The organism is Methylobacter arcticus (assembly GCF_050917435.1).
Taxonomy (GTDB): domain Bacteria; phylum Pseudomonadota; class Gammaproteobacteria; order Methylococcales; family Methylomonadaceae; genus Methylobacter_A; species Methylobacter_A titanis.
Window position 1 is genome coordinate 3,391,809 of the sequence record NZ_CP159583.1, and the last position, 57,671, is coordinate 3,449,479.

At 46.8% G+C, this 57,671-nt stretch carries 59 protein-coding genes (2 of these 59 cut by a window edge); 22 read left to right on the forward strand and 37 right to left on the reverse strand.

Annotated features, from left to right (window positions below; translation table 11 throughout):
* From ABXJ76_RS16125 to ABXJ76_RS16150, 6 genes are all read right to left on the reverse strand, one after another.
* Nucleotides 1–435 carry the start of a carbon-nitrogen hydrolase gene (locus ABXJ76_RS16125; protein WP_432741952.1) on the reverse strand. 450 nt of this gene lie to the left of the window's left edge, so the window shows 435 of its 885 coding nt (coding positions 1–435); the start codon lies at nt 433–435; its stop codon lies off the left edge, out of view.
* Nucleotides 436–529: 94 nt separating this feature from the next.
* On the reverse strand, nt 530–1,144 hold the full coding sequence (locus tag ABXJ76_RS16130) for a DUF2238 domain-containing protein (protein WP_432741954.1): 615 nt from the start codon (nt 1,142–1,144) through the stop codon (nt 530–532).
* A gap of 8 nt (nt 1,145–1,152) precedes the next feature.
* The gene (locus tag ABXJ76_RS16135; protein WP_432741956.1) at nt 1,153–1,599 is read right to left on the reverse strand and encodes a glutaredoxin family protein; all 447 of its coding nucleotides are present in this window, start codon (nt 1,597–1,599) and stop codon (nt 1,153–1,155) included.
* A 95-nt stretch (nt 1,600–1,694) separates the two neighbouring features.
* Entirely contained in the window at nt 1,695–2,720 is a 1,026-nt protein-coding gene (locus tag ABXJ76_RS16140) for an agmatine deiminase family protein (RefSeq protein WP_432741958.1), read from the reverse strand.
* Nucleotides 2,721–2,725: 5 nt separating this feature from the next.
* Nucleotides 2,726–4,432, reverse strand: coding sequence for a DNA repair protein RecN (gene recN, locus ABXJ76_RS16145; protein ID WP_432741960.1), 1,707 nt, complete (start codon nt 4,430–4,432; stop codon nt 2,726–2,728).
* On the reverse strand, nt 4,416–5,321 hold the full coding sequence (locus ABXJ76_RS16150; protein ID WP_432741962.1) for an NAD(+) kinase: 906 nt from the start codon (nt 5,319–5,321) through the stop codon (nt 4,416–4,418). The genes recN and ABXJ76_RS16150 overlap by 17 nt, the downstream gene beginning before the upstream one ends.
* A 227-nt stretch (nt 5,322–5,548) precedes the next feature.
* Here ABXJ76_RS16150 and ABXJ76_RS16155 point away from each other — a divergent pair, with 227 nt between their 5' ends.
* The 5 genes from ABXJ76_RS16155 to ABXJ76_RS16175 all read left to right on the forward strand — a co-directional run bounded on the left by ABXJ76_RS16155 (nt 5,549) and on the right by ABXJ76_RS16175 (nt 9,454).
* Nucleotides 5,549–6,154 (forward strand): MBL fold metallo-hydrolase, encoded by a 606-nt coding sequence (locus ABXJ76_RS16155; RefSeq protein ID WP_432741964.1) that lies wholly within the window; start codon nt 5,549–5,551, stop codon nt 6,152–6,154.
* 75 nt (nt 6,155–6,229) lie between these two features.
* Nucleotides 6,230–6,658 carry a secondary thiamine-phosphate synthase enzyme YjbQ gene (locus ABXJ76_RS16160; protein ID WP_432741966.1) on the forward strand — a complete coding sequence of 143 codons (429 nt, stop codon included), beginning with the start codon at nt 6,230–6,232 and terminating at the stop codon, nt 6,656–6,658.
* 267 nt (nt 6,659–6,925) lie between these two features.
* Nucleotides 6,926–7,936: a GGDEF domain-containing protein gene (locus ABXJ76_RS16165; protein WP_432741968.1), complete on the forward strand. Its 1,011-nt coding sequence runs from the start codon at nt 6,926–6,928 to the stop codon at nt 7,934–7,936.
* 76 nt (nt 7,937–8,012) lie between these two features.
* Nucleotides 8,013–8,702, forward strand: a complete 690-nt coding sequence (locus ABXJ76_RS16170) for an O-methyltransferase (RefSeq protein WP_432741970.1) — start codon at nt 8,013–8,015, stop codon at nt 8,700–8,702.
* A gap of 515 nt (nt 8,703–9,217) precedes the next feature.
* Nucleotides 9,218–9,454: a TIGR02647 family protein gene (locus ABXJ76_RS16175; RefSeq protein ID WP_432741972.1), complete on the forward strand. Its 237-nt coding sequence runs from the start codon at nt 9,218–9,220 to the stop codon at nt 9,452–9,454.
* A gap of 181 nt (nt 9,455–9,635) precedes the next feature.
* Here ABXJ76_RS16175 and rpoH read toward each other — a convergent pair whose 3' ends face one another.
* From rpoH to ABXJ76_RS16205, 6 genes are all read right to left on the reverse strand, one after another.
* Complete coding sequence (gene rpoH, locus ABXJ76_RS16180; protein ID WP_432741974.1) at nt 9,636–10,493, reverse strand: RNA polymerase sigma factor RpoH; 858 nt, start codon at nt 10,491–10,493, stop codon at nt 9,636–9,638.
* Between the two features lie 66 nt (nt 10,494–10,559).
* Complete coding sequence (gene ftsX, locus ABXJ76_RS16185; protein WP_432741976.1) at nt 10,560–11,552, reverse strand: permease-like cell division protein FtsX; 993 nt, start codon at nt 11,550–11,552, stop codon at nt 10,560–10,562.
* A 3-nt stretch (nt 11,553–11,555) separates the two neighbouring features.
* A complete protein-coding gene (gene ftsE, locus ABXJ76_RS16190) occupies nt 11,556–12,212 on the reverse strand; it encodes a cell division ATP-binding protein FtsE (protein ID WP_432741978.1) in 657 nt (218 codons plus the stop codon).
* 6 nt (nt 12,213–12,218) lie between these two features.
* Nucleotides 12,219–14,192, reverse strand: coding sequence for a signal recognition particle-docking protein FtsY (gene ftsY, locus ABXJ76_RS16195; protein WP_432741980.1), 1,974 nt, complete (start codon nt 14,190–14,192; stop codon nt 12,219–12,221).
* Between the two features lie 11 nt (nt 14,193–14,203).
* The gene (locus ABXJ76_RS16200; protein ID WP_432741982.1) at nt 14,204–14,800 is read right to left on the reverse strand and encodes a hypothetical protein; all 597 of its coding nucleotides are present in this window, start codon (nt 14,798–14,800) and stop codon (nt 14,204–14,206) included.
* The gene (locus ABXJ76_RS16205) at nt 14,781–15,503 is read right to left on the reverse strand and encodes an SURF1 family protein (RefSeq protein ID WP_432741984.1); all 723 of its coding nucleotides are present in this window, start codon (nt 15,501–15,503) and stop codon (nt 14,781–14,783) included. Before ABXJ76_RS16205 ends, ABXJ76_RS16200 begins: the two co-directional genes overlap by 20 nt.
* A gap of 100 nt (nt 15,504–15,603) precedes the next feature.
* On the opposite strand from ABXJ76_RS16205, the gene ABXJ76_RS16210 reads away from it, so the two are divergent.
* A complete protein-coding gene (locus tag ABXJ76_RS16210) occupies nt 15,604–15,852 on the forward strand; it encodes a twin transmembrane helix small protein (RefSeq protein WP_432741986.1) in 249 nt (82 codons plus the stop codon).
* 73 nt (nt 15,853–15,925) lie between these two features.
* Here ABXJ76_RS16210 and ABXJ76_RS16215 read toward each other — a convergent pair whose 3' ends face one another.
* The 11 genes from ABXJ76_RS16215 to bioB form a co-directional block, all read right to left on the reverse strand.
* Nucleotides 15,926–16,789, reverse strand: a complete 864-nt coding sequence (locus ABXJ76_RS16215) for a cytochrome c oxidase subunit 3 (RefSeq protein ID WP_432741988.1) — start codon at nt 16,787–16,789, stop codon at nt 15,926–15,928.
* Between the two features lie 12 nt (nt 16,790–16,801).
* A complete protein-coding gene (locus tag ABXJ76_RS16220; RefSeq protein WP_432741990.1) occupies nt 16,802–17,353 on the reverse strand; it encodes a cytochrome c oxidase assembly protein in 552 nt (183 codons plus the stop codon).
* Nucleotides 17,354–17,509: 156 nt separating this feature from the next.
* Nucleotides 17,510–19,114, reverse strand: coding sequence for a cytochrome c oxidase subunit I (gene ctaD, locus ABXJ76_RS16225; RefSeq protein WP_432741992.1), 1,605 nt, complete (start codon nt 19,112–19,114; stop codon nt 17,510–17,512).
* A 54-nt stretch (nt 19,115–19,168) separates the two neighbouring features.
* The gene (gene coxB / locus ABXJ76_RS16230; RefSeq protein ID WP_432741994.1) at nt 19,169–20,290 is read right to left on the reverse strand and encodes a cytochrome c oxidase subunit II; all 1,122 of its coding nucleotides are present in this window, start codon (nt 20,288–20,290) and stop codon (nt 19,169–19,171) included.
* Between the two features lie 242 nt (nt 20,291–20,532).
* Nucleotides 20,533–20,931 (reverse strand): bacteriohemerythrin, encoded by a 399-nt coding sequence (locus ABXJ76_RS16235; RefSeq protein ID WP_432741996.1) that lies wholly within the window; start codon nt 20,929–20,931, stop codon nt 20,533–20,535.
* Between the two features lie 180 nt (nt 20,932–21,111).
* Nucleotides 21,112–22,971: a hypothetical protein gene (locus ABXJ76_RS16240; RefSeq protein WP_432741998.1), complete on the reverse strand. Its 1,860-nt coding sequence runs from the start codon at nt 22,969–22,971 to the stop codon at nt 21,112–21,114.
* A gap of 132 nt (nt 22,972–23,103) precedes the next feature.
* Complete coding sequence (bioD, locus tag ABXJ76_RS16245) at nt 23,104–23,763, reverse strand: dethiobiotin synthase (protein WP_432742000.1); 660 nt, start codon at nt 23,761–23,763, stop codon at nt 23,104–23,106.
* Nucleotides 23,763–24,536: a malonyl-ACP O-methyltransferase BioC gene (gene bioC / locus ABXJ76_RS16250; protein ID WP_432742002.1), complete on the reverse strand. Its 774-nt coding sequence runs from the start codon at nt 24,534–24,536 to the stop codon at nt 23,763–23,765. Before bioC ends, bioD begins: the two co-directional genes overlap by 1 nt.
* Complete coding sequence (gene bioH, locus ABXJ76_RS16255; protein WP_432742004.1) at nt 24,527–25,312, reverse strand: pimeloyl-ACP methyl ester esterase BioH; 786 nt, start codon at nt 25,310–25,312, stop codon at nt 24,527–24,529. Before bioH ends, bioC begins: the two co-directional genes overlap by 10 nt.
* Nucleotides 25,309–26,478, reverse strand: coding sequence for an 8-amino-7-oxononanoate synthase (bioF, locus tag ABXJ76_RS16260; protein ID WP_432742006.1), 1,170 nt, complete (start codon nt 26,476–26,478; stop codon nt 25,309–25,311). Before bioF ends, bioH begins: the two co-directional genes overlap by 4 nt.
* Nucleotides 26,479–26,600: 122 nt before the next feature.
* The gene (gene bioB / locus ABXJ76_RS16265; protein ID WP_432742008.1) at nt 26,601–27,569 is read right to left on the reverse strand and encodes a biotin synthase BioB; all 969 of its coding nucleotides are present in this window, start codon (nt 27,567–27,569) and stop codon (nt 26,601–26,603) included.
* A gap of 80 nt (nt 27,570–27,649) precedes the next feature.
* On the opposite strand from bioB, the gene ABXJ76_RS16270 reads away from it, so the two are divergent.
* Complete coding sequence (locus ABXJ76_RS16270) at nt 27,650–28,489, forward strand: ComF family protein (protein ID WP_432746550.1); 840 nt, start codon at nt 27,650–27,652, stop codon at nt 28,487–28,489.
* A 185-nt stretch (nt 28,490–28,674) separates the two neighbouring features.
* Here ABXJ76_RS16270 and rpsI read toward each other — a convergent pair whose 3' ends face one another.
* The 8 genes from rpsI to def all read right to left on the reverse strand — a co-directional run bounded on the left by rpsI (nt 28,675) and on the right by def (nt 36,464).
* A complete protein-coding gene (rpsI, locus tag ABXJ76_RS16275; protein WP_340122581.1) occupies nt 28,675–29,070 on the reverse strand; it encodes a 30S ribosomal protein S9 in 396 nt (131 codons plus the stop codon).
* Between the two features lie 11 nt (nt 29,071–29,081).
* Complete coding sequence (rplM, locus tag ABXJ76_RS16280; RefSeq protein ID WP_340122582.1) at nt 29,082–29,510, reverse strand: 50S ribosomal protein L13; 429 nt, start codon at nt 29,508–29,510, stop codon at nt 29,082–29,084.
* 107 nt (nt 29,511–29,617) lie between these two features.
* Complete coding sequence (locus ABXJ76_RS16285; protein ID WP_432742010.1) at nt 29,618–30,979, reverse strand: sigma-54-dependent transcriptional regulator; 1,362 nt, start codon at nt 30,977–30,979, stop codon at nt 29,618–29,620.
* 15 nt (nt 30,980–30,994) lie between these two features.
* Complete coding sequence (locus ABXJ76_RS16290; protein WP_432742012.1) at nt 30,995–33,193, reverse strand: ATP-binding protein; 2,199 nt, start codon at nt 33,191–33,193, stop codon at nt 30,995–30,997.
* Complete coding sequence (locus ABXJ76_RS16295) at nt 33,175–33,768, reverse strand: DUF4390 domain-containing protein (protein ID WP_432742014.1); 594 nt, start codon at nt 33,766–33,768, stop codon at nt 33,175–33,177. The genes ABXJ76_RS16290 and ABXJ76_RS16295 overlap by 19 nt, the downstream gene beginning before the upstream one ends.
* The gene (gene rsmB / locus ABXJ76_RS16300; protein WP_432742016.1) at nt 33,746–35,032 is read right to left on the reverse strand and encodes a 16S rRNA (cytosine(967)-C(5))-methyltransferase RsmB; all 1,287 of its coding nucleotides are present in this window, start codon (nt 35,030–35,032) and stop codon (nt 33,746–33,748) included. The genes ABXJ76_RS16295 and rsmB overlap by 23 nt, the downstream gene beginning before the upstream one ends.
* On the reverse strand, nt 35,029–35,958 hold the full coding sequence (fmt, locus tag ABXJ76_RS16305) for a methionyl-tRNA formyltransferase (RefSeq protein ID WP_432742018.1): 930 nt from the start codon (nt 35,956–35,958) through the stop codon (nt 35,029–35,031). Before fmt ends, rsmB begins: the two co-directional genes overlap by 4 nt.
* The gene (gene def / locus ABXJ76_RS16310; protein WP_432742020.1) at nt 35,958–36,464 is read right to left on the reverse strand and encodes a peptide deformylase; all 507 of its coding nucleotides are present in this window, start codon (nt 36,462–36,464) and stop codon (nt 35,958–35,960) included. Before def ends, fmt begins: the two co-directional genes overlap by 1 nt.
* Nucleotides 36,465–36,937: 473 nt before the next feature.
* On the opposite strand from def, the gene ABXJ76_RS16315 reads away from it, so the two are divergent.
* From ABXJ76_RS16315 to ABXJ76_RS16345, 7 genes are all read left to right on the forward strand, one after another.
* Nucleotides 36,938–39,208: a fused MFS/spermidine synthase gene (locus tag ABXJ76_RS16315; RefSeq protein ID WP_432742022.1), complete on the forward strand. Its 2,271-nt coding sequence runs from the start codon at nt 36,938–36,940 to the stop codon at nt 39,206–39,208.
* Between the two features lie 218 nt (nt 39,209–39,426).
* Nucleotides 39,427–40,635, forward strand: a complete 1,209-nt coding sequence (locus tag ABXJ76_RS16320) for a trypsin-like serine protease (RefSeq protein WP_432742024.1) — start codon at nt 39,427–39,429, stop codon at nt 40,633–40,635.
* Between the two features lie 221 nt (nt 40,636–40,856).
* Complete coding sequence (locus ABXJ76_RS16325; RefSeq protein WP_432742026.1) at nt 40,857–41,189, forward strand: hypothetical protein; 333 nt, start codon at nt 40,857–40,859, stop codon at nt 41,187–41,189.
* A gap of 64 nt (nt 41,190–41,253) precedes the next feature.
* Nucleotides 41,254–41,526, forward strand: coding sequence for a hypothetical protein (locus tag ABXJ76_RS16330; RefSeq protein ID WP_432742028.1), 273 nt, complete (start codon nt 41,254–41,256; stop codon nt 41,524–41,526).
* Nucleotides 41,527–41,945: 419 nt separating this feature from the next.
* Nucleotides 41,946–42,215, forward strand: coding sequence for an IS607 family transposase (locus tag ABXJ76_RS16335; protein WP_432742030.1), 270 nt, complete (start codon nt 41,946–41,948; stop codon nt 42,213–42,215).
* Nucleotides 42,193–43,233 carry a hypothetical protein gene (locus tag ABXJ76_RS16340; RefSeq protein ID WP_432742032.1) on the forward strand — a complete coding sequence of 347 codons (1,041 nt, stop codon included), beginning with the start codon at nt 42,193–42,195 and terminating at the stop codon, nt 43,231–43,233. The genes ABXJ76_RS16335 and ABXJ76_RS16340 overlap by 23 nt, the downstream gene beginning before the upstream one ends.
* Before the next feature lie 480 nt (nt 43,234–43,713).
* Nucleotides 43,714–43,872 (forward strand): hypothetical protein, encoded by a 159-nt coding sequence (locus ABXJ76_RS16345; RefSeq protein WP_432742034.1) that lies wholly within the window; start codon nt 43,714–43,716, stop codon nt 43,870–43,872.
* A 95-nt stretch (nt 43,873–43,967) separates the two neighbouring features.
* On the opposite strand, the gene ABXJ76_RS16350 is transcribed toward ABXJ76_RS16345, so the two are convergent.
* Nucleotides 43,968–44,198 (reverse strand): sulfurtransferase TusA family protein, encoded by a 231-nt coding sequence (locus tag ABXJ76_RS16350; protein ID WP_432742035.1) that lies wholly within the window; start codon nt 44,196–44,198, stop codon nt 43,968–43,970.
* Between the two features lie 82 nt (nt 44,199–44,280).
* Here ABXJ76_RS16350 and cysG point away from each other — a divergent pair, with 82 nt between their 5' ends.
* Both cysG and ABXJ76_RS16360 read left to right on the forward strand, forming a co-directional pair.
* Nucleotides 44,281–45,678: a siroheme synthase CysG gene (gene cysG / locus ABXJ76_RS16355; RefSeq protein ID WP_432742037.1), complete on the forward strand. Its 1,398-nt coding sequence runs from the start codon at nt 44,281–44,283 to the stop codon at nt 45,676–45,678.
* A gap of 262 nt (nt 45,679–45,940) precedes the next feature.
* Nucleotides 45,941–46,279, forward strand: a complete 339-nt coding sequence (locus ABXJ76_RS16360; protein WP_432742039.1) for a cytochrome c — start codon at nt 45,941–45,943, stop codon at nt 46,277–46,279.
* A gap of 86 nt (nt 46,280–46,365) precedes the next feature.
* Here the strand turns inward: ABXJ76_RS16360 and ABXJ76_RS16365 are convergent, their stop codons facing one another.
* The 3 genes from ABXJ76_RS16365 to mobA all read right to left on the reverse strand — a co-directional run bounded on the left by ABXJ76_RS16365 (nt 46,366) and on the right by mobA (nt 49,292).
* A complete protein-coding gene (locus tag ABXJ76_RS16365) occupies nt 46,366–46,977 on the reverse strand; it encodes a hypothetical protein (RefSeq protein ID WP_432742041.1) in 612 nt (203 codons plus the stop codon).
* A 231-nt stretch (nt 46,978–47,208) separates the two neighbouring features.
* Nucleotides 47,209–48,423: an argininosuccinate synthase gene (locus ABXJ76_RS16370; RefSeq protein WP_432742043.1), complete on the reverse strand. Its 1,215-nt coding sequence runs from the start codon at nt 48,421–48,423 to the stop codon at nt 47,209–47,211.
* 269 nt (nt 48,424–48,692) lie between these two features.
* A complete protein-coding gene (gene mobA, locus ABXJ76_RS16375; RefSeq protein ID WP_432742045.1) occupies nt 48,693–49,292 on the reverse strand; it encodes a molybdenum cofactor guanylyltransferase MobA in 600 nt (199 codons plus the stop codon).
* A 186-nt stretch (nt 49,293–49,478) separates the two neighbouring features.
* On the opposite strand from mobA, the gene ABXJ76_RS16380 reads away from it, so the two are divergent.
* From ABXJ76_RS16380 to ABXJ76_RS16405, 6 genes are all read left to right on the forward strand, one after another.
* On the forward strand, nt 49,479–49,877 hold the full coding sequence (locus tag ABXJ76_RS16380) for a hypothetical protein (protein ID WP_432742047.1): 399 nt from the start codon (nt 49,479–49,481) through the stop codon (nt 49,875–49,877).
* 315 nt (nt 49,878–50,192) lie between these two features.
* A complete protein-coding gene (locus ABXJ76_RS16385; protein ID WP_432742049.1) occupies nt 50,193–50,669 on the forward strand; it encodes a formate dehydrogenase subunit gamma in 477 nt (158 codons plus the stop codon).
* Nucleotides 50,666–52,219 carry a formate dehydrogenase beta subunit gene (locus ABXJ76_RS16390; protein ID WP_432742051.1) on the forward strand — a complete coding sequence of 518 codons (1,554 nt, stop codon included), beginning with the start codon at nt 50,666–50,668 and terminating at the stop codon, nt 52,217–52,219. Before ABXJ76_RS16385 ends, ABXJ76_RS16390 begins: the two co-directional genes overlap by 4 nt.
* A 22-nt stretch (nt 52,220–52,241) precedes the next feature.
* On the forward strand, nt 52,242–55,091 hold the full coding sequence (gene fdhF, locus ABXJ76_RS16395; RefSeq protein WP_432742052.1) for a formate dehydrogenase subunit alpha: 2,850 nt from the start codon (nt 52,242–52,244) through the stop codon (nt 55,089–55,091).
* On the forward strand, nt 55,084–55,932 hold the full coding sequence (gene fdhD / locus ABXJ76_RS16400) for a formate dehydrogenase accessory sulfurtransferase FdhD (RefSeq protein WP_432742054.1): 849 nt from the start codon (nt 55,084–55,086) through the stop codon (nt 55,930–55,932). Before fdhF ends, fdhD begins: the two co-directional genes overlap by 8 nt.
* Before the next feature lie 14 nt (nt 55,933–55,946).
* Nucleotides 55,947–56,159 carry a formate dehydrogenase subunit delta gene (locus ABXJ76_RS16405; protein ID WP_432742056.1) on the forward strand — a complete coding sequence of 71 codons (213 nt, stop codon included), beginning with the start codon at nt 55,947–55,949 and terminating at the stop codon, nt 56,157–56,159.
* A 121-nt stretch (nt 56,160–56,280) separates the two neighbouring features.
* Here the strand turns inward: ABXJ76_RS16405 and ABXJ76_RS16410 are convergent, their stop codons facing one another.
* Together ABXJ76_RS16410 and ltrA are read right to left on the reverse strand one after the other, a co-directional pair.
* Nucleotides 56,281–56,769, reverse strand: a complete 489-nt coding sequence (locus tag ABXJ76_RS16410; protein WP_432742058.1) for a C40 family peptidase — start codon at nt 56,767–56,769, stop codon at nt 56,281–56,283.
* Nucleotides 56,770–57,109: 340 nt separating this feature from the next.
* On the reverse strand, nt 57,110–57,671 hold the 3' end of the coding sequence (gene ltrA / locus ABXJ76_RS16415) for a group II intron reverse transcriptase/maturase (RefSeq protein ID WP_432741898.1). The gene runs 809 nt beyond the window's last position; the window shows 562 of its 1,371 coding nt (coding positions 810–1,371); its start codon lies beyond the right edge, outside the window; it ends in the stop codon at nt 57,110–57,112.

The window sequence follows — 57,671 nt, forward strand, 5'->3', positions numbered from 1 at the left end:
AGACGTTTCGATCGGCTTGAAACCCAAATCGCCGGGCGTGAAATAATATTTCTCATAAAAACCCGGATCGTCGGGGATATGCATTTTCCGATATTTACCGGCAATACTGCCATCCTTGTCGAAAACCACGGCAGTATTGTGATAAAGCCCCGGCGCTCTTTTTTCGAAAATGGTCGAGACAATGACAATGTCGAGTTCTTTAGCCGCATCTGAAAGGATTGCCGTGGTGGGGCCGGGAATCGTCTGGGCAAGATCAAAGTTATTGTAATCCTCGCTCTGGCAAAAATACGGCCCCAGATGCAGCTCGGGCAATACCACCAGATCCGCATTTTTAGCGGCGGCTTCATGAATTTTCTCAATAGAAAAATCAAGATTGGTTTGTCTGTCTTCATCGCAGGGCTGTTGCACAGCACTAACGGTTAATGTTGATTTCATGATGATCGTCTGGGGTGGTTTTTGATGGGCGTTATTTTATAACGATTTAAGCGATGGGAAGAACAAAACTGCGTTGTCGTTGTGAAAACGAGTACTACGATGCTTTAACCGACCCAGCCGCTAACTTGCCAAGTTGCCGATCATGAATACGACTTAACATCGCCAATGCCAACATTGCGCCAAGCAGCGCATAAGCCATATCCGACTGCGTATCCCAAATATAGCCTTGAGTGCCTAAAAATGCCTCAGCGGCTTCCTGGCTTAATAACGCAACCCACCATTCAATCAGTTCATAAAAGGCGCTGATCGCAAGACAGATGCAGACGACGAAAAAATGAAGCCAGCTGCTATTGACCACAACCTGCTTTCTAATGAGGATTTCCCTGGCGATGATGGCGGGGATAAAGCCTTGGGCAAAATGGCCGACTTTATCGTAATTATTGCGCTCGAAATGAAATTCGTCTTTTAACCAGTCGAACAGCGGAACGTCTGCATAAGTGTAATGTCCGCCGACCATTAAAATAAGGCTGTGGACCAGGATCAAGCTATAAGCGATGTCGGTTAATCTGAACGTCTGCCGCGTCGTAATAAGCACAATAAAGGCTATTATTGCCGGCGCTGTTTCAAGTATCCAGATCAGGTAATCTTTAGGATAAGTACCCGACCAAATCAGTGCCGAAAAAAATATCCCCAGCCATGTTTTGTTCATGGATGAGTTTATTTCGCTAACGCTTGTTGATAGGCAGCATCGCTAAAGCCACGGATGGTGGTGCCATTAACGACTGCCAGCGGAATTCCGCTATAACCCGGATCAAGTGTTTTCTTGCGCGTTGCGGCATCAATATCTTGTTCAATATCGTAGACATTAAAAGCAACATCATTCTTGCGCAAAAAAGCCATGGCTTTTTTGCAATAAGGACACCAGCTGGTAACGTAAATATCGACTTGCGGCGCTGCTGCCGGTTGATTGTTTTTATCGATTGGGTCCGATTTTGATACCTTATCCTCAAGATCATTAGGCGTTTCTATCAATGCCAGATGATCGGATTTTGAGCTAGAAAAATGCGCACTTCCATTGGCATCTGTCCATTTGTAGCCTTCGGCCTGAACTGAGAAGGTGAATGTCAGTGCCAGCAACAGAAGAAGCGATTGATTAATAACCATATAACGACCAAATTTTGAAAAAAATTGAGTATTCAACATGATGCAGGACGCGGCTTTAAACCCGCGTCCTGCACAATGCATAATAGTGCCGGCTATTAACCGACAGCCACTAACGCCTTTTCAGGAAACTGCATGGTCATGCAATGCAGACTGCCGTATTGATGTACCAAGGGTTGACAAGGGGTGGCGATAATCTTGCGATCAGGAAAACAACCGGTCAAACGCTCCAGCGCAACCGCATCCATCGGGTCGCCGTAGACCGGCACCATGATGGCGTGATTGATGATTAAAAAGTTGGCATAATTGGCCGGGAGTTGTTGCCCGTCTTCATCATAAATCGGTTGCGGCAATGGCAATGCAACCAGATGATAGACATCGCCATCCTGAGTTCTAAGCGCTTGCAACTGCGTTTCCATGAATTTCAAGCTATTGTAGTGCAGGTCTTCGGGGTCGTCGCAGCTGGTGTAAGCGATGGTGTTGGCGGAGCAAAAGCGGGCCAGAGTATCGATGTGGGCATCGGTATCGTCGCCGGTCAGGTTTTCCTGATCCAGCCAAAATACCCGTTTAGCGCCCAGGTGTTTGATTAATTGCTGCTCTATGTCTTGTTGGCTCAGGCCTTTGTTCCGGTTCGGATTTAACAGGCATTGTTTGGTGGTCAGGATAGTGTCTATGCCGTCGCTTTCAACGCTGCCGCCTTCCAGTATAAAGTCTATATCGGTGTGACTTGCGCCTTTAAAGGGTTTGGCATTTAACAGTTTGTGATTGAGGTCGTTGTCGTTTTGGTGCGAGTATTTTTCGCCCCAGCCATTGAAAAGAAAATTCATATGCATGATTGCGCCGTCTTTTTCGACGCTGAGAAAAACAGTATCCCTGACCCAAATGTCATTCACGGCGGCCTGGATGAAGTCGATGTTGTCGTTCTTGCTTATCAAGCTTTGAATATGCAGCTGATGACTGTCATCCAGACACACGATAAGCAGTTTTTGATATTGACTGATGGTATCGCTAATGACGCTGTAGGATTGTTCGACAGCATCAAGATTGCGAAAATCGCCGGTTTTATGCGGCCAGGCGATTAATACGGCGGATTGTTTTTCCCATTCTGCTGGAAATCTGTTCATAGGTTTTAGTTCCCTTGAGTTGTATATCCCGACTCTAGGCCGGAAGTAGATTGAAACAACATTTCTTTAGCGTGCGCCAGCGTGTTGGCGGTGATATTTACCCCGCCCAACATTCTGGCAATTTCTTCGACACGCTCTTCCGTTTTCAGTAGCCTGACAGTGGAAGAGGTGATGTCGGTTCGGTTGTTTTTTTCAACGTAGAGATGGTGATGCGCTTGTGCAGCGACTTGTGGTAGGTGAGTGACGCACATGACTTGCCGGTTATGGCTTAAGCTGCGCAGTTTTTGTCCGACGATTTCGGCAATGCCTCCGCCTATGCCTGAGTCTACTTCATCAAAAATCATCGTCGGGGTGGTTTTATCACTGGACGTGGTGACTTGAATCGCCAGGCTGATGCGCGATAATTCGCCGCCAGAAGCCACTTTAACCAGTGGTTTTGCTGGCAGGCCGGGATTGGCGCTGACCAGGAATTCGATTTTATCTTTGCCGTTCAATTTTGGGGTCTCGCTATCTTGCGCAGAAATGTCGACCAGAAACTCGCCTTGCGGCATGCCCAGTTCCTTGATCATCGCTGAAATCAGCTGTTGCAGTTTTTTGCCGCTGAGACTGCGTTGTGCTGATAATTGCGCGGCCAGATGATGATATTGAGCGAGCAACTGTGCGGCACTTGCCGTTAAGTTTTCGATGAGCTCGCTGCTGTGCGCCAGGCCGTCGAGTTCGCGCTCAAGTTTACCAACCAGCTCCGGCAGTTCATCCGGGGTAACATGATGCTTGCGGCTGAGGCTTTGGACAATACCGATCCGGTTTTCGACTTCTTCCAGACGTTGCGGATCGGCCTCTTGCGCCTCAAGAAAGCGGCGTAACTGCAGCGCTGCCTCTTCGACTTGAATCTGGGCTTCAGAAAGCATGGTGCAGATTTCGTTTAACTCGGGCGCAAATTGGGCAATATGACTTAATTCGGCTAGGCTGTGATTCAGCATTCGATTGACCGATTGCCGGTCATTCTCATAAAGACTATCAACCTGAGTCTGGCCGACACTTAAAATCTGCTCCAGATTGGCCAGTTTGCCGTGTTCTTCCAAAAGCTCGGCATAGCTAAAGTTTGTCAGATCCAGCTGCTGCAATTCTTCAAGCTGGTAGCGCAGCAATTCTTCGCGTTCAGCTTGATCGACACTGGATTTAATCAGGCTGGCCAGTTCTTTACTGGTTTGCTGCCATTGCCGATAACAAGCGTTAACGCTATCCAACAAGGGCTGATTTTTTGCGTAGGCATCCAGCAGACGGCGTTGCTCATCCGCATTAAGCAGGGTCAAATGCGCATGTTGGCCGTGAATTTCGACCAGTTTTTCGCTGAGTTCCTGCAAGGCCTGCAAGGTAACCGGGCGGTTGTTGATATAGGCTTTGGAGCGGCCATCATGATTAACAATGCGACGGATCAGGCATTGCTGCTCGGTATCCAGTTCATTGTCCTTTAGCCATTGCTGCGCTAAAGGCGCATCGGCCAAATCGAATTCCAGGTTAATCTCGGCGCGTTTGCAATCAGGCCGCACGTAGCCGGAATCAGCCCGGTCGCCCAAGGCCAAGCCCAAGGCCGTTAATAAAATAGACTTACCGGCTCCGGTTTCGCCGGTGAGCACCGACATGCCTTTTCTCAGGTCGAGGTCTAATGATTTAACGACGGCCAGGTCGGTAATATTAAGATTTAATAGCATGATTGTCGGTGTAGTAACCACTGCTCCAGTTTAATTTATTCCTGAGTATGTAGAAAAAATCATGGCCTTCAGGATGCAAAATTCGAATCGGTTTCGGCTCTTTTTTAATCAAAATCTTGTCGCTGATTAACACTTTAGGAATTTCAATATGATCGCAAGTAACCAAGGCGTTGATTTGCGTGGTCTGGCAAAAGCTAATTTCAATTTCTGCCGAATCATCTATCACTATAGGCCTATTTGACAAGGTATGGGGATTAAGCGGCACCAATACCAGGGCGTTTAACGAAGGATGTAAAATCGGCCCGCCCGCAGACAAGGAATAAGCGGTCGATCCGGTAGGCGTGGAAACAATCAGGCCGTCGGAACGTTGCGAATTTAAAAATACATTATCGATTTTGGTGATAATTTCTATCATGCTGGGCGTTACCCAGCGGTGGACGACCACTTCATTGACGGCGGTTTCTTCGTGGATGATCTGTCCGTCGCGGATGATCTTGGTGCGCAATAAATAGCGTTTTTCCTCTGTGTAATGGCCTTGAAGGATGTGGATCAGCTTGTCGGATAGCTCGTTGGGCGATATATCCACCAGAAAACCCAATCGCCCCAGGTTGATGCCGATTAACGGAATATCATCTGCGACGATAGCGCGGGCGGCAGCAAGAAAAGTGCCGTCGCCGCCAACAGCAATAACCAGGTCGCAATGCTGCCCCATCGTGTTTATGGCGCAGGATTTAACCGATGGATTATCAATAAAATGCGCGCTGTCTTTAGCAACAATGACTGTGTAGTGGTGTTGCTTTAAAAAAGCATACAGGGCAGTTAAAGTCTCGGCGATACTTGGATCGCTGGGTTTTCCTATGATGCCTATGGTCTTAAAAGGAGTCTGCATTGCAAGATAACAATCGTAAAAATGAATTTGATTATACAAAAAAACCAAGACTAGCCTACCAGTATTACAGATTCTTAAAATATTTTACGTGATACACCGCTTGTACTTTACCTTTTAGCTTGATATTTTTAAACAATAGACACAATCTATAGCTTGCCGAATTGACTATTAAAGCGGTAATAGAAGGATAAAATCGAGTGTTAAATTATTAATGCAGGGGATTAGCAATGAAACAATTACATAGAAAAGACCTATTTGGCTGGTCTGAGTTTAATCAGGAACGCAACCTTGATTTTCACAGTGTGCTGTGGGTGCGTGACAACGGAAATGTCTTGATCGATCCCTTACCGATGTCCGAACATGATCACAGTCACTTGCAAAGCCTGGGCGGGGTAAGTTTTATTGTCATCACCAATAGCGACCACTGCCGCGATGCCGAACATTTAGCCGAGGTTACCGGCGCGGCAATTTACGGCCCGGCAGCCGAGGAAGAAACCTTTCCGCTGGTTTGCACTCGTTGGCTTCACGATCACGAAGAAATCGTTCCCGGACTGATTGCCTATCAGCTTAACGGTTCTAAAACGCCGGGAGAATTGGCGCTGCTTTTGGAGCACAGTACGCTGATAACCGGCGATTTAATCCGCTGTCATGTCGGTGGTGAATTGTGCTTGTTGCCAGATGCAAAACTGACGAATAAAAACAAGGCAGTGCAATCAGTCAAACAACTCGCTGCTTTACCTGATATTAAAGCCGTTTTGACCGGCGACGGCTGGCCGCTGTTCGATCACGGCAGTGAAGCTTTGCATCGTTTGGTAAAATCATTAAACCATTAGTCAACACCCCGAAGCCCTTTCTTCTCCACTGTGCCGTTTGACGCGGCATTTCAAGTCATACAGCAGGTTTTAGTCATGTGGGTACAAAAAGAATTTTCATTATCCGAAAAAAACCGGGGATTTCACCTGATCACCGGTGAAATCCTGAATCTTGTGCCTGAATTGGCGGCCGTAGAGTGCGGATTACTCCATCTTTTTATCAAACATACCTCGGCATCGTTAACCGTTAATGAAAATGCCGATCCAACGGTGCGTATGGATATGGAAAGCCACTTTAATCGATTTGTGCCGGAAGGCGCGCCTTATTACAAGCATGCCTATGAAGGCGACGACGACATGCCCGCCCACATAAAAAACGCGCTATTGGGTTCCAGTTGCAGCATTCCCATTACCAATGGCAAACTTAATTTAGGCGTCTGGCAAGGCATTTACCTGTGCGAACATCGCAATCGGGGCGGTAGCCGACGTATCGTAGCGACTATTCAAGGTCAATCTCGAACCTAGATCGGTAGCGCTTTGAAAATCGGTAAGTGACTGGATAGTCATTCGACACGAATCGATCAAGCTTTCTTGCAATTTAAGAAATTTTCCTCAAATTATTCGGTGGCTCTGCATTTTGCCTTAGCGTTGATTTGGCGGCGTTAAAATATCAACAGAACCACGGTCTCTTTAACGCATTAACGTTTTTTAATCGGCATAAATTCTCGAAAAAAGTCCCATTTTTCGCATAAACACGGCATAATTAATTTTTCACATTGCAACCAAATGCAGATGAACCTTAATCTTACAGTACAGCAAATTTTTTCTTGGACTATACAGTTATCTGCTCAGCAGGATTACCAGGCATTAACGCATAAGTTTTTAGATATTCTTACTAAGATTCCTTGGATTGATAGCGCGACTGCGTATGAAATTTATAATCACGAAAGAAAAAACCCGGGAGAAACCGGAACTGTTCGCGAGCTATTAATCAGACGATTCCCTTTGGATTTCACCAGAAATGATGAACAAGATCATAATAATCTATTTGATGGACTTGATCATTCAGCTGATTTGAATCTCAGTGTTCCAGATGAATCCGGCCTATATACCTGGGCTATTTTTTCCATAAAAGGAGGCGGCGGCCCTCAGCGTGCAATTCATCTAAAAGGTGCATTTAGACAGGAGATGCTTGAGTTACTAGGCAATCTACGAGAAATCTATCGAAATCTGGTCATATTGCATGATACCAAAGAACGGGACGTGTTAACCAAACTGCCTAATCGACAATCTTTAGATGCCCGCTTATTACAGGTTTGCGGACATTATAGTGACTATCAAACTATTGATAAGCAAGCAGAGAAAAGTTCGTGGATTGCCATATTGGATATTGACCATTTCAAACGGGTTAATGACAATTTCGGTCATTTGTATGGCGACGAAGTGCTGCTGACATTTAGTCAGCTGATGGGGAAATGCTTCCGCTACAATGATTTTCTATTCCGCTTCGGTGGCGAAGAATTTGTTGTTATCCTGAATTTAGCCAGTCAAGCGACTGCTCTAGCTGCCTTTAACCGTTTCAGAGAAGAGATTGCCAATTACCATTTCCCGACTGTCGGCCAAGTCACTGTCAGTATCGGCTTAACGCATGTCAACGGTATATCTATGCCCAGCACACAACTGGATAACGCCGATAAAGCGCTTTATCACGCCAAAGACAGCGGCAGAAACAGGGTGGTTTTGTATGAAGACATGGATGTGCTTGTCGAGGATAACAACTCCGGTGAAATTGAGTTATTTTAAATAACTCGCACCTGCTAAACAACCTGGGTCATACCCACCGAACATACACACCACCATCATCCATGAGAACCTGCTAATGGCCGATATAAAATCCCCTTCCGTTTTAAATCCCGGCGTGTTAATTCCTGTCAATCCGGCCATTGAAAATTACATGAACGGTTTACTGCGACATACTGATCATCCGGTATTAACCGAGATGGAAGCACTGGCGCGAAAAAATAACTTTCCTATCATCGGCCGTTTGGTAGGCGTTTTTATTGAATCACAGGCCAAAATGATCAATGCTGAACGGGTATTCGAATTTGGCAGCGGTTATGGTTATTCAGCTTATTGGTTTGCCAAAGCAGTAGGCTCTAAAGGCCAAGTGATTTGCACCGACGCCGATTTTCTCAATCAGCAGAAAGCCGAGCACTATCTTAGTGCAGCCGGTTTGTGGGATCGAATCGATTTTCAGGCAGGGATGGCGCAAGATATTTTTTGCAAAACCGAAGGGGCATTTGACATCTGCTATAACGATGTCGACAAGGGCGATTATCCGGCGATATGGCGCATAGCTAAAGACAGGATTCGACCCGGCGGGCTATATATTGCCGATAATGTACTGTGGCGCGGCCGAGTCGCGGTTGAAAACCCTAGCGATATTTTCCCCGGCTGGACTGAGGCCATTATTGAACACAATGAATTAATTTTTAATGATCCCGAGTTTGACAGTTTTATCAACCCAACCCGTGATGGCGTTATCGTCGCGAGAAAGAAGACCGCTTGACAAAAAAAGGTACTCCTTCTTTATCACTAAGTAGCGAAAAACCCCGCCGTTTTCGGTAACCGCTCCTGCGTCGCCTAAAGCGCCTACTGTTGGTTCTCTACCTCCTGCATCCATGCAGTCGAGGGCGTGGATGTAAGCGGCTCAGTTTTCGTAGTCTCATAGTATTAAATCTTTCCATAGTGTTAAAATGAACCTCTTGCTACCAGAGGACGCTACCGGCTCGCTCCATGACCGCAACTTAAGTTTTAAAAAGACTTCAAATGCACTTTCAGCGATAACCAAGCAACAAGTGTGAGGTCTTGAATAACCGCTTAAAAAGTACAAAACAACCGTCGGGCTGATGGGGATAGTCTGTGAAGTGAACGGTGCAATAATGCCGTCAGCAGCAGAAACCAGTGAGCAGTAGCAATACCTACTCACTCTTAGGAAACTAGGAATCCCCTGATTTTAGCTGGGGAGGATGTCAAGAATAGCATTATGCTACCGTCTTAATCAATAATTCACGAGGATTTACTATGCCCTATACCCAAGATATTGTAGATGAACTGAACATTCTGGTTCGCTATGACCTGACGACTACTCTGGAAGGCATCAAGGTTCATAAAACGGCTACACCTGAAACAATTGCTGCTACCCATAGACTATTCGAAAAAGGCTTGGTATCGCAGGAAGATGGAGGCTATCTAACGAATCTCGGCCTTGAAACTGCAGTAAAGGCTCAAGCAGTTCTGGATATACTAAGGCCGCTTTAACGTCAGTTGAAACAAAAACAGTGTTACGGTTGCATCACCAACCTGTCTGGAACAGATTTGCATTTACCTGAAGGGCGTCAGGCAGGAAAGCCTGACGTGACACCGTAAGTCAATAAAAAAGGCTTAACGATCAAATCGCTAAGCCTTTTTTAGCTTTCAATAGCACTAAGGTCTCGATGAATCAAGCGGCTAGTTCAACTGCGGCTCTTACTTTTTTCATCGCATTTTGTTCTAACTGCCTGATTCTTTCCGCTGAAACATTGTAACGATCGGCAAGCTCATGCAACGTCGCTTTTTTGTCCGTCAACCAACGGCTCGACAGAATATCCAGACTGCGTTCGTCCAACTGGGACAATGCTCCCGACAATAAATCCTGCTCATGGCCTTCCCAATCTGAATTTTCTAGCAGAACCGCAGGATCAGTGCCATGCTGATGAAGATAGCTGGCTGGGGCCACATAGCTTTCTTCGGCTGATTCATCGACAGGCATGTCAAATGACATATCTCTGCTGCCTAGACGTTTTTCCATTTCGTAAACGATACTGACATCGACATCAAGATCTTTGGCGATCGCCACCGCTTCGTCATTGGATAACCAGCCTATATCCTGCTTGGATTTACGCAAGTTAAAAAACAGTTTACGCTGCGCTTTGGTGGTGGCAACTTTTACAATACCCCAGTTCTTGATCACATATTCATGAATCTCGGCCTTAATCCAGTGTACGGCAAATGAAACCAAACGCACACCAACATCAGGATCAAAGCGTTTAACCGCTTTCATCAAGCCGATATTGCCTTCTTGAATAATATCCGGCATAGACAAGCCATATCCACTGTAGCCTCGGGCAACGTGAATCACAAAGCGCAAATTGGTCATAACCAATTGGCGTGCGGCTTCCAAATCACCGTCATCTCTAAATTTTAAGGCTAATTCGCGTTCTTGTTCTACTGTCAATTTAGGCATTTGCCTGACGACATTTAAGTAGGCATCAAACGTTCCTACCGATAAATTAACAGGTAATGCTAATGCGTTACTCATTGAGATCTCCAGATAAAAAACTTTTTCGAATTCTAGCACTCTTAATCATTGAGTGCTAATAATTTCCTACTCGGGTTTTAATTGCCGAAGTTGAAAATGAAGCACTATCCATGAACCCACCACACCCAGCACCGATGAAATAAATAGCAATGCCAATGTTTCGGTAAAGCCCAAAAACACTATATGGAAGCCATCGTCATAAAGCCTGGAAAGCGTTTCGACAGGCTGTTTTAAAATCAGCATGATCGTTGTAACAATAAACCATGCAGTCACACCGGAAAAAAAGCCGATCCAAAAACCGCTATACAGAAATGGCCTATGAATGAAACCATTGGTCGCTCCCACTAACTTAGCGATCACGACCTCATCACGACGTTTATATAACTCCAGGCGTATAGTGTTAGCGGTAATAAACAGCACTCCAGTCCCCAGCAACAAGCTTAATAAGATAACGCCGCGCCGTGCCACTTCCATTATGGATTGCACGCGCTTTACCCATTGCATATCCATCTGGGCAAAATCAACTTCTGCGGCCCGCTCAAAATCATCAAGCAAAACCGCAAGCGCCTGTTCATTTTCCAATGAATTTTTGGGCAACACCTGAATGACTACCGGCAGCGGATTTTTTTCCAAGGCTTTTACTGCGTCACCAAATCCGCTGTATAACTGAAATTCGGCTAACGCCTGCTCCTTGGTAATTAATTTTACTGCCTGAATGTCGGGATTTTTCCTGATACTATCGGCAAATTTATTGGCTCGAACTTCTGAAATCTCATCTTTAATAAATAATGAGATTTGATTGCTGGCTTCCAAATTGCCTGCCAACTGCTGGAGGTTCGCCACCAGGATATAAAATCCACTGGCAAGTGAGATGGCGATCGCTAAGACAACGATGGTCATTGCTGAAGAGAACCGTGACGCGACTAAGCGCCCAAGACTTGAAAACAACGCATGCGCATGAAGGTTCCGGTAAGCATACAATTTATCGACAAAATTACCGCCGGAAATTTTAGTCTGCCAACGTTCCTGTTTAATTGGCTTTTTAGTAACGTGCCTCATAGTTTAACTTTCAACCAGTTGCCCGTGATCCAGTTTTAACACACGATAATTCATTTGGGCAATCAATAAAATATCATGCGAGGCAATCAGCACCGTACTCCCAACCTGTTGAAACTGCTCGAACAAATGCATGATTTCGGCGGACAGCTCCGGATCAAGATTCCCGGTCGGCTCATCGGCCAAAATCATCGGCGGCTTGTTAACCACTGCCCGGGCAATCCCGACCCGCTGCTGCTCTCCACCGGATAACACCGCAGGATATTTTTTCTCTTTGCCTAATAGGCCGACTTTGTCCAATGCTGCTCGCACCCGCCGGGAAACTTCGTGGTGTCCGTAACCCGCTATGATTAATGGCAAGGCCACATTATCAAAAACGGTTCTGTCCTGTAACAACTTGTAATCCTGAAAGATCAAACCCACTTTCCTGCGTATGAAAGGAATATGTCTATCCTTAGCTTGGTTGAGATTTTGATCATCCAATAAAACCTGCCCCCGACTGCTGCGCTCGATCAGCGCGATCAATTTCAATAATGTACTTTTTCCGGCCCCTGAATGCCCTGTCAGAAAAGCCATTTCACCGCGCTCCAGATGAAAACTGACATTACGCAAGACATCGCCTGCTCCGGGGTACCTCATACTGACATTATCGAACTGTAACATAGGTTTTTAGTCTTTAACAAACAATGCATTGACAAAAGCATCTGCATCAAAATCCTGCAGATCATCAATACCTTCGCCTATTCCTATAAAACGGATAGGGATATTGAACTGTTTGGCTAATGCGAAAATAATACCGCCTTTTGCGGTGCCATCAAGCTTGGTCAGAACCAAGCCGGTCAAGGCAACCGTTTCATTAAACAGCTTGGTTTGCGATAAGGCATTTTGCCCGGTACCTGCGTCCAATACCAGCAGCACTTCATGAGGCGCGGTTTCATCCAGCTTACCGATAATACGTTTAATCTTTTTCAATTCATCCATCAGATTGGATTTGGTATGCAAGCGTCCGGCGGTATCGGCAATCAACACATCAATGCCTTTTGCCTGTGCGGATTGTATGCCATCATAAATGACCGAGGCCGAATCAGCCCCGGTATGCTGGGCTACCACATGAATGCTATTACGCTCGCCCCAGGTTTGCAATTGCTCGACAGCCGCCGCTCTAAAGGTATCTCCGGCAGCTAACATGACGCTATGGCCTTGCGCCTGTAGACGCTTAGCCAATTTACCGATGGTTGTGGTTTTACCCGCGCCATTGACGCCGACGACCAGAATAACGAAAGGTTTCTCCTGTTTGGGAATATGCAGCTTTTGGCTGCACGGTTGCAGCATGCTTAGCAGCTCCTGCTTTAAGGCCGCTGATAAAGCCGCACCGTCATTGAGCTGGTGCCGTTCAACACGTTCAGTCAAGCGTTTGATGATCTCAGTGGTCGCATCCACGCCTATATCGGCCATTAACAAACTGGCTTCAATGTCTTCCAGCAAATCCTCATCAATTTCTTGTCGACCTAAAGGAATATGGGCCAATACCCCGCTAAGTCCGGAACGGGTTCGCGTTAACTGTGATTTCAGCCGTAAGTATAGTGATTCGGGTTCCGGCTCAAAATAAGCTTCTTCTGCGACCGGAACAACTTGCGGCTCAACTTCTACAACAGGCTTTAGCGCTTCAACATAAGCATATCGACTATAAAAACTGATAGCGATCAACGGCAACATCAACAATGCGGTAAACGCATTATGAGCCAACCCCGCCCATAAAGGCGCGCCGAGTTTAATGCCGACAATGCCTGAACCGACCTGTAACAACAGTAACACACTCAGCCATAAACCCGCTCTTTTGATCGGTGTTGAATGATGAGCAGATGTTGCGGTCAACATCACCAGAGTCAGCACAATAAAACTAACCAGCGCACCAACCCTATGCAACCAATTTGCGGCAACCTGCGCATCGAATGCGATGACGCCGGTATAGCCTGTGCTTAAGCCGCTAAATAAATTCAGCGCCGTTTGATAATCGGCTTTAGGCCACCAGGAACCATTGCACGCAGGGAAACCCGAACAGGCTAAAGCGGCATAATTAGTACTAACCCAACCGCCCAAAACAATCTCTACAAATAACACTCCCATTGCAAATCGGGTAAATGCGAGCAAACCCTTGCTACGCACAGTTAATAGTGAAATCTTTGGATTAACCCGCAAATACAGCCAGAACAATAGCCAGAAAGTCATCATGCCCAGCAATAAATGACCGGTGACAACAATTGGCATAGCGTACAATTTTACGGCCCACATGCCTAATGCCGCCTGTAATCCGACTAAAATTATCAGACCTGAAATAACCGCCCCGCGAGCTTGTGGTACGCGCCACGAAAGTATCGCCAGCAACAACACAGCCATGCCTAAGATAGCGGCCAAATAACGATGCCCCATTTCTTTCCAGGCTTTTGCTATATCAGGAGTCTGTCCCGGGAAAGTCTTAGCCGCTTGTGCTATAAAATCGGCATGATCGCTGACAACGGCTTGCCCATAACATCCCGGCCAATCTGGGCAGCCTAGCCCTGCCCCGGATAAGCGAACGTATGAACCGGCTACGATAACTATTAAAGCTAAAACAATGCTAAAGAGAGTTATTTTTCTAAACATTTTATTTTCCACTATCCAATTTGTGAAATTCGCAAAAGATGCATAAGATCACTTTTTACGTTGTAAGGATCAAAACCCGGCTCATACTGCATCATCAAATTACCCAATGGATCCATTAACAGCAGCATCCCATCAGGAATATTACCTTGCCTGATTGCAGTAATTTTCTGGGTAACGGCATCATTAGCCTTGACTCGTAATAAGGTCGGGTCATTTTCCCACCATTTGCTCGCAACTTCCGGCGCAACCTCTTTTAGGACGATGACCATTCGACGCGTACGGGTCAATTCCTTATTTAACATCAGCCGTAACTGTTTGGTTTTATGAATGGATTCAAGACAGATCTCATTACAATCACCATTGGGGATGACATTGACCAGCAACCAGTGCCCGTTAAGCTCTGCCATATTGTCGATTGAAAACTGATCAAAACCGGTTAAATCGCTGCGTTCGGTTGTTTGTGGCGGCGTGATTAACTGCCCATGATTGGTTTGCCCATTTAATAGTTGCGGATGTTCTTTTAATCCCCACGCGATCAAGAATGGAATGACCGTCATCCCAAATAGAACTATTATTAATAGATGATTTTTAGTCTTCTGATTTTGCATCGTTGTTTTTAAAACCGTACCAAATAAATAATATCGTTAGTGTTAATGCCAATGCAAACCACTGAATTGCATAGGCCGTATGTTGTTCGGGCAACATAATGGTTGTTGTATGCCATTCCCGTTTAAACCCATCGGGTAATTCTTTAGCAAGCTCAACCTGGAATTGAAATAATGAATAGCCTAATTTTTTAGCCAACACCTGGCTATCGACCACCTGCACTACCGATGGCCAACTTGAGGTTGGAATTTCCGCTCCGGCTAATTTTATACCCACACTGGGGAAGTCATTAATCCGTCCAGTAATCGTTGCTTGCACCTGGTTAATCTGCAAGTCAGGAAGAATAGATCGATCCGAATTTAAAGGAATCCAGCCTCTGTTTACCAAAACAGCCTTGGTTTCACCGGTCAATATCAATGGTGTCAATACAAAATAGCCCGCCTTGCCGCCACTGATTTGATTATCTATCAAAAATTGGTGCGCCATATCGTATCGCCCTGTAACCTCGACCTGCTTGTATCTCAGTATCTCTGTACTGTTTTCCATAACCTCAGACAAATGCAGTGTTTCAGTTGCAACCGCTTGTTCTTGCAAATTAAGCAACGCCTGCTTCTGTTCTGAACGGTCTAATTGCCACAGTCCCAACGCGAGCAACACCGGCAATAGGCACAAATAAACTAACGTTGGAATAATTTTAAACTTCATTGAGTATGTCCGAGGAATCATGCATTTTTCTTTACCTATTGGCACAAGCACCTAAATAACCGAGAATACAAAAACTTTAACCACCCACTTAACTGCACTCATGATTATAAAAAGTATCGTTATTATCGCCTTTATCCTGATAATTATCAGCTTAGGCTCAGCGCTATTTCATCTGGTTAAACACAGAACTCCGGAACAATCCGAAAAAACAGTTAAAGCCCTGACTTTTCGCATTACCCTTTCAATTGTCTTATTCATTTTTATTTTTATAGCCTTGGCAACCGGCATCATCACACCTCACGGACTGGGCGCTCGAATGCAGCAAACACCGAATACTGCTATTAAGTAAAAATCACCAACCATTCCGACAAAAAAAAAGCGCTGTCTGTAAGACAGCGCTTTTATGGGTATGGCTGTTTAACTTAAATTACATAAACAAATACAAACAAGCCTAACCATACCACGTCAACAAAATGCCAATACCAAGCTGCGGCTTCAAAAGCAAAATGATTTTCCGGTTGGAAATGACCTTTCCAACTACGAAATAAAACAACGCCCAGAATAATAGCACCGACACAAACATGGAAACCGTGAAAGCCGGTCAACATGAAAAAAGTAGAGCCATAAATACCCGACCCTAAAGTTAATCCCATTTCGGTATAAGCTTCATGATACTCGATTGCCTGAAAAGTGACGAACAACAGTCCCAAGCCTACAGTAGCAATCAAACCTTTAATTAACTGATCACGGTTTTTTGCCAGCAAGCCATGATGCGCCCAGGTACAAGATACGCCGCTGGTTAGCAGAATTAAGGTATTCAGAAAAGGCAAACCCCAAGCCCCCATAGATTCAAATTCGCCCCCGACTTTACCGGGGCCATTAGTAGGCCAGGCGGCTTCAAAAGCAGGCCACAATAGTTCCTTAGTCACAGCTCGAGTACCTTCGCCGCCCAACCATGGCACCGATAAATTACGCGTATACCAAAGTGTGCCGAAGAAAACAGCAAAAAACATAATTTCCGAAAAGATAAACCACATCATGCCCATACGATAGGAAATACCTACCTGTGTGCTGTACATGCCTGATTCACTTTCCCCTGACTGCAATGTAAACCACCCGGTTAGCATGACAATAAATACAAGCAGTCCTAGCACCATCATGGTTGGACCGATTGAGGAACCATTTAAATAATTTGCAAATCCAGCCAGCATAATCACCAATCCGACTGTACCAATGATTGGCCACGTAGCTTTATGCGGAATGTAATAAGTGTCACTTGTAGACATAATTTTCCCCTATTATTTTTTTACTGATTTTTCAGTATTATCAAAAAATGTGTATGACAGTGTAATAGTTTTGTATTGCTCAGGTAGCGCTGGATTAATCACAAATCGCATCGGCATAATTTTCGCTTCTTTTGCTTTGAACGTTTGTTCTGAAAAACAAAAACACTCAATTTTTTCAAAATAGCTACTGATTACTGCAGGCGAAAAACTGGGAATCGCTCTGGCGACCATGGCATTATCAGTTTTATTTTCAGCATAAAAATTAACGGTATAATATTCGCCCGGATGAACTTTTAGCTGTTTTTTTTCTGCACGAAATTTCATAGGCGTAGATTCATTTAATGTAGTCATGAATTCTACTGTAACTTCCCTGTTCCTATCGATTTGGTAAGCAACCTCTGGAACTTTTTTAATATCATCGGGCCTGTCCCGCTCTATCCATTTCCATTCACACAAAACATCGTAAAGTGGAACCAGCGCATAACCAAAACCAAACATGGCCACAGCAACTAACAGTAAAGTTTTTGCTAACTTAATATTTTTATTAGCAACATCTTCACTCATTGAGAAAGCGCTCTTATCACCGCAAAAACATAAATAATGACTGCAATCGTCACCAAAATCAATGCCGTCAAAATATTTTTCTTTTTAGTAGTCATCATTTCACCTGATACGTAATCTAAGCAGGTTGCTTTTACAAGCAACCTGAATTGCAACACCCTAGATATGTTCAGTAGATATAGAGGTTGGTGGTGTAGTAAATGAATGATACGGTGGTGGCGACGATAAAGTCCACTCCAAGCTATGCTTAGATGCATCTTCCCAGACTTCAGCTGTTACTTTCTCACCAGTTCCGCCTCTGATAGTATCAACGACGATATACAAGAATAACAGTTGACTGGCACCGAATATAAAACCACCAATACTGGAAATCATATTCCAATCAGCAAATTGAATAGCATAATCGGGTATTCTGCGTGGCATGCCTGCTAAGCCTAAGAAATGCTGAGGGAAGAACAAGATATTCACCGAAATTGCAGACAACCAAAAATGCAGTTGACCAATTCTTTCGTTGTACATGTGACCGGTCCATTTAGGCAGCCAAAAATAACCGGCCGCCATCAATATAAAGATCGAAGCGGGAACCAGTGTGTAATGGAAATGCGCGACAATAAAATAAGTATCGTGGTACTGGAAATCAACAGGCGCAATAGCCATCATCAAGCCGGTGAATCCACCCATCGTAAACAAAACGACGAAGGCAATACTAAACAGCATAGGTGTTTCGAAAGTCATCGAACCTTTCCACATGGTCGCAGTCCAGTTAAAGACTTTAACTCCGGTTGGAATTGCAATTAACATGGTTGCATACATAAAGTACAACTCACCTGCTATCGGCATGCCCACGGTAAACATATGGTGAGCCCAAACGATAAATGATAAAAATGCAATTGCAGCTGTCGCATAAACCATTGAGCTATAGCCAAACAAAGGCTTACGCGCAAAGACAGGAATAATGGTAGACGCTACGCCGAAAGTCGGCAGAATCATCACATAAACTTCGGGATGACCAAAGAACCAAAATATATGTTGATAAAGAACCGGATCACCACCACCCGCCGCATCAAAAAAGCTGGTTTGGAAAAATTTGTCTGTTAACAGCATGGTCACTGCGCCGGCAAAAACCGGCATGATAGCGATTAATAAGAACGCAGTAATCAACCAGGTCCAAACAAACATCGGCATTTTCATTAAGGTCATGGCAGGGGCGCGCATGTTGAAAATAGTTGCAATGATATTAATGGCACCCATGATTGACGAAATACCCAGTAAATGCACCGAGAAAATCGCGAAAGGCAATGCTTTACCGGTTTGTAATACTAATGGCGGATACAAAGTCCAGCCACTAGCAGGCGCGCCACCTTCCATCAATAAGGTGCTGGCCAGCAATAAAACACCGGCGACCAGCAACCAGAAACTCATATTATTCATACGCGGCAACGCCATATCCGGAGCGCCGATCATCATTGGAATCATCCAGTTGGCTAAGCCGACGAATGCCGGCATCACTGCGCCAAATACCATAACCAAGGCATGCATGGTAGTCATCGAATTAAAAAACGCAGGGTCCACAAACTGCAAGCCCGGTTCAAATAATTCAGCACGAATAACCATAGCCATGGCACCGCCAACAAAAAACATCGCCAATGCAAACAGCAAATATAATGTGCCGATATCTTTATGATTAGTGGTAATAATCCATCTTAACAGCCCCTTAGCAGGGCCGTGATCGTGGTGATCATGTTCAGCTACGACAGCAGACATACTTTATACCTCGGAATAGTTAAAAAAGAGTGGGGCGATAAGAGAATCAGAGGCTTAATCATCATCATCGGGTAACGCAGTTTGTTTAGGCTGTAATGTGTCGCCTACTTTATTACCTAAATTGTTACGCACATAAGTCATCAGCTCTGCAAACTCTTTAGCATTCAATTTAGCAAATGATGGCATTTTAGCGGTGCCTGCGCGTAAGAAGCCATCTAAAGACTCCCATTTTCCTGTAGCTATAGCGCTACCCGTTAAAGCGGGAACTAAACCCGGAATACCTGCACCATTAATTTGGTGACAAGCGACACAGTTTTTTAAATAGACCGACTCACCATGGGCCATGAGATCCCCAGAACTTTGGTCACTCAAATCTGGTTTTTGTTTTTGTTGCGCCAAAGTCTTTTCTACCCACGCATCATACTCGGGTTGCTCCATCGCAATGACAACGATAGGCATAAACCCGTGGTCCCTGCCGCACAACTCGGTACACTGACCGCGATAAGTCCCCGCTTTATCAACAGAAGTCCATGCTTCGTTAATAAAACCAGGATTTGCATCTTTTTTCCAGCCTAAATCAGGAACCCACCAGGAATGGATTACGTCCGCTGAAGTCAATACGAAACGAATTTTTTTATTGACCGGGATAACTAAGGGCTTATCAACATTTAGCAGGTAATGGGGAACGGAATGCGGATTAGCACCTGCTGTGCGATGAACTTTTTCACTCGCTTCATCCAAATGGCTTTCAAATTGAATATCATTACCCAGATATTTATAATCCCAATACCATTGCTTGCCAGTAATTTGAATGGTCATGTCCGATTCTTGAACATCATCCAGCTCTATCATAGCTTTTGTAGCTGGAATAGCCATGCCAATCAAAATCAAGGTCGGGATAATCGTCCACATAATTTCAACTGTGGTATTTTCATGAAACTGCGCCGCTTTGTGGCCTCTTGATTTACGATGATGATAAATTGAATAGAACATAATTCCAAACACGCCGATACCTATGAATACGCAAATCCATAAAATCAACATATGCAGGTCATAAATGTCATTACTGACCTTTGTAACCCCTTTCATCAAATTGAGCGTGTATTCCGCCTGCGCTGTCCCTAGGCCAAAAGCCATTAAGGTCAGACCTGCGGACAGTTGCTTTGTTTTCTTCACGGAGCAGCCCCCTCGTTAGTAGTTATAAACTCTTGTATGCGTTATATCGTTTCGTAATTTCAGGACATGCCAAGGTCGACCCGATTCCATTTACGTAATAATTATCACAAATAATCTTTTTGATTTTAACCCATGAAGGCACTCTATACCAGCTGTCCTTTCCTTGATATTATTTAGCCCAATAAAAAGGCTTGTGAATCAAGACAACTCACAAGCCTTTTGTTTTTTACATTAAAACCGGATCAACTGTTTAACGCATCCGCATAAGCCCTATCAAAGCTAGGAATGTGATTATCCAACCAGCCCTTAACCAATTGACCGATACCTTCGTCAACTTCTGCCTCACCTGCATGAAATTTTGCTTGCAGACCGGCGCAAATACCTACCAAAGCATCATGTTCTGCTTTATGGCATTCATAACCCGCATAACCTTTTACCTGCATTTCTTTTTCTTCATGAGCAAAATGATCGACGACATAAGAAATCAAATCATCTAATTGCGCACCTATTGCAGAGCGCTGCGATCCACTTGTTGTCAGATCATACAGTTTATTAAGCTTATCGAACAAGATCTTATGCTCATCGTCTGCAAAGCCGACATTTGTGCCGAATTGACCAGCTGTCCAAGTAATTAACGCCATAATATTTCTCCTGATATTCTTTATTATTATTGATTATTTACCGCACAAATATTATGGGTTATATTTAGATCAAAATCCATGCTTAATTTATGGTATAAGTCAACTTGCTTTCCCGCTACCTAAAAAAATTGTTAATCTTTCATGGCGGGAACAACGGCCATATCGGAACAACATTTATCGTTAGTGCAACTTTGTCAAAAAAGCCGGGTCAATTCGACAGCCGCCAATTTCGGGCCGATCCAACAGATCCTGTTCGAAATCCCGGTAAGTGGATAACTGAAATGCAATGCGCGCAATCTTTCCGCCGGAAAATTCAAATTCCATCGCACCGCCTTTAATACGCACACTACCTTCTTTAGTGGTAAATAATAAAATACCCGCAGATTTGCCCAAACTATCAGGAACCGGCCGCGCACAACTCAGTTCGTTTAATGACAATCCTGAAAAGACTTGCGCCAATTGACGAGCACTAACAATAACACCCTCTCCAGGAATAGGCGCAACAGCAGATGCAACCGGATCGACTGATACTTCCTCAGGGGCAGGGACTGCTGACACTACCGGAGGATTCAGCAACAATCCCAAGCCGAAATCACCTAAATGATTTTGCAGCAACACACTACCGTCGCCATTTTTTGCGGTACTGAGCAAAGGAAATAACTGCTGCTCCATTTCCGTTTTGTTTGAATTTTTCAACACCGCAACCAACTGCCGTTCTATCGACTTAAGCGGCGTAAACAATTGCTCTTTTTTATGACTCGCCTCCCCCATCTGATCCCAGTCAGACGGCGTATTGACCGGCAAACCCATCGCTTTCATAACCGCATAATCGTCAGTTGCCAGACAGTTAGCAAAGTTTTTACTGCGATAAGCTTCTATGACCTTGGGCCGCATGTCTTCACCCTGCGTCTTTTGTCGACTGATGTTGTAGTTATTCCAATCGCCATTTTTAGCCAGAAAATAGTAAATTACCGCATTGCGATCAAACTTATTGAAGCCTAAATCCTTCATCACCAACTTCAATTTTCGGCAATTACCCTCCACTTCCTGGTAATTATTCCAGTTAGGTTTTAAATTCGGCTTTGCCGGATGCTTCGATTGCTCAATCAACTGTTGAAGATTGATGTCCCCGGCCGCAGATTTTATCGGCGAATAGCCTATTTCTTCAAAGGATAAATCACGTGCATCGGGAATGCCGTCAGCGGTCGTCTTTAATAATAAAGAAGGCAGAATTTCCGGATAAATCTTTAGCTCACCCAATTGCTTAGTATCCGAACCCAGCAGATTAAACCCGCCTTCCGCCACATCATAAACCTTAAATATTGTCTGATTCAGCGTTCCGATTTTACCCAAAAAAGCCGTGGCTGCCGGTAGTGAATGCGACTCCGAACTATGTTTGACCGACTGATGAGGCACCGGTGTTGCTGCCGCCGTAGCCGCTTGCTGATTGCTCTTTACCCATTGCCCGGCAACCTGCCCCATAATCGCAACCCCCATGCCGACACCGGTTAGCGCCAGCAAATTGCTGGCCGCATTCACATTGCCGACTAGACCCGACACATCGACATCGCTGTTCGCATTGGTGTAAAAATTATAATCGACCATCGTTTCCTTACCCGAATCCAACCGTATCCACGGGGTCAGGTAAAGCTTTTTAGCATCGAAAGTAAAGTTGCACTTGCCTGTCGTTGCCTGATACAAAAAACCGGTAGCTTCACGGCTAAATTTAAGCGCCTCATTACGCACACTGTAAATAAGCGCCGCCGATAAATCGCCCTTTTCGTAAGACGGTGCCATATTGGTACAGCCGTTTTTTAAAACATTTTCGCCTTTAAAATCGAACTCCGAAATTAATCGCACATAATAGTCATCGCCATCAATGACCTGGAAGCCCTGTAAAGGCTGAAACTGGCTGACCTGAGTCGACGGATGATCAAGCACAATTTGCCGGGTCGAGGCACATCCGGACAACAACGTACCGACAACTAAAATAAATTTTACTGATGTGATCTTTATAGATAAGTTATGGCGAATCGTCATGCATTAACCTTGTGCCGTCAGTTAAACGGATAATCAAGCTGAGAAAAAAATGAAAATAATAGGGCTTTCAGAGAGGCTTTGTCATGTTTTATTTTTACCAATCTGCCGGTAAAGGCATTAGCAATGGGTGAATTATAGCTTCAGCTGTCCCGAGAGAAAATCGAAATCCGCGACTTCCGTATAAGGCAACACACCCAGCAAGGGTGGGGCTACAGCGGCTTTTATGCTGAGTATATTCTCGTCCCTGTTTAACAATTCCGGGTCTGTACAGACTGCAAGCCAACCGACACAGTTTACGCCCGACTGCGCGATCGCCTGATAAGTCAATCGCGCATGATTAATGCAACCCAGTCTGATGGCGACAACCAAAATGACCGGCAGAGACAGTGCTATTGCCAAGTCGCTATTCGTTTCCCGTTCATTTAAAGGACTGTACCAACCTCCGGCGCCTTCAACAACAACAATGTCAGCTAGATTTTTTAACAGCTCAAATTTAGCAACCAGCTGATTCAGTTTGACTGGGTTGTTTATGCCCGCAATATGCGGCGAAACTGGCGGCTCATAGGCATAGGGATTAATTAAGTCGTAATCAATCTGCAATGACGCATTTTCTTGTATCAGCAACGCATCTTCATTTTTCAGCTGCCCATCCTGCATTAAGCAACCTGAAGCGACAGGCTTCATGCCTGCAACTGATTTCCCCTGATTTTTCAAGTAACGCATCAGCGCAATCGTTGCCCAGGTCTTGCCGACATTAGTATCGGTGCCGGTTATAAAGTAACCTTTTTCCATTAGCCTGCCGTAACCATCATGACTTCAAAGGTTGCAGGGATCAAATCGTTGGCCCGATGCCGCTCATATTCCCCAATCATGCGCTGCATCACAGTTTTAGTCGTGATGCTTTTGTTGCGCCCGGCAATCACATTATGTGCGCCGATATGCTTTAGTTCCTTCATCAACGCCAAAACTGAATCATAGCTCGATACATAAAGCTGGGTTTCAACCGCTATCTCGGTATAACCCGCTAGCTGAAGAAAGCGGGTCAGCTGTTGCTCGCTATAAAAGTCGTTAACGTGGCTGTAGTCATCAACTTTTGCCCATGCGGTTTTTAACTCTTGTAGCGTTTGCGGGCCGAATGTCGAGAAAACCAGTCTGCTGTCCGGTTTCATTACCCGCTTAATATCGGTAAAAACGGCCTCAAGGTTGATACACCATTGCAAAGCGAGATTGGAGAAAACGCCATCGACGACATCTCCGGCTAGCGGCAACTGTTCGGCATCGGCGCATAAATAGCTGACATTAGGTGTATCTGCCAGCTTCGTTCGCGTTAGCTGCAACATCGGTAAGGCAATATCCAGGGCGACAATGGGCTGAGCAAGCCCCAACAGTTCGGAGGTTAAAAAACCGGTGCCGCAACCCAGGTCCAGCAAGGTTCCTGCCAGCTTTTCAGTGTCAATAGTACTCAGCAGCGCCCTACCGACAGTGCGCTGCAATGCGGCAACGCCATCATAAGTCACCGCGGCCGCCGCAAATGATTGTTTGATTTTGGCTTTATCTAAAGGCATTGCTCATCCATAAATCGGGAAATAATCGCCAACGTTTCCCTGCTATGTGACAAAAACGGCACATGCCCTGCACTGTCGATAATATTTAATTCCAGACTCGGCAATAACTGCTGCATTTTTTGAGCTACGGCGACAGGAACCAGGGTATCCAGGCTGCCTAATATGATCGACACAGGCGTTTTTAATTCGGATAAAGCCGGCCTCATGTCTGCCTGTTTCAGTATCGCCAAACCGCCTTGCAAGGTATGCCCATCAGGCGGATCGCATTCGTATATGGCTGCTCTAAGTACCTTCAATAGAGCCTTTTGGTCGGGCAAGCCGTTTACCTGCAAGGATAAAAAGCGCAGTAAAGTCGCCTGACAGCTTTCATTCAACTGATCGGCAAAATCATCGAGCAACCGGATATCCATGCCGGGCCAGTCATGTGTTCCCAGGCCGGAACCGGTAAAACAGGGATTGCCCGCCAGCAAAACCAGCGAAGAAACGCGCTCAGGATAACGACTGGCTATATCAAGCACCACCGTAGCGCCAAAAGACCAACCCAGCCAACAGCTCTGCTCGGGGATCACATTAACCAACTCGGCGCTAATCCGTTCCAGCGCAAACGGATCGATTTTTTCGCTATGCCCGTGTCCCGGCAAATCGATACAGGTGACCTGATAGTTGAGCGCCAATTGCCGGGCAAACTCACGCCAAATGCCGGTATGCATCGCCCAACCATGCACCAGCACTATGGGCTTGCCTTTGCCGAAGGTTTCCAGGTGAATTGTTGTCACTTGCGGCCTACGATAATTTTAGCTAGCGCGTCCAGCAACTGATCGACATGCTGCTGCTCGTGCAACGCTGAAAAAGTCACCCGCAATCTTGCGCTACCTTGAGGCACGGTCGGCGGACGTATCGCGCTGACTAAAAAACCGGCATTCAACAAAGCACTGCTGATGTCTACGGCTTTTTGACTGTCGCCGATCAGGATGGGCTGTATGGCCGACGCTGATGCCATTACCTGCAATCCGAGCTGCTCTGCGCCTAATCTGAATCTTTCCGACAGCGTCCTCAGCTTGTCCCGGCGCCAGTTTTCTTCGATGACAATTTTTAAACTTGCCCGAGTCGCCTCGGCAACCGCTGCCGGTAACGCGGTGGTATACATATAGGTACGGGCTTTCTGGATCAGGGTTTCAATCAACACCTCGGAACCCGCGACAAACGCGCCAAAAGTGCCAAAACCTTTACCCAAGGTCCCCATCAGCACCGGCACATCATCCTGGCCAAGACCGTAATGCTCCAAAATCCCGCCGCCATGTTCGCCGATTACCCCCAGTCCGTGCGCATCGTCAACCATCAGCCAGGCATCATGATTTTTTGCGGCAGCAGCCAATTCATCCAGCGGTGAAAAATCGCCATCCATGCTGAATACGCCATCGGTAACGATCAGCTTGTTGCCTGCGGCTTTGCTCAGATTTGCTTCGAGATCAGCCGGATCGGCATGAGCATAACGCTTAAATCGGGCGCCGGACAACAGGCCGCCATCCAGTAAGGACGCATGATTTAAGCGGTCTTCAAATACCGCATCGCCGCGCCCCAATAAAGCCGAAATTACGCCGATATTTGCCATGTATCCGGTAGAAAACAATAATGCCCGGTCGCGTCCAGTGAAAGCGGCGAGCTCTTCTTCCAGAGCATGATGAGCCGTGCTATGTCCGCAAATCAAATGCGCAGAACCACTGCCGACCCCGTATTGATCCACCCCGGATTTAAACGCATTGACTACATCGGGATGATTAGCCAGCCCCAGGTAATCATTGCTGCTAAAATTGATCAGTTTTCTGCCGTCGATTTCCAGGTTAATGCCTTGAGGGGATGCGATGATCCGTCGGGAGCGATACAGACCTTGCCGGGCTATATCGTCGAGGCTGGGTGCTAACTGTGAGAATGCGTGTGTCATTAGTATTATTCACCACGAAGACACGAAATATATATTTCATTCTTCGTGTCCTTCGTGTCTTCGTGGTTAAAGATGTTTTGTAAAGGCAACCGGCCGGTTGCTGCTACGAATGGTTTCATTCATCAAGCGTAACTTGAGCCGCCTGAATACACACCTAGCCGCTCAAACAAAGCCAAATCATGGTTAGTCATCGGATTATCGGTGGTCAACAACTTATCGCCATAAAAAATCGAATTGGCACCGGCCAGAAAACACAGCGCCTGCATTTCATCGCTCATATTGTTGCGCCCTGCGGACAACCGCACCCGTGATTTTGGCATCATGATTCTGGCAACCGCAATGGTTCTGATAAAGATAATGGGATCTAAAGCTTCAGTTCCCATTAACGGCGTGCCTTCGACCTGCACCAGCATATTGACCGGCACGCTTTCAGGATGCTTGGGCAAATTTGCCAACTCGATTAAAAGCTTGGCGCGATCGACAGCGCTCTCGCCCATACCGATAATGCCGCCGCAACATACATTAATCCCGGCATCCCTGACCCGCGCCAGCGTATCCAGACGATCCCGATAAGTCCGCGTGGTGATGACTTCGGAATAATAGTCTTCGGATGTATCCAGATTGTGGTTGTAATAATCCAGACCGCCCTCTTTTAAGCGAGCCGCTTGGGCATCGGTCAACATGCCCAAGGTTACGCAGGTTTCCAGACCTAAGGCCTTAACACCCTGAACCATTTCCACCACCCGCTCCACATCCCTGTCTTTAGGCTGACGCCAGGCCGCGCCCATACAAAAACGCGACGCGCCTTGATCTTTAGCCAGTTGCGCCGCCTGCAAAACCGCATCCACCGGCATTAATGCCTCAGGCGTCAAACCGGAATCATAGCGGGCGCTTTGCGGGCAATAGCCGCAGTCTTCCGGGCAGGAGCCGGTTTTAATACTCAGCAGACTGCTAATCTGAACTTCATTGGGATCGAAATTCTCTCGGTGTACGGTTTGCGCCTTAAAAATCAGGTCATTAAAAGGCAACGCATAAAGCGCTTGCACTTCATCCAACTGCCAGTCATGGCGAATTGCAGGGTTTGCAGACATTCTGTTAAGCTCCAGTATAAGATGGACTGAGATGTGAAGCCCATCATCGCGAACGACGATAAACTTGTCAACCTGTTCATATAAAAATGGTATACAACTGGATCAATATTATACAGGATTACCTGCTTCCGCCTACTTGCATCTTGTGCGGAAACCCAGGACACGATTCCCGCGACATTTGCCATTCGTGCTATACGCAACTGCCTCGAAATAATCACTGCTGTTATCAATGCGCAGAAATACTGGAAATATCCACAGCAGACCCGGCACAATCATGCTGGACAATCCCTGCCCAGCACCCTTCGGGCGCTTCGCGCACAAAACCGCTCCCGGCGGTTTTGTGCGGTCGCTGCCTGAGCCGCCAGCCCGCCTTTGATGAGACTGTCGCGCCGTTCATCCATCAAGGTGCCATCCGGCATTTAATCAGCACCTTAAAATTCGGCGCCAATTACAAGAATGCGCGCTTACTCGGTATGTTATTAGCCGACCACCTGACAAATCTGTCTGGAACAGATTTGCATCTACCCGAAGGGTGTCAGGCAGGAAAGACCGATATGCAACAAACCGCCGACCGGCCCGACTTGATTTTACCGGTTCCGCTGCATAAAGCCCGCTATCGCCAGCGAGGCTTCAACCAGGCCATAGAAATTGCCAGAATCGTAGGCCGGGAATTACAGATTCCATTAGATCTTACCAGCTGCAAGCGCAATCGCGACACGCCCCATCAAACCCAATTACCCGCTAAAAAACGCCGAAAAAACCTGAAAAATGCATTTTCAATCGTCAAGCCCATCCATGCCCAGTACATCGCAATACTTGACGACGTAATGACCACCGGCTCCACCGCCCATGAACTGGCTTATGCATTGAAAAAAGCAGGCGCTAGCCGAGTAGATGTCTGGGTGTGTGCCAGGGCTTGATTCGCATCAATCTGCGGCTATTTGTTAACAGCCAAACTTAAGCCATCAAGAATAAACAGGCACAACAACCGAAATTTTCACCGCCCATCCTCTTTTAAATAACCATAAAAAAGGCCGCATTCTTACGAATGCAGCCTTTTTTGTTTCCACATGCGTAACCGGAGTTACTGCATGGAAGTAATCGATTAACGTTTCGAGTACTGTGGACGTTTTCTGGCTTTGTGCAAACCCACTTTTTTACGTTCAACAATACGTGAATCGCGGGTAACAAAACCGGCTTTTCTAAGCGCTGGACGCAAGGTTTCATCATATACCATCAACGCACGAGTCAAACCGTGACGAATAGCACCAGCCTGTCCAGATGGACCGCCGCCTTTAACGATGACATTAATATCGAACTTGCCTTCCATATCAACACAACCCAATGGTTGACGAGAAACCATTTGGTCAGTTTTACGACCGAAATATTCTTCGAGAGTTTTTTTGTTAATAGTGATTTTTCCGGTACCTGACGTTGCGTAAACACGTGCTATTGCACATTTACGACGACCTGTTCCGTAATACTGAGCTGCTGCTGCCATGATCTACCCGCTTATAATTCTAATACTTGTGGCTGTTGAGCCTGATGATCGTGTTCAGGACCTGCATAAACCTTCAATTTCTTGAACATTGCACGACCCAGTGGATTGTTAGGTAACATTCCTTTAACTGCTGTAGTAAGAATACGATCAGGGAAAGTTTTTCTCAATTTACCCAAGGTAACAGTCTTAAGATTACCGATATAACCGGTATGGTGCTGATACAATTTATTCTTTTCTTTATTGCCGGTAACGCCTATCTTCTCTGCATTTACTACAATAATGTAATCACCGGTATCAACATGCGGTGTGTATTCTGGTTTATGTTTACCGCGAAGGCGAAGCGCAATTTCAGAAGCAAGACGACCAAGTGTCTTTCCTTCTGCATCGACCACGAACCAATCACGCTTAACTTCTGCTGGCTTTGCACTAAATGTTTTCATCGTTGCTTAGGCTTACTGTTAAAGGCTTGAATATAAAGAACGAGATTCTACTAAGAATTACCAAAACTTTCAAGTTTATTTGCGATTCGGGTTCAAGGCATCTATTTTTACAATTTTATATTTAATGAGTGCAACTTACGATAAAGATGCGTTCTCTCCATACCCACTGCGGCTGACAATTTTGCAACACTACCGCCGGTACGCTCAAAATGGTACTCCAGATAGGCCTTCTCAAAATGATCTCTGGCGTCTTTTAACGGTAAATTAAAGAACTCGGGCACCGAATGCGCCGTAACCGCATCACCAATCACCGAACCCAACGCGGCTTTCACCTCATCCAACTCTATATCTTCCCCTACACCCAGTATCATCAAGCGCTGCACTAGGTTTTTTAATTCCCTTACGTTGCCGCGCCAACTGTAATTACGCAAATAGTTTTGCGCTGCCATCGAAAACTTTCGAAAAGGCAATCTATCCTGGCTGACAAAATAATCCACATAAAAACTCAGTAATGCAGGCACATCCTCACTATGTTCCCGAAGTGATTGAACGTCGAGCGAGACCTCATTAAGCAAATAGTATAAATCTTGCCGAAAACGACCTGCCTTAACCTCCTCATCCAAGGCAATGCGGGTTGATGCCACCACCCGAACCTCAACACGAACCGCTTCGCCCCCCCCTACTCGCAGGAATGAACTTGACTCCAGCGCACCGAGCAACCTTAGCTGAGTTTCCTTATCCATGCCGCCGATTTCACCTAAAAATAGCGTCCCTTTATGCGCTCGTTCCAACAGACCAGGATAAATCTTACCCGCATCCTCTTTGCCGAAAAACTCCACCGCCGAATTTTCCGGCGATATACTGCCTACCGCCACATCCACAAAAGGACCGTCTCGATGGAGGCCGTTATTATGCAGGTAACGCGCATACATCTCCTTACCAACACCCGCCTCACCGACAAACAACACCCTGGCATCATGCTGAGCCAAGCGCTTTAATTGATCCTTCATTCTCGCAACCGCAGCACTCTTGCCAACCGGTTCAATATCAGCAACTAACTGCTGCTTGAGTCCCGCGTTTTCTATTTGTAGACTACTGGCTTCCAAAGCCCTTTCTACAATCAATAATAATTTCGCCATAGACAACGGCTTCTCAAGAAAATCATAAGCCCCCAGCCGAGTCGCCTCAACAGCGGCTTCAACGGAGCCGTGTCCTGACATCATAACCACAGGACAAAGCATGGCTTCTTCAGCAACCCATTCTTTCAACAAGGTTATGCCATCGGTATCCGGCATCCAAATATCAAGCAGGATCAAATCAGGGGCTGTAGACCTTTTTAACTCCCTGGCGGTACTGGCATTTTCAGCCGTAGCAACCTGATAACCTTCATCCTCAAGAATTTCACAGACCAGTCGGCGAATGTCCGGCTCATCATCTACAACTAATATCTGCGGTATGTGTGCATTCATATGTTTTACGACATCTCAAAAATTACACGCCGGAAGCTGAATAATAAATCCAGCCCCCACTTTGTCGCATCGGTTCCCTACCGATGGCGACACTTCCGCCGTCCCTGGCAGTCGACGGCTGGTGTCGACCCAAATCGCACCGCCATGTTCTTCAATTATTTTTTTGACTATCGCCAGGCCCAAACCGGTACCTCTAGCTTTGGTGGTCACATAAGGCTCAAAGATTTGCTCAATTTGCTCGTCCTTAATGCCCGGTCCGTCATCATAAATCGCTATTTCGATAAAATCGGTATTATTTTTTTGCACCCGGTGCAGGCTTATCTCGATCAATCCTTTACCATCTATCGCTTCCAGCGCATTTTTGATCAGATTATGCAGCACCTGCCTGATGCTAACCGGGTCGCCTTTGACCATCAACAAACCGGCATCGTAATCGGCTTTAAACTTGACCCCGGACTTTAACACATAAAGCGCTAACACTTCCTGAACCAAACGGGGCAGGTCAATATCCACCGTCTGCTTTTTGGAGGGTTTGGCATATTCCGAGAAATCATCCACCATTTCTTTCATCGCCTCGACTTGCTGCACAATAGTTGTGGTTGAGCGCTGCAATATACCCGCATCAATGTCGTTCAACTTGTCGGCCAACTTGTGCTGCAAGCGTTCTGCCGATAACTGGATGGGCGTTAACGGATTCTTGATTTCATGCGCCAGACGCCTGGCCACTTCCCCCCACGCCGCATTTTTCTGCGCCTGAATCAAATCGGTCACATCATCAAAAACCACCACCGCCCCGACTCGATGGCCTTCCTGAGAAAACAGCGGCGTGCCTCTGCACAGTAATTCCTGCCGACCGTTGGGGCCTAAAAAAGCAATTCGCTGCTGCCATATGTCATCGGCTTGCTCCAATAAGCGCTGAATGGATTTTAAAGGCTCAGTCAGCTCGGCATAACTCTGCACCAGCTCCAATAAAGTCCGTCCGACAAACTGATTCACATGAACATGAAAAATCCGGTAAGCCGCCTGATTCGCCGTACGGATCTTATATACCGTATCAAAACTAATCACTCCGGCCGTTAAGTTCGCCAATATCGTTTCCAGATAGGCGCGTTGATTTTCCACCTCAATACCGGCCATCCGGGTTGCAGCGCTGGCCCTGGCAATACGATGAGTCATCTCATTAAAAGACTCCACCAGAAAACCCAGGTCATCCTGAGCAGTAACCGGCAGATCCCGATCATAATGCCCGGAAGCTACCGCCTGCGTGCCCTTAACCAACGCCTTTACCGGGGCGATAATATTACGGATACTGATAAAAGCCACCCAAATAGCCGCCAGCAAACTCATCAACAAAACCAGCGACAACGTCAAAGAGAAACTCAACTTTAAGGAGTCCCTTAAAAAATTCATCTCCTGATAACGTACAAAAGCAAATTCCACCGAGTCGGCCAAATCCGCAATTCGTATCGGCACCGGATATAAAGCCTGTAAATATTGCGGCTCCCTGGTTTTCACGGTAACGATAACGCGGATCATCAGCTCATCTTCGCGCACCGGCGCCAAAGCGACAAACTCGGTATTCCGTCGCAACTGCAACCAAACATGCTCATCCGGCAAACTCGGCAAAATATCACTGGGATTGATGCTGCTTGAAGCCATAATCCTGCCCTGCCGAGAAAATAGCGTCATCTCGGAGGCTCCAGAAAGTTGACGCAAATTTTCCATTTCCAGAGTCACCAGCGTTTCCGGCGCATCCACCAGTCTCGCAGTCAATTGCTGCGTTTGTCGCAAATGCCAGCGCATCCGCTGGTCTAATGAGGCCTGACTCAGCTCCAAAGCATCTTCCATTGCCCGGTCTATTTCCACGTTAAACCAGCTATCGATACCCTGATGCAGAAACTGCATGGAAAAATAAAACACAATAACAGCAGGAGCCAGAGCCAAAACCACAAACAGCGACACCATGCGCGTCGTTAATCTCGAACCCGCTTCGCGTTTTTTTAACTGCCGCGCCAGCGAATAAATATTAGCGCCGACCAGGCCCAGCAACACCACCGACCCCAGCGCATTGACCAACAGCAGCCATGAATACATCGCGCTCAACTCTGACGATTCCTGCGTTGCCGAACTCATCAGCTGCAACAACAGCAAAATCAAGCCAAACAGAACCAATATGGACAAGCTGACAGGGGGTTTTATTTTGTCAAAGGCCATAATGTCCAGTCACTGGATAAATACCATTGAGGATTAACATAAGCAATCGGCCGTAACGGTAACGGCAGGGCATCTCGATCAAGCGTTACTTTTATGCTGGCGGCGTAGCGTTCTCCAGGAGCATAAGTCGCCGTATCCATTACCCGAAAAGCACGGATAGTTGACATCGAATCGAGCGCCGCTGATAGCTTAGAAAAGTTAGTCACATCACCTGCACCTTCATTTCTGACACGATACATATTCAGTAATGCATGATACTGAATGCGGTAACGGATGCCGGTATTAACCAATGTTTTATTCCAGAAATAATCCCGCTGTTGCAGGGTCTTGATATGTATATCCCAATACAAAGGCACTCCGCTTTTCAGCGCCTCCTTTGCCCGCGTACTGAGCCGATAATCTATATCCGCAGACAACACATAACTATCGCCTTGCAAGGTAAACTCGGCATTTTTGACCACAACACCAAAGCCTTCGACAGACTTCGAGACAGACGTATCAGCATGACTGATGGTGGGCAACAAGCCTATCAAAAAACAACATAGCAATGTTTTATTGCTTACTGATGCGTGCATAATAAAACCCATCCATTGCCGATTCACCGGTAATAATCTGGCGCCCACAGATTCCGGAAATTCCCCAGCCTGCCGCTATAGGCAACTCGACCGCATCGTTATGCTCAGCTAAAAACGCTTGAACCTGCTGCTCATTTTCCTGCTTTAAAATGGAACAGGTTGCATAAACCAATAATCCGCTAGGCGCTAGCAACGGCCAGACGGCTTGCAATATGGTTTTTTGCATAGCCTGTAACTGCCCAATATCCTCGGCTCTGCGCAATAATTTAATATCCGGATGGCGGCGAATAACGCCTAAGGCTGAACAGGGCGCGTCCAGCAAAATCCGGTCAAACGGCTGCCCGTCCCACCAGCCCTCAGGATTTGCCGCATCGCCTACCACCAGCGTAGCTTTCAGACCCAGACGCTGACAATTTTCACTGACCCGCAGCATTCTGGACGCGTCTATATCGACGGCGACCAGCTCTTTTAGCTGCGCTTGAGTCTCAAGAATATGCGCAGTTTTACCGCCCGGTGCGGCACAGACATCCAGCACTCGATGTCCCGGCTGCACATCCAGCAATCCGGCCGCCAATTGCGCGGCGGCATCCTGAACGGATACCATCCCCTCGGCAAAGCCGGGCAGCAAATCGACCGGCACCGGTTTATCCAGCCTGATCGCCGACCGGCAAAAACCGACAGCTTCAGCCTCTATGCCCTGTTCGGTTAATAGTTGCAGGTAATGTTCCCTGCTGGTTTTCGCCAGATTGGCCCGCAACACCATAGGCGGTTGCTGGTTGTTTTCCAGAAAAATAGTTAACGCCTGCTCAGGCCAGTCCTGTTCAATTTGTTTAATCAGCCAGTCGGGATGGCTCAGGGCTGCGACCTGAAATTTATCGGCTTTGTGTTCAAGTTCTTCCTGCTCTCGCAGATAGGTTCTAAGCACCGCATTGATCAGCGACTTCGCCCACGGTTTTTTACGTGCGGCCAATACCGTTTCGGACACGGCGGCATGAGGTTTTACCCGCATGAATTTAAGCTGGTACAAGCCCACCAAAGCCAAGGATTTAACGTCGGCATCCTTTAGCGGTTTATCCAGTAATTGGCTTAAAATAAAATCCAGCCGATGAAATTGCCTGCAAACGCCGTAACATAGCGCTTGAATGAAAGCCCGGTCTTTACCCGACTCTATGCTCAGAAATGCATTATCCAGAGCGGCAGTTAAAGACTGCCCGTCTTGCAAAACCCGGGACAATACCCGGGCCGCGACTAATCGTGTATTCAACCGAGTTTTACCCCATTAAGGTCGTGAGCACTGAGGAAAGCCTGAACAGGCAAGCACTTTCCGCCCGGCAACTGCACTTCCAGCAGCCGTAAAAAACCTAAGCCGGTCGCCACATCGATATGTTTATCGACACGGCGCACTGTGCCCGGTTCCATTTGTAAAGACGAATCATCCTGCACCGCTACCGCCTGCCAAATGCGCAACGCATTACCTTGATAAAGCGTTTGAGCGACCGGCCAGGCATTTAAGCCTCTTACCTTTCTAGCCAGATCCGCTGCCGGTTGCGTCCAATCGATATCGGCTTCGCTTTTTTCCAGTTTTTCGGCATAGGTCACCAGCGTCTCATCCTGCGGTTCGGGATGAATAGCTCCCGCTTCCAGTTGCGCCAGCACTTTGCTCAGGCCTATTGCGCCCAACGCGGCTAATTTGTCATGCAAATCGACAGCGGTATCGATAGGATCTATGGTGCATTCTTCCTTGTGCAGCATATCGCCGGCATCCAGTTTGCGCACTATCTGCATAATGGTCACCCCGGTTTTTTCATCGCCCGCTATTAATGCTCGTTGAATAGGCGCCGCTCCGCGCCAACGCGGCAATAATGAAGCATGGACATTGATACAGCCCCGTTTAGGCACGTCCAGAACGGCTTGGGTTAAAATCATGCCGTAAGCGACCACCACCATCAAATCGGCATTCAATGCGCTGATCTGTTGCAAGTCCTCATCGGTCTTCATCGTCAGTGGTTGAAAAACAGGAATCCCGGCAGTCAAGGCCAATGCTTTGACCGGGCTGGGTTGCAACTTACGCCCTCTGCCTGCCGGACGATCTGGCTGAGTATAGACAGCACAAACCTCATGCCCTGAATCCAACAACATCTGCAAGCAAGGGACGGCAAAATCAGGGGTTCCGGCAAAAATTATCTTCATTAACTCGTTTCCATTTTATGCATTTTTTCCAATTTCTTCTTAATCCGCTGCCGTTTTAACGGTGAAATATAATCGACAAACAGTTTTCCGCTCAAATGATCCAGCTCGTGCTGAACGCAAACAGCCAGTAAATCTCTGGCGCCAAATTCAAAAGACCGCCCTTCCCTGTCCAGCGCTCTGACTATAATATGCTCAGCCCTGGTCACTTTTTCAAAAAAACCGGGCACCGAAAGACAACCTTCTTCGGACTCTTTAACCCCGTCTTTTTCGATGATTTCAGGATTAATTAAACATAATGGGGCATCCTTTTCCTCACTGACATCGATGACCACGACCCGTTGATGCACATTAACCTGAGTTGCGGCCAAGCCTACACCATGTGATTCATACATGGTTTCAAGCATATCATCGACCAACTTTTTAATTTTATCATCGACCGTTTTTACGATTGCAGCCTTCTTACGCAACCGATCATCCGGAAACTCGAGAATAGATAGAATACTCAACAAACTCTCCATTATAATAATTGAATACTGAAATTCTATCTGATTTGAAACCATCTGGAAACTCCACCGCTATTGAAGCCTGCTGATTTCAACTCTTTTCCGCTGCATTCATTGCCGTCCGACAAACTCAACACACCTGCGTTAAGGTGTATCGATAAATTCTGCAAGCTACCGCAAAATAGTTACATTAGACATCTTTCCTAAATAGTTTGTGTAGGCAGGAATAAGACTACCCAAGCAATCGTAGCGCGTGATAGCGTTTCCGGCAAATTCCGGAGCGCAGGAAACACCGGTTCTCGCTATTGCTTGAATCGGCTTATTCCTGCCTACATGCCTACGTAGCTGTATTTATGAAAGATGTCTATTAAAGATCTTTTTAAATCTGCATTATTTTCAACTGCCCCCTATACCAACAAATGCATTATCATTAGCCCATTAAAAATTAAAAGCCATTAGGGCTACCTATAAAAATAATGAGCCACCGTCCAGAAGCCACAGTCGATCGCAATTTACCCTTAATTTTCTTATTTGCCGCAACTTTGTTTACCAGTGCATCGCTGATGTTTGTGCTGCAGCCTCTGTTCGGGAAGATCTTATTACCTTTACTCGGCGGTTCACCGGCAGTCTGGAACACCTGCATGGTGTTTTACCAAAGCATCTTATTTCTGGGTTATCTTTATGCACATTATCTTTCTACCCGGCACGCACAGCACCGCCAAATCCAAATCCACACCGCGCTCATACTGATCAGTTTTTTGGCGCTGCCGTTAGCCTTGCCGGAAAACACCGTCCCGCCGACAGACAGCAATCCAACCTTATGGCTGCTCTGGACTTTATTTCTGGCTATCGGCCTGCCTTTTTTCGTGGTTTCCACCACCGCACCGCTGATCCAAAAATGGTTCGCCAATGTCGGTCACCATACCAGTCACGACCCTTATTATCTTTATGCCGCCAGCAACACCGGCAGCCTGATTGCATTGCTGAGCTACCCGTTCCTGCTTGAACCCAATATCGGACTGGCTAACCAGAAAAGTTACTGGAGTGTCGGCTATCTGCTGCTGTGTCTGCTGATTGCAGGCTGCGCGTTTGTGCTGTGGAAAAATTGTAGGGGCGAATTTATTCGCCCTGAGCGAATAAATTCGCCCCTACAAGATGCGGAAGCCGTTACGGCTACAGATGAAAATAATCTCAGCCTTGCCACCCAATTACACTGGCTGGCGCTGGCCTTGGTGCCGTCCAGCCTGTTGCTGGGCCTGACCAACTTCATCAGTACCGACATTGCCTCGGTGCCGTTATTGTGGATTATCCCGTTAACGCTGTACTTATTATCTTTTGTGATCGTTTTTTCCAAATGGAACGACAAAATACATCCGTTAATGGTCAAACTGCAACCGCTTTTCCTGTTGCCGTTTGTCGCCTACGCGTTCATTAATCCGGCGGATTTGCCTTATTGGGCCTATTTGATTTTACACCTGCTGGCATTTTTCTTTGCCGTCATGGTGTGTCACGGCGAACTGGCTAAACTAAGGCCGCATACCCGGCATTTGACCACCTTCTACCTGATCATGTCCTTTGCAGGCATGTTGGGCGGCATGTTCAACACCTTTGTTGCGCCGTTTGTATTCAATGCCGTCTATGAATACCCGATCATGATTATTGCGGCGTTGCTGCTGCGACCCGGCCTGAAACTCACCTTAAATACCGGATTGCTGTTGCAAATAATAGCCCCGGCGCTGCTGGTTATTGTCGGGATTATTGCTTATGCCACTGTCGACAATTTACTCCAGTATTTCGACATCATTGTCATCGGCCTGATGGGCTTAACCTTGTTGACTTACCTGCTCAGAGCCCGTCCAGTCGGCTTTGCGTTAATGACTGGCGCCATTATCTTCCTTGCTCTCGGCTTACATGGGCTGTCATCGCATACGCTTTATCAGCAACGCAGTTTTTTTGGCGTGCTGGCCGTACGTGAAGCCGTGTTAACCGATGAACAAGGCCAGCCTGAAAGCTATCATGAGTTATTTCACGGCACCACCAAACACGGGGCGCAACGTCTTGCTGCACACTTAAGTAAAATACCGCTGACCTATTACAGTCGTCCCGGGCCTATGGGGCAGCTGTTTAAAGAATATGACGGTAACGATCAAGCCTGGAATATCGGCGTGGTCGGACTGGGCGCTGGCGCCTTAACCTGTTACGCCAAAGACCAGCAAAACTGGACACTGTACGAAATCGATCCGCTGGTGGTAGACATTGCCAGCAATCCCGCCTATTTCAGCTACCTGAGCCAATGCGCTCCCAACGCCGAGATGCGTATCGGCGACGCCCGTTTATCGCTGGAAAAAGAGCCGAATCAGCACTTTGATTTATTAGTCATGGATGCGTTCAGTTCCGATTCGGTACCGACCCATCTGCTGACCAAGGAAGCGCTGGCGCTCTATTTCAAAAAACTCAAACCTACTGGTATCTTGGCGTTTCATATGACCAACCGCCATTTGTCGCTGAAAAAAGTATTGTCGATTAATGCGGAAGCCTTGCACTTGGCATCCTTGATTCAGGAATTCCAACCGCAACAGGATATCCCGCTGGTGGTTGCGACCGACTGGGTAGTGATGGCAAAGCATGCCGAAACACTGGAACCGCTACGCCTAAGCCGTCTCGGAAAATGGCAGAAAATGCCCTTATATTTCGACATGAAGCCATGGACCGATGACTTCACCAATATTGTCAGCATCTGGAAATAAGGATCGCTGAACCATGATCGGCTTAACTGATTTATCACAGAGTATCTTTTTTCTTGGGTTAGATGGCTGGATGTTCTCATTGGACCTCTTTAGTTTTTGTTTTGGTAGACGGAAACTATGCCCTCTAACCTTTTTAAGAGGTGCTGCACTCATTATATGAATTCAAGTGAATTCAAGGTTTTTCAACTGTTGTTTAAATTTTAAAGTCCCTTACATTTATGGTTACCACTGTCACCTCTTATACCGATTCTCGTAACCGCGCCAACCCAGGGGAAGGATACGACGGTGTCGTTCGTATTTCCTCTGGTGGATATTTCGGTACTGGCGTTTTGCTTTATGATGGACGGGCTATCCTGACGGCTGCGCACTTGTTTGCCAGCGCATCATCCAGCAGTGCAGACATTCACTTTGAAACGGCATCCGGGCAGCAGAAAATTACCTCATCTCGCATTGAAGTCATGCCGGACTATGATTCGGTTAACGCCAATAACGACCTGGCCTTAGTCTGGTTGACCAGCGCTGCGCCGGTGGGAGCAGAGCGCTATAGCCTTTACCGCGATAGCGACGAAATCGGCCAGTCGCTAACGATGGTGGGATACGGCCTGGTCGGTAGCGGTGACGCCGGAACACTAGCGACTTACAGTGGCGGCGCGTTACGCTTGAAAGCCAATAATCAGTTCGATGCCGATGCAGCCATGCTTAAAAGCTGGCTGGGTTCGTCGATAAGCTGGACGCCAACCGTCGGCACCCAGTTGCTGGCCGATTTTGATAACGGCATGACTGCTCAAGATGCTCTAGGGAGGCTGATCAATAGTCCAGGAACAGGATTGGGCCAGAATGAAGGACTGATCGCCCAAGGGGACAGCGGCGGACCGGCCTTTATCCGTGGACAGGTTGCCGGTATTGCCACCTATAACACCAGCATCAGTCAAGGTAGCGTCCATCCTGATGTCGACGGGGTGAACAATAGCAGCTTTGGTGAAATCGGCGCTTGGCAGCGCATTAGCCATTATCAGCAATGGATAGACCAGAGCTTGCGGGCGCAATATCCGAATGCACCGACCCAAGCGGATCAGGTGCAAAAAACAGTGACGGAAGGCAACAGTGGGACCAGCTACGCCTATTTTCTGTTGCAGTTCACCGGCATGCGTAGCGACACAACTCAGATTTTGAGTGTGGACTATGCCACCCGCGACGGTACTGCCAGGGCCGGTGAGGATTACCTTGCCGCCAAAGGCACGTTGGCGCTTTATCCAAACGAAAATCAAGCCGTGATTCCGGTCGAGATTATTGGCGATACTTTTTCCGAACCTGATGAAAGTTTTTATCTGGACATAGTTAACCCTATCGGAGGAAGCTTTGGTGCCGGAGTGCTCCAACTCACTGCAATACGGACTATCGTCAATGATGATGGCAATTGGGACTGATACTCTTTGCGCGTGCCAAGTCGGTTTCTCAGGGTATGGAATACACGGTCGACCATGTTTTTTAAGGGGTCTGCCCCCTTTGTTTTTTAAATAACTTGTACCTGACCCCAGTTATTCATGAAAATTACCTAGTAATTGGTTTTTATACAGGCCCAGATGATTTCAATAAAACACCAAACATTACTTTTCAGATATATTTAAGTAATCACTATCTACGAGCCTTGAATCGCACACAAGTTCCTACTTGTGTTATACAGCTATCGAATACACCAGGATCTAAAGGATGGGTTTCAAAAAGGCCTGTTATAGAAAAAATTATAGAAAAGTTAGGTGGGTTTGAAGTTAATCGCATTACTGACGGTGTTGATGCAAGATGGAATCGTTATTATGATTCTAAAGACTATTTGAAATGTCTTGAAGAATTTTTGACCAAAGACAAACCTGTTATCGACGACATTATTAGGAAGGAAGCAAATCCTGAAATTGGATTTTTAGATAAGAAAAAAGCTGACGATAAAATAAACAATATAGTCAACCGTAGAAATAGCAATTAAGGCGATACTATCCTCCTATTTGCCATCAAAGATTCTATTTGCTTTATTTAAAGGGAAATTCAATATGATTCAACTGATAATTATATATTTGATCGTCGCTTATCTTGCAAGCTGGTGGCCATTTAAAGAACAAATATGGCAAGGATATGTATACCCAAATAGCAATAACCTTCTTATAGACAAATACGTAGGCGCTTATAAGACACTTGAAGAATGCAGAGCTGCTTCAGTTGCAATGCTTGATAATCTTAATTCTCGGGAAAAAGGTGATTATGAATGTGGTCTAAATTGTAAACCAAAAGATGGTTTAAATATTTGTGATAAAACTGAGCGTTAAAATCAATAATCATTAAACTTCTGCGAGCCATTTATCCAGTTGTAGGTTAAGCAATTCTCAACGGCCGCTGCTTGTCACGAACGACCTTTATCGGGCGGCGAATTTGTGAAATAACTGGGGTCATGAAATAACTGGGGTCAGGTACAAGTTATTTCACCTCGGGGAATAACTTGGGTCAGGTACAAGCCGGGTAGGTCGGGTTAGCGATAGCGTAACCCGACATTTTTGCGCGAATGTGTTGGGTTACGGCTCAGAAATAACTGGGGTCAGAGTAAAGTTAAATGCCTAACATTACGCTCAACCGGAGCGCGGTTATAAGAATAACTGGGGTCAGAATAACTGGGGTCAGGTACAAGTTATTTCACCTCGTACCTCGCATACGACGTAACAAATAAAAGCGCAAACAGTTTGTCAGGCTTATGTCGTTGGTTGAGGCTAGGGCAATCCATACCTTAGTCATCGCGCACAAAGACCGCCTAGCTCGCTTCGGCATGGACTGGTTTGGCTATTATCTCGAACAACAGGGTTGTAAACTGGTCATCATTAATAATGAAGCGTTATCGCCAGAGTCAGAAATGGTGCAAGACTTAATGGCGATTATCCATGGTTTTTCCTGCCGTTTATACGGCCTACGCCGGTATAAAAAAATCATCAAGGACGCAGTCAGTGATAACACAGATAGCCTTTAGCGATCACATTAACCCAGGCAAGTTTTCGGCATTAATTGAGCAGGCCGAACGTTTAGGCGCTATTCGCTCAGAAGTTTGGGAGCGCTTTGGCTCCATTAACGGCATAGGTTTACGGGACAGAACCATTCGGGATAACTGGCTTAAAGAGGGCAAGCAGTTTAACGTCGGCGCAACGCCTTGGAAACAAACCTTATGCGACGCAATAGGCGACGTTAAAGCCTGTCGTGAAGCTGCTAAATTTGACGTAAAACAGTCTATCCGTCGTCACACCCAAGACAAGGACGAACAAAAACGCCTGTATACATTGCTTAAATCCGATAAATATCTGGACGACCGTTATTTGTCGCGCACGATGCGTAAATATTTTAAGCGTGGACACAACCACACCCATAACCAAATCATCGTCCGGTCGGATGATTACACCGTCTTTGTCTTGCATAAAAACGTCTGGATCAAGATTCCCAGCCTGATTAAAGGCAAGCGCATCGCCATCCCGTTAAGCACCACCGTAGCGCCAAAAGGCAATCTGCACATTATCTTGCGCAACAATAAGGTTGAAATTCATTACGCTGCCGAAGACGTGAAAACAAACGATTGCGGTAGCCAAACAATCGGCGTGGATAAAGGCTACACTGAAGTATTGACCGATTCAGACGGGGTGCATCATGGGGTGACACTGGGCGCTGTACTAACGAAAGAATCAGACCGGCTAAAGCTGAAATATCAGCGCCGTAATAAGTTAAAAGCTATCGCCAAAAAGGTAGAGCAATGCAGGAGCAATTGCCGAGAAAACGGGGAGGTGTTGCAGGCGGATGTTAACGCCGCACGAAACGTCTTAGCAAGACTCCACGACTCAGAGATAAGTCGATGGACACCTTATAAACAGGTCAAGTCCATCTTGCTAAAACGGACGAGTGCCAATCGGTTGAAACTGCCCAACCAGGATTCCAGTTGCAGGTCGCAAGACCTATCAACGGAAAGCGAATTATCATTGCATACATTTGAGTATGTTTTATGAAGCAGCTAACACTGATCTCCATCAACTCTTCCAGGGGAATGGACGTAAATTCCATTGCAGCTTGGGCAATATCTGTAAAAGCCAGTAGCGCCAAGGCACAATTGACATATTTTACTAATTTCATAACCGGTTAACTCTTTTCTCAGAAAATCAGACTTCTATTCAAATGCATAGCTATCTACACAAGTACCGGCGCCTTCTCCCTTAACGGAGAAGGCTCGGATAATGCGGATAAAGTGAATGCAAGTAATTGTTTTTATTATCATCTTACCAGATATTGCATGTTTAACCGCGGCAGTGAAACCGAGTTTCATGAGAATAGAATTTCTACTAAAAATGATGGGGTAGACCGATAACCCTTTGGTTCTTGAGCCGCCGTTGGAGAGCGCAGATCGCCACATCAACCTTAATTAACTCGAACAGTTGCCGGGAACATTACGATTCTGTATCTACAAGGCAGAGCAACCCAGGTATTTGATTATGAAAAATAAAACTTATCACTTCAACATAGGCGTTGATATAGCAACACAAAAATCCGATGTTTCTTTTAGCGATCAAAGCGTTGCTTTTTTTGAAAATAACGTGGTTAGGGTTCAAGCTGTTGTGACAAAAAATAAAAAAAGTCCCAAACCCGCGTAGTCATGAAGGCAGCAGGCAGCCATGAAAAACCTTTAGCGCACTTTCTTCATAGCCAAGGGGTTGCCGTAATCGCCAACACAGACTGCGTATCCCTGTTATTTCTTTTTGAAATAAAAAACCTGCTTGTCGGCTTCTTTTATCAACTGAACGATTTGATGCCCGGTCTGATCGGAATAAACGCCAAAGTCCAAATGGACGGCAGGATCGGTTGCGATTACCTTAACAACATCGCCGCTGGACATCGCCATTAGGGCTTTTTTCAGACGCAATAAGGGTAAAGGGCAATTTAAGCCGCTAGCGTCAACTTCCAGATTAAATTCGATCATCGCTGTATTTTAAGTTTTCTCAACTAAGTTTGGTGCGCTTATAATACCATTCTCTTTTAAATCCAAGAATCATCATAATTAAATGGATTATTTCCCTGTATTTTTAAAGCTTACAGACCAGGCTTGTCTGGTTATCGGTGCGGGCGAAATCGCCGCACGGAAAATTGAATTGTTGGCGCGAGCCGGTGCAAAAATCACGGTAATCGCCCGCGAGATTAGTCCCACAGTTTTGAACCTGCAGACGATACATCATTTAACGCTGCTGCAAAAATCGTTCGTCCCTGCTGACCTGGGCAAATTCAAGCTAGTGGTATCGGCGACTGATAATCCAGAAACCAATCAGTTGGTTGCCAAAACGGCTGACGAACAAAACATCCCGGTTAATGTGGTGGATAACCCTGAGCTTTGCAGCTTTATTTTTCCAGCTATTATCGACCGTTCACCGATTATTGCCGCGGTATCCTCGGGTGGCGCTGCACCGGTATTAGCTCGATTACTGAGGGCTAAAATAGAAAGCGTGATTCCGCCAAGCTACGGACGCCTCGCTGATCTGGCTAATCAGTTCAGGGATAAGGTCAAGCAACACATTAAACAACCTGCACAACGCCGGATTTTCTGGGAAAACATATTCCAAGGTCCTGTCGCGGAATTGGTCTTTTCCGGCAAAGAACAGGACGCTGAACGGCAACTCGAGCAAACCCTGCTCAATCAAGAACAAGACGCTAACCTGGGCGAAGTTTATCTGGTTGGTGCAGGCCCCGGCGCACCCGATTTGTTAACTTTTCGGGCACTGAGGTTAATGCAACAGGCCGATGTGGTCGTTTACGACCGGCTGGTTTCACCTGAGATTCTCGATTTGGCACGCCGGGATGCAGAAAAAATTTATGTCGGCAAACAGCGGCAAAATCATGCGCTACCACAAGAATCCATCAATACCTTGCTGGCTGATTTGGCTAAAGCAGGAAAGCGGGTGGTACGCTTAAAAGGCGGCGACCCGTTCATATTCGGCCGGGGCGGCGAAGAAATTGAAACATTAATGCAACAAGGCATTAATTTTCAGGTAGTTCCCGGCATTACTGCGGCTTCAGGTTGTGCCACCTACGCCGGCATCCCGTTGACCCATCGGGATCATGCACAATCCTGCACCTTCGTCACCGGGCACCTAAAAGATAATTCCGTCAATTTAAACTGGACCCAACTTGCCGCACCTAATCAAACTATCGTTATCTATATGGGACTGGTCGGCCTGGAAAAAATCTGCCAGTCTTTAATTGCGCACGGCAGCTCTAAAGATTTACCTATCGCTATTGTGCAACAAGGCACCACCTCCAACCAGCGAGTGATTACCGGCACGCTGGCAACATTACCGGGCAAAGTCGCCGACCAAGACATCAAGCCGCCTACCCTGATTATTATCGGCACAGTAGTAACACTGCATCATAAGCTGAGCTGGTTTCAAACCAGTCGGCCAATGGAATAGACGCCTACGCTAATTTGACTGCTAGGTTAATCCTATCAGTTTGGCACATGAATGCAGATCAATAGGAGGAGTTCAGCCCATTGATCTCCGTATTCTGTTATCATTCACATTCGTTAATTAATAATATTACTTAACAAAAATAAATAAAAAAATTGAATTTTACCGGCAAATTCCCTATGCTTTCCGGGTTTAACTTTTTAATCGAACTGTTTTTCTTCCAGAAGAAACCGCAGTTCTTTTTTTATCACCAAGAGAGGTCAATATGAAAAAAACATTAGCTACATTAGCCGGTATTGCTTTAATCACGTTAAGTGGACAAGTATTTGCCGACGAATCCAGTGATATCGGCAAGAAAATTTATGATCGCGCTTTCGGTCGCGGTTGCGGCACTTGCCACGATATTGCTTCAAACCCACAGTTATCGGCTTTAATTAAAGCCGGCTCACTGGACAGAGCACAATTTGAAACCGTTCTTAAAGAAGGCAAAGGCGGCATGCCAAAAGCTATCGCTGAGATCATGAAAAATCCAGCCGTTGTTAAAGCCGGATACGGCGAAGATCAAGCTGTTGATGCTTTGTACAAATATCTGGGCGGCAATTAATCCCGGATCGACAAACACAAAAAAAGCCGCCCCAATTATATATTGGGGCGGCTTTTTTTTGTGCCCAAAAAACCGATAACCGAAAATTAATCCTTACCCAAATAACTTGTTTTTGTTTCTTTATAAGGCAAGCGATTATGATTTTTAATCCAGATACCCGCAACTGCCGCCAGCATCAACCCGCAAGAAGCAATAGTCAAATAGATCAGCTGTTTTAATTGGGACATTTCCTGTATTAGCTGCTCATTAGAAATGACAACCTTCCCTTTCTTGGCAGGTTCTGTATAAGAACGCAGAGCTTTAAGGTCGCTTTTCAAATCTTCTATGGTGCTTATAGAACTGGACACAGAACCTATCCGAATACTCTGTTCCAACGCGTTTAATTTACTTTCAATTGAACCGCTGACCAATCCGACCAACTGGCCTTTCAGGGCGTTAACTTCCGCTGACAATACGGGATTCATCTCGGCCGCATAGGTCTCGGTAGCCGTAGCATTTTTATAACGATTTATAAAGCTATCGGTTGGGACCAATAAAAAGCCCGCTATCAAAACAACAGCCATCAAGGAACAGACTATAGTCAGCAACAGCCGGTTAACTTTCATTAATGCATGATGCGAAGGTATACGTTGCAGAATCCTAGAGGCATTGCCGTGCAAGGTCTCTACGTCTGAATTTATCTTATCTATATCGCTCATTAACTACTTCCCCTCGCACCAGGAACCTATGGCAACCGACCTGATCGAACAATTATTATTCACAACAAAGTATATAGCTTGTCTCACTACCTGACTCGGGATTATACAAGTTTACTGCTCAAATCCTGCATTTTATTTAAACGCTGTGGACGCGAATTTATTCGCGCGGTAGATTAAAAAGCGCGAATAAATTCGCGCCCACACCATATAGTAATGACCCTACCTACAACATTAACTTAAGCGCTTCGCAGCGGCTATTCTCATTCTCAGCGCATTCAATTTAATAAAGCCCTCAGCATCCTTTTGATTATAGGCGCCGCCATCATCTTCAAAGGTTGCAATACTTTCGTCAAACAGACTATCGGTATCGGAAGCACGACCGACTACGACAACATTACCCTTATAAAGCTTAAGCCTGACCTTGCCGTTAACGTTCGCCTGAGACGCATTGATCATAGTTTGCATCATTTCTCGCTCAGGACTCCACCAATAACCGTTATAGATTAAAGAAGCATAGCGCGGCATCAGTTCATCCTTTAAATGCGCCACTTCCCTATCCAATGTTAATGATTCAATCGCACGATGCGCCTTGAGCATTATGGTACCGGCCGGGGTTTCATAACAGCCGCGTGATTTCATGCCGACATAGCGATTTTCCACAATGTCCAAGCGGCCGATACCATTAGTGCCGCCAACTTTATTTAATTGTTCCAGAACGGTCGCAGGCGTGCAAGCCACATCATCAATAGCGATAATATCGCCTTGACGGTAAGTCAGCTCAATGTAAGTCGCTTGATCAGGAGCGGCTTCAGGTGAAGTCGTCCAACGCCACATGTCCTCTTCAGGCTCCGCCCAAGGATCTTCCAGAACCCGGCCTTCATAAGAAATATGCAGTAAATTGGCATCCATAGAATAAGGCGAGGTTTTACCTTTTTTCATTTCTACCGGAATATTATGTTTTTCAGCATAAGCCAGCAATGTTTGCCGGGAGGTTAAATCCCATTCCCGCCAAGGGGCAATAACATGGATGTCAGGGCGCAATGCGTAAGCGCCCAGCTCAAAACGCACTTGGTCGTTACCCTTACCGGTTGCGCCGTGTGAAATAGCATTCGCACCGGTTTCATTGGCAATTTCAATCAGCCGTTTGGCGATTAAAGGACGGGCAATCGAGGTGCCCAGCAAATATTCGCCTTCGTAAACCGTATTGGCACGGAACATCGGAAAAACATAATCACGCGCAAAATCTTCACGCAAATCTTCGATGTAAATATCTTTAATACCCATCGCTTGGGCTTTGGCTCGCGCCGGCTCTACTTCTTCGCCCTGACCCAAATCGGCGGTAAAGGTAACAACCTCACAAGCATACACATCCTGTAACCACTTAAGAATAACGGAAGTATCCAAACCTCCAGAATAAGCCAAGACAACTTTATTGATTTCTGACATAACGCCTATACCCTGAGTTAAAAATGCTGCAAATTATACCGGAAAATAGATGTTTTCGACAGTAACGTATCGTGCTGAAAGTAATGTCCGCGAACAGATACCGAGACTTATGATGACCACCAAGTTAAGCAAACGGTCTGCTTATCAATGATAATTTACCCTAATTTAAGGCAAATATTTACCTAAAAAATCCAGACTCATATTGGGTTTTAAAGACGATTATTCAAATTTCATTATCATCTGCTTCCGTGGAATAACGGCACCCGATGCTAACTGGGATAATTAGCGTCCTCCAGCGCCGATAACTCGGCCAGGGTATTAATGTTGCTGAATATTTCCGGCTCCCGACTAAAATCGACCTTCACAAAGTTCTGCTGCACCAGCCAAGCCGCCACTTTACGTTGGTCGCCAGCCAAATAATCTTGCAGACTGCCTTGTAATGCAGTCTTTACCGCAAAAAAAACCGGGTGTATCCTTAGCCCATCAAAGGCGACCGCAACATCGGCATTATTTTCGGCGCGGGTTGATAACAACTTTTGCAGATGTTCCGTTTTAATTAACGGCGAGTCGCAAGGCAAGACCAACAGAATATCGGCATCAGCATGAATCATAGCCGTTAATACGCCAGCCAAAGGACCGTCAAAACTGTCGGTTTGATCGCTAATAACCGGACATCCAAATTGCCGGTATTGATCGATATTCCGATTGGCATTGATGAACACATAATCGACAACGGGAGCTAACGCGGCTAGCGCATAACTCACCATAGAACGACCTTTAAACTTCATCAGACCTTTATCCCGGTTATTCATGCGCCGGGCACGACCACCGGCAAGAATCACGCCGGCTACTTTTGTTTGATTGCTCATAATGGTAAGCTTTGAATAGGTTGGGTTGCGGGTAGACTATTCTCGCAAGCTTGTTACTTAATGCAAGCGATGCATGAAGTGGCGTTGGTTATTAAACGGTTCTTATACCGACAACCACAGAGCCGTTGCTCCGTTTGGATCGCAACCTTTTTCACTTTACTGACTTATGCGAATAAAAAATCATCCATGAAAATTAAACACACACCCTTCATATTAAGCCTTACGTTAGTCACCCTCATTTCAGGTTGTGCCACCGCGCCGGAAAAACCGACAGAATCCGCTGAACCTGCGCCATTCGTCAGCGACTACCCTACCCGAGACCGCGTTGACTATGTCTTAAATTGCGTTGCACAACACGGCGGCCTGACCTATATCAGCCAGTACGCCTGCGGTTGTAAAATCGACAAAATCGCTGAAAAACTGAGTTTTGCCGACTACGAAGCCGCGAAAACCTTCTCTTATTTAAGCAAAGGTCAGACCGGCGATGCCGCTGCGGCTATGCGCGATCCGACTCAATCCAAAGACTTAAGAAAACGGCTTAAAGACGCAGAACAAGTTGCTGAAAAAAATTGTTTTGTGAAATAAAAAAGCAATTATCCAAGAGTGACTTCGGTCACTCTTACTGATTTTTAGCAAAAAAATACCATTGAATATAGACCGATAAACAAACAGTCTATTACCCAAAAGCAGACAACTCATTTTAAAGCACCCTATTTAAAAAATATTCATTATAAATAGACACATAACCGACAGCGCTAAACACCTACATTTTTTGTCTATTTTATAGCATTTTTACAGCCAAAATATCTTGTGCTATGCTATCGGACACTTCTAAATACGCAGCAGTCAGGAATAACTGTTGTTTTAATCCGGACGGATTCACCCTATTTTGAGATGATCATGACAGAATCAGGCACCACGCAACCCACCGTGCAAGAAATAATCGCCACACTTAAAGACAAGCCCGGCGCACTTTTACCTATTCTGCATGGCATACAAGATACACTGGGTTATATCCCGGCCGACTGCGTACCGGATATCGCCGCAGGACTAAGCCTTTCTCGCGCCGAAGTACACGGCGTGATCAGCTTTTACCACTATTTCAGAGACACGCCGCCGGGCAAACAAACTATTCATCTGTGCCGGGCAGAATCCTGTCAAGCGATGGGCGCAAAACAGCTTGAAGAGCATGTTAAAAGCAAACTAGGCATTGGTTTTCATGAAACCACCGCCGACGGCAAATTCTCTCTGGAACCCGTGTACTGTTTAGGCAATTGCGCCTGTTCACCGGCCATGCAAATCGGCAAGGAAATTTACGGGCGCGTGACAGCGGACAGCTTTGATGCAACCATCACGACTACAGAGGCATCAGCATGAGTATCACTATTTATGTGCCATGCGATTCCAGCGCCGTTTCATTGGGTGCTGATCGCGTTGCCACCGCTATCGCCAAAGAAGCGGCAACGCGCGGTCTCGACATTAAACTCGTTCGTAACGGTTCAAGAGGCATGTTCTGGCTGGAACCGCTGGTTGAAGTGGCAACCGACAAAGGACGCGTGGCCTACGGCCCCGTTCAACCCGGCGACGTGTCCGGCTTGTTTGATGCCGACTTCACCCAAGGTGCCGCACATACGTTATCCTTAGGCCTGACTGAAGAACTTGATTACTTTAAGAAACAGCAGCGCTTGACCTTTGCCCGAATCGGCAAAACCGACCCTGTCAGCCTAACGGATTATCTTGAAAATGACGGCTATCGCGGCTTGAAAAATGCGCTAGCCATGAGCCAGGAAGAAATCGTCCAAGCGGTAACCGATTCCGGTTTACGCGGTCGCGGCGGCGCAGCCTTCCCAACCGGCATTAAATGGAAAACGGTACTCAACACCGCATCAGCGCAAAAATATATTATCTGTAATGCCGATGAAGGCGATTCCGGCACCTTTTCCGACCGCATGATCATGGAAGACGACCCGTTCGTGTTAATCGAAGGCATGACCATTGCCGGGCTAGCCGTCGATGCCACCCAAGGTTATATCTACCTGCGCATAGAATACCCTCACGCTTGCGAAGTGCTCAATGCCGCCATTGCCACCGCTTACAAAGAAGGTTACCTGGGCGACAACATTCAAGGCAGCGGCAAAAGGTTTGACCTGGAAGTCAGACTGGGCGCAGGCGCTTATGTCTGCGGCGAAGAAACCTCATTAATGGAAAGCCTTGAGGGCAAACGCGGCCTGGTACGGTTTAAACCGCCTTTGCCAGCCATCAGCGGTTTGTTCGGTCAACCGACCGTGGTCAACAATGTTATTTCCCTGGCTTCGGTGCCGATTATTCTGGATAAAGGCGGCGACTATTACCGCGATTTCGGCATAGGACGCTCGCGCGGCACTTTACCGGTGCAACTGGCAGGCAACATCAAGCGCCCCGGCTTGGTCGAACTCAGCTTCGGCTTAACCCTGCGCGAATTACTTTACGATTTCGGCGGCGGCTCAGCTTCCGGCAGGCCGATTAAGGCAGTCCAGGTAGGCGGCCCGCTCGGCGCTTATCTGCCGGAAGCGCAATTTGACACTGTATTGGATTACGAAGCCTTTGCCGCCATCTGGGCGGTAGTGGGGCACGGCGGCATAGTCGTTTTTGACGACACGGTCAATATGGCCGAAATGGCGCGCTATAGCATGGAATTTTGCAAAATCGAATCCTGCGGCAAATGTACGCCTTGCCGCATCGGTTCCACCCGTGGCGTAGAAGTCATGGACGACATTATTAACGGTCGCAACCTCGATAAAAACATCCCCTTGTTACGTGATCTTTGCGACACCTTACTCAACGGCTCCCTCTGTGCATTAGGCGGTATGACGCCCTACCCTGTACTGAGCGCTTTAAATCATTTTCCTGAAGATTTCGGGATAAATGCAAAAGCTACCGCCGCCTGATAATGATTTAGAGGAGATTACAATGTCGATGAATAAAGAAAAAGATTTTGGCACACCAGCCAGCACCAGCGAAAAGATGGTCACGCTGGAAATTGATGGTTTTCAAGTCACCGCGCCAGCAGGCACCTCAGTCATGCGTGCGGCGGCAAGCATAGGCATTGAGATACCCAAATTATGCGCAACGGACAGCATTGAACCCTTCGGTTCCTGTCGGCTTTGCGTGGTGCAAATAGAAGGCGGACGAGGTATGCCCGCTTCATGCACGACGCCGGTCGCGGACGGTTTAAAAATCACCACCCAGAATAAAAAACTGGCCGATGTGCGTCGCGGCATCATGGAACTGTATATTTCCGATCACCCGCTGGACTGCTTGACCTGTTCGGCCAATGGCGACTGCGAACTGCAAGACATGGCTGGCGCGGTAGGTTTGCGCGAAGTGCGTTACAACCCGATAGAAACCCATCTAAACGCGGTTAAAGACGAAAGCAACCCCTATTTCAGCTTCGATCCCAGCAAATGCATCGTTTGCTCGCGTTGCGTCAGAGCCTGCGAAGAAACCCAAGGCACGTTTGCCTTAACCATTGACGGCCGAGGTTTTGATTCCAAAGTATCGCCCAGCCAGAATCAGGATTTTATGGATTCGGAATGCGTTTCCTGCGGCGCGTGCGTACAAGCCTGTCCAACCGCAACCTTGATGGAAAAATCGGTTATCGATAACGGTCTGCCGGAACATGCAATCGTGACAACCTGCGCTTATTGCGGCGTCGGCTGTTCATTCCGGGCGGAAATGAAAGGCGAACAAGTCATCCGCATGGTGCCCAACAAAGACGGCAAAGCCAATCACGGCCATTCCTGCGTAAAAGGCCGTTTTGCGTTCGGTTATGCCACGCATAAAGATCGCATCACCAAGCCGATGATCCGCGCCAGCATTAAAGATGCATGGCAAGAAGTCAGCTGGGAAGAGGCTATCAGCCATGCCGCGTCGGAATTAAAACGCATCCAGGCAAAATACGGCAAGGACTCTATCGGCGGCATCACTTCTTCTCGTTGCACCAACGAAGAAGTCTACATCATGCAAAAACTGATACGCGCCGGTTTCGGTAATAATAATGTCGATACCTGCGCTCGGGTTTGCCATTCGCCTACCGGTTACGGCTTGAAACAAACCTTTGGCGAATCATCCGGCACCCAAGATTTCGACTCGGTCATGAAAGCCGATGTAATTTTGATTATCGGCGCCAATCCAACCGACGGCCATCCGGTATTCGGCTCTCAAATGAAAAAACGCCTGCGTCAGGGCGCCAAACTGATCGTGGTTGATCCGCGTGAAATCGACCTGATCAAAGCTCCGCATGTTAAAGCCAGCCATCATCTAAAGCTGCGTCCCAGTACCAATGTCGCCTTGATCAATGCCCTCGGGCATGTCATTGTTACCGAAAGCCTGCTTGACGAAGCCTTTGTCAATGAACGTTGCGATGTCGCCTCTTTTGCCAAATGGAAAACCTTTATTGCCCAGGAACATAATTCACCGGAAGCCAGCGAGTCCATTACCGGCGTCCCCGCCGCTGAACTTAGAGCGGCCGCACGACTTTATGCTACCGCAGGTAATGGCGCGATTTATTACGGTTTAGGCGTAACCGAACACAGCCAAGGCTCCACCATGGTCATCGGCATTGCCAATCTGGCCATGGCGACCGGCAACCTGGGTCATGACGGTGCCGGCGTGAATCCGTTACGCGGACAAAATAACGTACAAGGCTCTTGCGACATGGGTTCATTTCCGCATGAATTTCCCGGTTATCGCCATGTATCCGATCCTGAAACCCACCAACTGTTTGAAAAAGCCTGGAATGCCGAATTGAATGCAGAACCCGGCTTGCGTATCCCCAACATGTTTGATGCGGCACTAGACAAAAGTTTTATGGGACTGTACTGCGAGGGTGAGGATATTGCCCAATCCGACCCGGACATTAAACACGTTCATGCCGCCTTACGCGCCATGGAATGCGTCATTGTTCAGGATATATTCCTCAATGAAACCGCCAAATTTGCCCACGTTTTCTTCCCAGGCTCGTCTTTCCTGGAAAAGAACGGCACCTTTACCAACGCCGAACGCCGTATCTCGCCGGTGCGTAAAGTCATGTCGCCATTGGCCGACTATCAAGACTGGGAAGTTACGCAAATGCTATCGAATGCGATGGGCTACCCAATGAATTACAGTCATCCGTCAGAAATCATGGATGAGATAGCACAGCTTACGCCTAGTTTTGCCGGTGTCAGTTATGAAAAGATTGACCGTCTCGGCAGCATACAATGGCCTTGTAATGATGAAGCGCCGGAAGGCACACCGATTATGCATACCGAGCATTTCCTGCGCGATAACGGCAAGGGCTTGTTTATGCTGACCGAATTCGTGCAAACGGCAGAACGCGTAACCGGCAAATATCCTTTAATTCTGACCACCGGACGTATTTTGTCGCAATACAATGTCGGCGCGCAAACACGCCGCACCGAAAATGTCGCCTGGCATTCGGAAGATCGCCTGGAAATTCATCCGCACGATGCCGAAGATCGTGGCATCAACACCGGCGACTGGGTAGGCATTAAAAGTCGTGCCGGCGAGACCGTATTGCGCGCCTTGGTCAGCGATCGCGTACAACCTGGCGTTGTCTACACCACGTTCCATTTTCCTGAATCCGGTGCCAACGTGATCACCACCGACAACTCCGATTGGGCGACCAACTGCCCGGAATACAAAGTGACGGCTGTGCAAATTACTAAAGTCAGTCAGACTTCGGAATGGCAACAGGAATACAGCGCATTTTCAGAAAAACAACTTGATCTTCTGGAGCAGGGAATAAGCCATGACTAACGGCAGTGCCGCTACGCTGCCGCTATCGTTAGAATTAGGCTGGCCCAGTTATCAACAAATCACCGTTGATCGCTGGCGAGGGGGGCAGCATGAACAGTTGCAAGACACTATTGCCGAAGAAGTGCCTATTTCCCTGATTTACAATGGGGTGCCGCATGTCGTCATGCTGGCAACCCCAACCAATCTTGAAGAATTTGCGCTGGGTTTTAGCATTACCGAAGGCATTATTAAAAACCCGCAAGAATTATTATCGGCGCGGATTTATAACCGCTCGAACGGCATCGAAGTCCAGCTAAAAATCCCGGATCAGCGTTTTCAAGGTCTGGCAGACAAAGGCCGTAATTTAACCGGTCGTACCGGTTGCGGTCTATGCGGCGCGAGTACCTTAAAACAAGCTATCCGCCAACCCTGCCCGGTTAACGGGAATCTGACCCTGCCTGCTGCGGAACTGCGTTCCGCCTTAACAAGCATAAAACAGCACCAGAAACTAAACCAGCTAACCGGAGCAGTTCATGCGGCTGCCTGGGCCGTTCCCGGACAGGGGATTTTAGATATAAGGGAAGATGTAGGACGGCATAATGCACTGGACAAATTAATTGGTTTTTTATTGCGCACCGGCAAAGATTTATCTGCCGGTTTTGTCATCGTTACCAGCCGCGCCAGTTATGAAATGGTACAAAAAACCGCGTGGGTCGGCATTACGCTGCTTGCGGCCATTTCCGCACCGACCGGCTTAGCCATACGCTTGGCTGATGAGGCAGGCCTCACCTTAATCGGTTTTGCCCGTGATGATCAGCATGTGGTTTATACCCATCCGCAACGCTTAACCCATAACAATTAACTGTGTAATTAACGATGAAAATAGAACCACTTATCAAAATGGCCAACGATATAGGCAATTTCTTTAACGCAGAAACCGACAAAGAAATCGCAGCGGAAGGCATAAAAAACCATATTTTAAGATCATGGGATCCTAGAATGCGTAAAGCGATTATTGCCTACTGCCAAGAAGACGGCTCTGAATTAAGCAGTCTGGTTAAAACAGCCGTAACCAAGCTTGCCGCTTAGCATCATCGTTTCAACGCCAGCGTTAAACTCCGGCCACGGCATTTTCTGGAGTCCAAAGCTGGCTTTTGTCGCTTCAATCTTTGCCTCTATCGGCAAATTCTTTACCACTACAGCAATGCCATTACGGTCGACGTGCACAACTAAACCGATTCTCCCAGTAGCGGTTTTTAAGGCTGGACACCAACACCCTGCCGGTGCGCTGGCTAGGCGCATGAATAAAATTATTATTACTGACATAAATACCGACATGCGAGAACGGCTTGCCGTTGGTATTAAAAAAAAGCAGGTCGCCTGGATGAAGATCATTTTTTGGAACTTGGGTCAGCGCCGCCGATTGAGCTATCTTTTGAGTCGTACGTGGCAACGCTATACCCTGACGCCCATACACATGCTGCACAAACCCGCTGCAATCGAAACCTTCCTCGGGTGAACTTTTGCCGTAGCGATAAGGCACCCCCTGCAAGCTCAACGCATAACTGACCATAGGCGAATAATTCGCAATAGGCTTTATTTCCGGAACGCTAGCGCAACCGGCAAACAAAACTATCGCGCTGAGTAAAACCCATCGGATAAAAAAATAGTGTTTGTTTTTAGCGATGTACGCATTCAATTTATTAACCCCTTAACAATTCGCTATAACTTGATGTTCAAGTTTTTAATTCTTGATTTTATAGAACCCCACAAAATCAAGCCTTGTAGCCATAAGCGCTACTAGGCAATATTTGAGGCCATTGACGGAAATACCTTGATTTATCTGGGTTAACTTCAGTCAAGTTAAAAAAACTTGAACATCGAGCATAAGGATAGGCTATTACATGCTAAATGGCTATATGCACTCCTCCTTCCCTAAACAACCTACTTCTTGAACGGCATAGGGGGCAGCTTTAAGCTGCGCCCCTGCCACACCACCTGGCATGCGGGTCCGCACCAGGCGGTTCGAGAAGTTGAGGTCATGTGAGTTTCGGAATGCCAATGCTGTCAAAATAGCTCACCGTGAGGACTTTGTTCAAGGCAGAGCCACTGTGACTCCACCATCGACCACCACCACCCGCTGTTTGCAGGGCCAACTCGTGTGACGCGCCAAGCTTTCGTAGCCCACGATAGATTGTGGTGCCAGTCCGCCAGTGCTTCAGTTGAATCGCCCTGAGTCGATGTCGCAGCCAAGAGTCCAAATCTTTGAACGTCGTTGGCGTTTGCGCCAGTCGGAAGTAGGCCTTCCAGCCGGGCATATACGCTTGCAGTTGTTCAGCCACTTGAGCCATGCTTTGTCCACCCACCCGGCGTGTGATGAGCCTGATGCGTTGCTTAAACGTGTCGAGCGCCTTGGGTGCCACAGCAATTTTGACCGTATCGCCTGACCACCGCCGAAGGCAGTAGCCAAGGAACTTGCGCCCAAATACCGGACCCACCTCGGTTTTCTTCTCGTTCACCCGAAGGTGCAGCCTCTCATACAGGTTCCTCAGAAAGCGAAGCACCCGCTCGCCGGCTTTCTGACTGTGCAGGTAAACATTG

Excerpts from the sequence above, each read along its gene's own strand:
- ABXJ76_RS16130 (WP_432741954.1), bottom strand. The coding sequence starts at position 1,144 with ATGAACAAAACATGGCTGGGGATATTTTTTTCGGCACTGATTTGGTCG.
- ABXJ76_RS16135 (WP_432741956.1), bottom strand. The coding sequence starts at position 1,599 with ATGGTTATTAATCAATCGCTTCTTCTGTTGCTGGCACTGACATTCACC.
- ABXJ76_RS16140 (WP_432741958.1), bottom strand. The coding sequence starts at position 2,720 with ATGAACAGATTTCCAGCAGAATGGGAAAAACAATCCGCCGTATTAATC.
- recN (WP_432741960.1), bottom strand. The coding sequence starts at position 4,432 with ATGCTATTAAATCTTAATATTACCGACCTGGCCGTCGTTAAATCATTA.
- ABXJ76_RS16150 (WP_432741962.1), bottom strand. The coding sequence starts at position 5,321 with ATGCAGACTCCTTTTAAGACCATAGGCATCATAGGAAAACCCAGCGAT.
- ABXJ76_RS16155 (WP_432741964.1), top strand. The coding sequence starts at position 5,549 with ATGAAACAATTACATAGAAAAGACCTATTTGGCTGGTCTGAGTTTAAT.
- ABXJ76_RS16160 (WP_432741966.1), top strand. The coding sequence starts at position 6,230 with ATGTGGGTACAAAAAGAATTTTCATTATCCGAAAAAAACCGGGGATTT.
- ABXJ76_RS16165 (WP_432741968.1), top strand. The coding sequence starts at position 6,926 with ATGAACCTTAATCTTACAGTACAGCAAATTTTTTCTTGGACTATACAG.
- ABXJ76_RS16170 (WP_432741970.1), top strand. The coding sequence starts at position 8,013 with ATGGCCGATATAAAATCCCCTTCCGTTTTAAATCCCGGCGTGTTAATT.
- ABXJ76_RS16175 (WP_432741972.1), top strand. The coding sequence starts at position 9,218 with ATGCCCTATACCCAAGATATTGTAGATGAACTGAACATTCTGGTTCGC.
- rpoH (WP_432741974.1), bottom strand. The coding sequence starts at position 10,493 with ATGAGTAACGCATTAGCATTACCTGTTAATTTATCGGTAGGAACGTTT.
- ftsX (WP_432741976.1), bottom strand. The coding sequence starts at position 11,552 with ATGAGGCACGTTACTAAAAAGCCAATTAAACAGGAACGTTGGCAGACT.
- ftsE (WP_432741978.1), bottom strand. The coding sequence starts at position 12,212 with ATGTTACAGTTCGATAATGTCAGTATGAGGTACCCCGGAGCAGGCGAT.
- ftsY (WP_432741980.1), bottom strand. The coding sequence starts at position 14,192 with ATGTTTAGAAAAATAACTCTCTTTAGCATTGTTTTAGCTTTAATAGTT.
- ABXJ76_RS16200 (WP_432741982.1), bottom strand. The coding sequence starts at position 14,800 with ATGCAAAATCAGAAGACTAAAAATCATCTATTAATAATAGTTCTATTT.
- ABXJ76_RS16205 (WP_432741984.1), bottom strand. The coding sequence starts at position 15,503 with ATGAAGTTTAAAATTATTCCAACGTTAGTTTATTTGTGCCTATTGCCG.
- ABXJ76_RS16210 (WP_432741986.1), top strand. The coding sequence starts at position 15,604 with ATGATTATAAAAAGTATCGTTATTATCGCCTTTATCCTGATAATTATC.
- ABXJ76_RS16215 (WP_432741988.1), bottom strand. The coding sequence starts at position 16,789 with ATGTCTACAAGTGACACTTATTACATTCCGCATAAAGCTACGTGGCCA.
- ABXJ76_RS16220 (WP_432741990.1), bottom strand. The coding sequence starts at position 17,353 with ATGAGTGAAGATGTTGCTAATAAAAATATTAAGTTAGCAAAAACTTTA.
- ctaD (WP_432741992.1), bottom strand. The coding sequence starts at position 19,114 with ATGTCTGCTGTCGTAGCTGAACATGATCACCACGATCACGGCCCTGCT.
- ABXJ76_RS16235 (WP_432741996.1), bottom strand. The coding sequence starts at position 20,931 with ATGGCGTTAATTACTTGGACAGCTGGTCAATTCGGCACAAATGTCGGC.
- ABXJ76_RS16240 (WP_432741998.1), bottom strand. The coding sequence starts at position 22,971 with ATGACGATTCGCCATAACTTATCTATAAAGATCACATCAGTAAAATTT.
- bioD (WP_432742000.1), bottom strand. The coding sequence starts at position 23,763 with ATGGAAAAAGGTTACTTTATAACCGGCACCGATACTAATGTCGGCAAG.
- bioC (WP_432742002.1), bottom strand. The coding sequence starts at position 24,536 with ATGCCTTTAGATAAAGCCAAAATCAAACAATCATTTGCGGCGGCCGCG.
- bioF (WP_432742006.1), bottom strand. The coding sequence starts at position 26,478 with ATGACACACGCATTCTCACAGTTAGCACCCAGCCTCGACGATATAGCC.
- bioB (WP_432742008.1), bottom strand. The coding sequence starts at position 27,569 with ATGTCTGCAAACCCTGCAATTCGCCATGACTGGCAGTTGGATGAAGTG.
- rpsI (WP_340122581.1), bottom strand. The coding sequence starts at position 29,070 with ATGGCAGCAGCAGCTCAGTATTACGGAACAGGTCGTCGTAAATGTGCA.
- rplM (WP_340122582.1), bottom strand. The coding sequence starts at position 29,510 with ATGAAAACATTTAGTGCAAAGCCAGCAGAAGTTAAGCGTGATTGGTTC.
- ABXJ76_RS16285 (WP_432742010.1), bottom strand. The coding sequence starts at position 30,979 with ATGAATGCACACATACCGCAGATATTAGTTGTAGATGATGAGCCGGAC.
- ABXJ76_RS16290 (WP_432742012.1), bottom strand. The coding sequence starts at position 33,193 with ATGGCCTTTGACAAAATAAAACCCCCTGTCAGCTTGTCCATATTGGTT.
- ABXJ76_RS16295 (WP_432742014.1), bottom strand. The coding sequence starts at position 33,768 with ATGCACGCATCAGTAAGCAATAAAACATTGCTATGTTGTTTTTTGATA.
- fmt (WP_432742018.1), bottom strand. The coding sequence starts at position 35,958 with ATGAAGATAATTTTTGCCGGAACCCCTGATTTTGCCGTCCCTTGCTTG.
- ABXJ76_RS16315 (WP_432742022.1), top strand. The coding sequence starts at position 36,938 with ATGAGCCACCGTCCAGAAGCCACAGTCGATCGCAATTTACCCTTAATT.
- ABXJ76_RS16320 (WP_432742024.1), top strand. The coding sequence starts at position 39,427 with ATGGTTACCACTGTCACCTCTTATACCGATTCTCGTAACCGCGCCAAC.
- ABXJ76_RS16330 (WP_432742028.1), top strand. The coding sequence starts at position 41,254 with ATGATTCAACTGATAATTATATATTTGATCGTCGCTTATCTTGCAAGC.
- ABXJ76_RS16335 (WP_432742030.1), top strand. The coding sequence starts at position 41,946 with ATGTCGTTGGTTGAGGCTAGGGCAATCCATACCTTAGTCATCGCGCAC.
- ABXJ76_RS16345 (WP_432742034.1), top strand. The coding sequence starts at position 43,714 with ATGAAAAATAAAACTTATCACTTCAACATAGGCGTTGATATAGCAACA.
- ABXJ76_RS16350 (WP_432742035.1), bottom strand. The coding sequence starts at position 44,198 with ATGATCGAATTTAATCTGGAAGTTGACGCTAGCGGCTTAAATTGCCCT.
- cysG (WP_432742037.1), top strand. The coding sequence starts at position 44,281 with ATGGATTATTTCCCTGTATTTTTAAAGCTTACAGACCAGGCTTGTCTG.
- ABXJ76_RS16360 (WP_432742039.1), top strand. The coding sequence starts at position 45,941 with ATGAAAAAAACATTAGCTACATTAGCCGGTATTGCTTTAATCACGTTA.
- ABXJ76_RS16365 (WP_432742041.1), bottom strand. The coding sequence starts at position 46,977 with ATGAGCGATATAGATAAGATAAATTCAGACGTAGAGACCTTGCACGGC.
- ABXJ76_RS16370 (WP_432742043.1), bottom strand. The coding sequence starts at position 48,423 with ATGTCAGAAATCAATAAAGTTGTCTTGGCTTATTCTGGAGGTTTGGAT.
- mobA (WP_432742045.1), bottom strand. The coding sequence starts at position 49,292 with ATGAGCAATCAAACAAAAGTAGCCGGCGTGATTCTTGCCGGTGGTCGT.
- ABXJ76_RS16380 (WP_432742047.1), top strand. The coding sequence starts at position 49,479 with ATGAAAATTAAACACACACCCTTCATATTAAGCCTTACGTTAGTCACC.
- ABXJ76_RS16385 (WP_432742049.1), top strand. The coding sequence starts at position 50,193 with ATGACAGAATCAGGCACCACGCAACCCACCGTGCAAGAAATAATCGCC.
- ABXJ76_RS16390 (WP_432742051.1), top strand. The coding sequence starts at position 50,666 with ATGAGTATCACTATTTATGTGCCATGCGATTCCAGCGCCGTTTCATTG.
- fdhF (WP_432742052.1), top strand. The coding sequence starts at position 52,242 with ATGTCGATGAATAAAGAAAAAGATTTTGGCACACCAGCCAGCACCAGC.
- fdhD (WP_432742054.1), top strand. The coding sequence starts at position 55,084 with ATGACTAACGGCAGTGCCGCTACGCTGCCGCTATCGTTAGAATTAGGC.
- ABXJ76_RS16405 (WP_432742056.1), top strand. The coding sequence starts at position 55,947 with ATGAAAATAGAACCACTTATCAAAATGGCCAACGATATAGGCAATTTC.